Genomic DNA, 57671 nt, shown 5'->3' with positions numbered 1-57671 from the left:
CTAGTCCCCAAAACAGTAAAAGGCTAATCATGATAACGCCGGCGATAGAGGCCAGTGCATTCACACGCATTAATTGCCAGCTTTCGTCATTTAGCTCATGTGCTTTTACACGGGCGAGTAGTGTCCAATTCCAGCCTTTTACTTTTTTTGCAAGTGCAAACATCGCTTCATTGTGTTGGTCGGTGTAATAGACATGTTCGTTTGAGTCGGTTTGCTCAATCGGCAATCCTTGCAAGGTTTGCTTTGTTAACTGTTCTCCTGATTGACTATGCGGACCTACAATAATTGTGTTATTGGCATTATTGAATAGTAACAGCTTCCCTGATTCTTCTATTGTTAGATTTGCAACAGACTCTCTGAGGGCATTAAGAGAGTCGTTTATATTAAAGCCAATATAAAGTATACCTATGACCCGGTTAGTACTATTTTTAATAGGCTTATACACAGTCATGTATTCATTTCCGAAGAGTTTAGCGTACCCTTCATATTCTTCTCCCGCAATGAGCTTTTCGTAACCTGGGTGCTTGTTTCCTAGGTAAGTACCTACAGCTCGTTCGCCATTGTCTTTTTTTAATGACGTGGCAATACGGAAAAAGTCATCACCATCTCTTACAAAAACTGTTGCATTGCCTTTTGTCAGATCTGCATAACGATCGACCATATTCATATTGTTATTAATTAACTCGCCGTTATGCGCTAATGATGGAACCTGATATTGACCGACTTGTGTTTTTTGTTCACTTAACGTAATTGAACCAGAGTACATATCGCTAAATACATTTGCATTTCGCCGTGCAATGGCAAGTAAGCTGTTATATTGAAGTTCGAGGAGAGATGATATTTGGTTAAGGTTAGCCTTGATCGTATGTTCACTTTTATTAGTTAAAATTGTTTTAGCACTGAAATAAGATGAGGCACCAACGATGGAGAATACACATAAGGATAATATAAATGCGAGTGCACCAATTTGTTTTGCTATAGGCCAGTTCCGAAAGTTCATAGTACGCCCTTTAAATAGTAGCATTGTGTACAAGTTAGTTATTAACTCATAAAATGCCAATGTATTGGTAATCTACTTATCGGCAGATCAGCTTAATAATGAATGATTATTTTGTTTTAGGTAAGAAAAAAGCCGAGTTTTCACTCGGCCTTTCCTGACAACACATAAGTAAGGTGAGACAGCTCACCTTACTTATTACTCTTCTTGTGCAGAAGCTGCGTCAAAGAGTGCTTTTATTTCTTCAGCACTAATCGCACCGTTGAAAATTTTCAGTTCATCAATAGCCCCGTTGTAGGGGGTATCCCAGTAGTTAACACCTAGGGCAAACTCGTTGGTTTCACCAGGGACTGTGAATACGCGAGGGAAACCGCCCGTTTCTAGCTGTAGTTCACCGTTCACGTACATTTTTATCGTGTCGCCGTTGGTGCCATCAACCGTAAAGGCAAGGTGAGTCCACTCTTTGAGAGGAATACGACTATCTAGCTCAGCATTATCGAAGAATGCACCGTTATTTGCCCATAAGCGGGTAAGCGCCGTTCCAGACATTGATGGAACATAACTTAACCAAGTGTCCGCACTCGCACCCGCGAAGAATGCGGTTGTGTAATCTGTGAAGCTTTCAGGTTTCAACCACATAGATACAGAGTAGTCATTGGTGGTAATTAGGTTATCCGGTAAACGAACCCCCGAACCGTCAAGAAATACGGCTTGGCCTATAATGCCATCTACATAAGTAACATTGCCGCCAGTATTATTAATTAAACCGCCAGTTGGTTTACCCGCTGCGTAGGCACCGTTTAAAGCACTTAAGTCACCTTCAAAGCTGTACTCAGCAGGGGCAAGTGATTTTAAGGTTACATCGAATGACTTGGTATCTGTGAAGTCTTTGTATCGAATAGTAGCCGTTAATGTCACGACTTGGTCGCCAGCTGTCGCACTTGGCTGAGTGACAATAGCTGTGCCATTGACGGGTTTTAAATATTGTTCGTTGTTGGATGTCCAGCTGATCCCTGATACAAATGGACCAACGCGAGGTAATTCGAAGTTCTCACGTACTGCAGATATATCACCTAAATCAAGGGCATTTGTGATAAAGCCTTCAAACTGAGTTGGATCAGTTAAGTTGTTAATCGCTGCACCGTTAATATCTAGGCTATTGAGTGCGTAGTCATACACAATGAACTCATCAATTTGGCCTTGGAACGGTAAATCCCAGCCATAGTTTACACCTAATGCAAAGTTACCTGTTTGTGTATTAAACATGTCGGGTCTTTGTATTGAACCAATTCTTTTGCCATCTTTATAAAGAGTAGCTGTTTGGTCTACATAAGTAATTGCAATATGCGACCAAGCTAATGGGGCTGGTGTAGTTTGGTTTACATCACCCCAAACATCTTTATTATTTTCATCAAAATAATGGCTCCAAAGGAATGAAGGAGAATTTGCTGGTACGACACTTATCCAGTTATCAACGGATGCTGCGGCAAAGAAAGTTGGAGAAAAGTCTGTGATTTTCTCAGGATTAATCCAATAAGAAACGGTGAATTCTGAGGTTGTAATTAAATTATCAGGTAAACGAACACCCGTTGCACCGTCAAAGTTAAAGGCTTTACCTGTTTGACCATCAGCGAAAGCGGTTGTGCCTACACCTACATTTAATAGATTGTTGTCAGTTACACCAGCATCATCTAGATTACCTAAGGCGTCGCGTAGTGAATCTTCAAATTGATAATGGGCAATTGCATTTCTAAATTCAGGTCGTGCTTTTAGGTTTACATTGAATGTTTTTGTTGCAACTTCACCATTAAGCTCTAGCGTTGCAGTTAAAGTGACTGCTTGATCACCTCGATCCGGCGTTGGGATAAAAATAGAACCATCTGTATCAATATAATACTCATTGCTAGACTGCCAAGTAATTTTTGTACCTGCTTTGCCTTTCGTTGGAAGTGAGTAACCATCGTCAGCGATTGTAAGCTCAGTTTTTATATTTAACGCATCTTGTATTGTTGCTAGAATTGTCTCAGACTCATTAATTTGCGCAACTTTTGTGCCCCATACTGTCGCATTATCTAAAGATGAGGCCGAAAAAGTAACGACTAGATCTTGTTTATTGTCATCCCATTGCCATTTTGCGACCCCGTAATAAGTCCCTGAATCAAGCTCTAGTTTGATATTTGAGTCATCAACCATGTACCAGATACCCTGCTCATCACCGGTAACAGAATGATCTTCGTTAAGAGCAATATGCATTGAACGAATAGCGTCGGTGTTTACCTCATTACCGTGGTTGATAAACTTGTAATAACCGTAAAGTTCATCTGCCACAACCATGTTGTCGCCTTCAAGCGGCACATAGCGTTGTGGTGAAGCCACTGGCCAGCCTAATGAGTTGATAAACATTTCGTGAACACGCACTTGGTGCGCTTCTGAAGTTGTTGGGAACTCAGTCGATGTTTGCGGGAAACGTGTATGCGTTACTAAAATATGACGACCTGTCGCTTCATCGTAGTAAGCAGAGTTATGACCTGGTGATTGGTAGCCCCATGCTGGTGCTGTTTCGCCAAGTTCTTGCGTGTACTCAAAACCACCCATTAACTTTTCGCCCACTTCAAGTCCGCTCATTGCAGCAATGTCGTTACCAGCGTTATCTAGGTAAGGGCCGTCAGGTGTTTTTGAGCGAGCAACACGGATGTTGTAACCATCGTTTAGCGCAAAACCAGCGACTGAGTAGAATAGGTAGTAGTATTCACTTTCGGGGCTGTACATCACAAATGCACCTTCCATTGCTCGAAAGTCACCGCCTACCAGCTTTTTACCATAGCCTTGACCTGCTTCTGGCATACCGGTCTCTTCATTCATAGCTAGCACGAAAATACCGCCAGAATAGGAGCCGTAAACCAGCCAAAGTTTGCCGTTTGCATCATAGAAGGCTGCAGGGTCAATGGCGTTTGGATCAACGGCACCATTCCATGTCGTTTGACCGTTATCAAGTGGGTATGCTGAAAATTCAGCATCAGAGCGATAACCGCTGCGTAAGAAAATACCTTTGTTTTTATAAGGGCCTTCAATGCTGTCAGCTTCGGCTAAGCCAAGGTAAGAGCGATTCCAGCACACTTCATCAACCACATCTGCGGTATCTGGGTTATCTTGTGCGCAGTGGTTATAGTAGAACCAAAATTTGCCATTTGGCGCTTTGATTACATCTGCTGCCCAGTTTCCTGTGAAGCCATCTGTCCACTCAATACCTTCGGCAATTTCAGCTGTGTAGTTGTAGTCAAATAGTGGGCTTTCGTTAACAGCTGCGTTAGCTGAGAGGCTCGAAATTATTTCCCAGTTTAAGAGATCAGTTGATTTAGCGGCAGCAAGATGAGAGCCAAAAATATAATAGGTGTCGTCAACTTTAACCACAGAAGGATCGTGCACGCTTACATTAGTCATCATGACACTACCTGATTCAGTGTATTGAACACTGCTGCTTACACTTGGTTTTGCACTTTGCGGGTCGGCAACCGCAGGTGATGAGTCAAGCTTAGTACCCTCTTCTTTACCACAACCTGTAACAGCCAAAGAGCAAGCTATGATCATGGCTAATTTATTTAATTTCATTTTATGTGTCCTCTTGAAACTGGGATTCATTTTTTTATTCGATTGTTGTCAATAAAATTGCCGCGTGCCTATATCAAACTAATAAGAACGTAGTATTGTAATTTTATAGTACTATTTGAAATGTGCAAATACTTTTGCAAATGTAATTGAGGTGTAAACGCAAGGTTTCATATTTTACAATGTGTATAGGCGTATTTTTAATTTTTTTGAGAGGCCGATTTTGATGTTTGCTGAGCCATATTTAGCTTTTTAATTTAATTTTAGACTAGAAGAAGGCGAGGAAAGTGTTTATTTGTATTATATATAGGCAATAAAAAGGGCTCTTAAAGAGCCCTTCTTGAAATTATTTGTCTTGTTTACTGAGGCCTTCAGTGGTCATAATAATGCGCTTAAGCGTGCCATCTTCGTTGTAGTAAAGTGGCTCAATAGCGACCGAACGACGAAAACGCCCGCCACTTGGTTTGCCATCAATCGGTGGCACTGCACCAGTATGGTAAATAAAGTAGTCTTTACCTTTATATTCGATAATTGATTGGTGGTTGGTTTCGCTGTTACCCGCTATTTCATTCAAGATGCCTTTATATTCCCAAGGCCCGTGAATGCTTTTACTCATGGCATAACAGATCTTCTCTGGGAACTCACAGGCATAAGATACATAGTAGTTGTCGTTTTTCTTGTGAACCCATAACGCTTCGGTAAAGTTAGGCAAGTCCAGCGTTTTAATTTCACCATCAAGAGACAGTAAGTCGTCGCTGAGCTTTATATATTTAGGCATTAAGTTACCAAAGAACATGTAAGTATCGCCGTTTTCTTCAGTGAAAATAGCAGGGTCGATGTCGTCCCAATCATTTGGCGTATGTTTGGTCATGTCATCGGTTACAAGCGCATGACCAATGGCATCTTTAAATGGACCTGTTGGTGATTTAGAGGTGGCAACACCAATTGCAAAACCGGGTTTTGTGTCATTGTGGCGCACTGTGGTAAAGAAATAGAAAGTACCATCACGCTCAATCATGTGTGAAGCCCACGCTTGGCCCTTAGCCCATTTAAAGTCAGTGGCTTTCATTATTGGGCCGTGTTTTTTCCAGTTCACCATATCGGTAGAAGAAAAAGCCAGCCAATCATGCATTTCAAAGAAGACATCATTATTAGGGGCTTCATCATGGCCTGTATAAAGGTATACGGTGTCGTTGTGTACAAGTGCAGCTGGGTCAGCAGTAAATACATCGGTAAACAGTGGATTTTGTGCAACGGCTAAACTGCTTGAGAAGAGTAAAGGCAGTGTTAAGGCTTTGAGTTTCTTCATGAGTGTCCTCTTTGACTAATAATTGTTGTTCGAGCTATTACTTTGTCCACACTTAGATCTAACTTAAACAGCCCAAGTAATAAGCACTGTACGTTAAATTATACTGGGTAACTGATTGTTTACATCGCAACGATTTAGTCAGTGCAGTTAAAAGTAAACTTATATTGTATTATTGTATTTCAATATTAATAGTAGCATTAAAATGTGCAAGGTAAATAACTTGTTAGTCCTTTCTTGTTGTTTCTTATAAATTAAAAGAGAGTTTAGATGATCTGTTACTCATCTTTATCTTAATGATTATTATAGCCTTTTCATGGTTTTTTATATTTAAAATAGCCTTTCATATGTTTGTAACATGCTATAATCAAAGTGTTTTTGTAAACATAGCGACACTTATTTTAATTTATTAATTTTGAGTTGACTGTTAAATAGTCATACAATATGATTAAAGTTCAGGCAGCAAAGTATTAACATAAAAAATGTAGATTCACTCGCGCACCGTTTTGACAACATACGATGCACAATACAGTGGTCTCGCTTCGGTAACTGAATGGGGAAAGTTCAGCGGGCCGATATAACTATAATTTGGAGAACACCGCTTATGTTTAAAAGAACACACATAGCCAGTGCTGTAGTTATGGCATTTACTTGTCAATTTGCTTTTGCTCAAGAGGAAACGCCAACCACTCCTGAGAATAGCGCTGATGAAATGGAAGTGATTCAGGTATCTGGTATTCGCGGCAGCTTAAACAAAGCATTAGATGAAAAGCGTGCAAGCGTTCAGATAGTCGATGCCATTGTTGCAGAAGATATTGGTAAGTTTCCTGATAATAACGTGGTTGAAGCATTACAGCGTGTAACGGGGGTACAAACAACGGGTCGTGGTGCTGGTGAAGTAAGTGCAGTTTCAATTCGTGGCTTAACCGATGTTAATACAACTATAAATGGTCGTGCCATCTTTACTGGTGCGGGTCGTGATGTTTCACTACAAGATATTCCAGCAAGCCTTTTATCAGGCGTCACTGTTTATAAAACGCGCTCGGCAGATCAAATTGAGCGTGGTATCGCAGGGGCAATTGACATTAAAACGCACCGTCCATTCAACTTTGAAGGTGAAAAAGTCGTTTTAGCAGCACGTGCAATTTATTCTGATCAGTCTGATGAAATTGATCCTAATATCAGCGCCCTCATTAGCAATCGCTGGGATTTAGAGGGAGCTGGTGAATTTGGTGCGCTATTTAACGTCTCTTATGCAGAAACTAATTATCGCGATGACACAATAACAGCGGGCGCGGCATTCCCATTCTTTACAGATAAACCAGCTGTTGGTTATTCACCTTATTCTCGTATTCCAAATAATGACTCGCAGGGGAATTTGATTTGGCAGGCGGGACTTGAAAGTGGTTTGCCTTCGGCTGCTGGTTCAACATTAAATGTTGATGGTGTACCAACAGAATATTTGTTAGCTCGAGATGCGATTTTCGGTACGTCTTTTACAGGTGTTCGCAAACGACCTGCTGCATCAATATCACTCCAATGGGCTCCTAATGAAACGTTGGAAATTACAGCGGAAGGTTTCTATACCGGTTATGATAATCAGTCTCAAAACGCATTATGGTTCTCAAATACCTTTGAAAATGGTAATGGGAATATTGATACCCCCGTTGTGTTTGATGGTACTAATGTCATTAAAGAGAAACAAGCTATTGGTGCTGGTGGCTTCCAAAGTGGCGACTCTAACTCTGAAAAAACAGACAGTTACCTATATGCACTCGGCGCCGAGTGGCAAGCAAGTGATTACTTAACAATTAACACAGAACTTGTTTATCAAGAAAGTGAGTTTGAAAGCGACTTTTTTGGTATGCGGTTTGATCGTGTTGCTACAGGGTTAGATGTAGACTTTAATGATAATGACGGAATGCCAGGTATTGCATTTTGGGATGATCCGAATACAGCTTTAAATGAAGCAGACATGGCAGCCATCGAAAACTGGAATGCGAGTACATTATACGATAATGGCGGAGGCAACCGAGGCGACGCTCTTACATTTACTTTTGATGCGGAGTACTTAATTGGCGGTACATATTTCGATAAAGTAAAATTTGGTGGTCGTTATGAAAACCGCACCGCAGAGGAGTTTACACGTACTCAGGACAGTGGCATAGCGGATACATCTCTTGCAAGTCTAATTGAACAACTTGCAGCAGCGGGTGCATCGGGTGATGGCTCAGGTGTGGTGTATCAAGTTAATGATTATTTAGATGGTCGTGCAGACGTTTTTGATAGCTTTATTACAGCGGACGGTGGTTACTTACTAAATAATGCGAATGCAATTCGCGGGATTTACGGACTTGAAGCGGAAGATAAATATAAAACCTTTGATATTGAAGAAGATTCATATGCACTTTATGCAACAACGAACTTTTTCTTAACCGAAGATATCAGTGGTGAAATTGGTGTACGTTATGTGAGCTATGAACAAGATATGAAGTTTACAGCTGAAACTGGCACTAATACCAATGTATTTGATACTAGCTCTGCAACTGCAGATGTAAGCAAAGTTCTACCAAGCTTTATGCTTAACTGGAATATTACCGATGATGTGGTTGGCCGTGTAGCGTATACAGAAACGCTGCGTATGCCTAACTTTGCTGATTTGAATGCGCTTCAGTATTGGACTGATCCACTTACTGAGGGGGCGATTTATGGGGAAGGTACTGGCGGTAACCCTGAATTAAAACCGACAGAATCGACTAACTATGATGTTTCCCTTGAGTGGTATTTTGCTGATACAAGTTCACTTTACGCAGCATATTTTAAGCGTGAAATTGAAGGCCTAGTTGTACCTGGCCGCAAAACGGTTGTACGTGAAGGTAACGATGGCGTCACTCGTCCATACGTATTAAGTGCACCCGTTAATGCTTCCAATGGTGAGTTATCAGGTTTCGAGTTAGGTTTAGTTTATTTCCCTGAAGAATTACCAGAATACTTAAATGGCTTAGGTGTGCAAGCAAGTTACACACTGCTTGATTCATCTCAAGACACGCCTGACTTTGACGAAGCAGGTAATATTTCTCGCTATGTAGAATCAGAGATGGCGGGTGTATCTGATGAATCATATAGCATCGTAGGTATTTATGAGCGTGATTCATTCGATATGCGTTTATCTTATGTATGGCGTTCAGAGTTTTATACGGGTAATGAAGCCGCTATCTTTGCTAATCCTTTGCAGTTTTGGAGCCGCCCAGAACAAAGCTTAGACTTCCAATTTAGCTACAATATCAATGAAGATTTTGTTGTGACCTTTGATGCAACAAACATCTTAGATGATGTTTACCAAAGTTACTACGGTGAAGGCAACGACAACCTATTTAACTTTAGTAATGCTATTTACTCACGCACATTTGCCTTGGGTGCACGTTATTCTTTCTAATTCTTAATTAGACCCAAAAACCCCAGCCCTGCTGGGGTTTTTTATTCGTAAAGCGCATGTTTGTTATCAGTCGAAAAGTGTTGCGATTTAATTAGTATGATAATACTATTAATTAAATTAGCATTAAATTTACAAAAATAACGAACGCAATGGCCAAGCTGTGTACTATCTAGGGCTGTAAATTTATTTGATACGCAGTGTTGAAGGCTTGTCATCATTGCTCGAAATAGTGAGCGTTGCTCATTATTGACCATTTAGGGTGTTGTTGTATGGAATCTCAAAAGTTATCCGTTGTAGAAAAGGTCGGCTTTGGTGCCGGTGACATGGCAGTGAATGTCATGGTAGCAGCGTTATTCTATTTTATGTCTTTCTTTTACACCGATATTTACGGGCTTGATCCGGTTGATATGGGTGTGTTGTTTTTAGTGGCGCGTTTTGTTGATGCCTTTACCGATCCTTTAATGGGAGTGATCACCGATAAAGTGAAAACGCGTTGGGGTCAGTTCCGTCACTGGTTCTTATTTTTATCTGTACCTTATGGTCTGTCGGTGATTTTACTCTTTACTACGCCTGATTTTGACTACAACATGAAACTAGCTTGGGCCTATGCGACTTACCTGTTTGCAACCTTAATGTTTACCGGTGTCGCTATTCCTTATATTTCTTACATTGGTGTCTTAACCGCCGATCCAAAAGAGCGTTTGTCAGCCAACGGCTACCGTATGTTTTTCGCTAAGATTGCCAATGTAGTGATTGTATTTTCAGTGCCGCTGCTTGCATCATATTGGGGAGATGGCAGCTTGTCGTATGGTTATAAACTGGCAATGGCGTTGGTATCGGCATGTGCCGTTGCACTGTTCTTATTTTGTTTTTTTACAACGCGCGAACGTATTACTCACGAGCCGCAAAAAGAAAGTGTGCTTACGCAATTAAAAGTGCTACTTAAAAACGATCAATGGTTATTGCTGTGTGCGGCATGTGTACTTGGTACGCTTGGTTATGCGATTCGCGGCAGTGTTGCTATGTATTACGCAACCTATTATTTAGGCGTGCCTGATTTAGCAGGTGCCTTTACTAGTGCGGGTATTGCAGCATCTATTGTCTCTATGGTAGCAAGCACCTGGATCACCCAGCGCTACTGTAAAATGAAGTTATTTCGTCAATCACAAATTGCTGTGCTATTCATCTCATTGCTAATGTATTTTGTGGTGCAGCCGGGTGATGTAATGATGGCGTTTGTGCTGTATATCATCTTGTCATTTGTGGTTGATTTACACGCGCCAGTATTCTGGTCTGCGATTGCAGAAGCCGTAGATTACGGTGAAATTAAAGACGGTGTTCGTGCATCAGGCCTATCGTTTGGTGGTATTTCATTCTGTCAAAAAGCTGGGGGTGGCTTAGCTGGCTTAGCGGGTGGTTTATTACTGGCATTTTTTGAGTACAAGCCTAACGTTGAGCAAACCGAATTCACCCTAATGGGCTTAGCACTGATGCTAACTATCATTCCTGGTGTATTTCATGCACTGCTTGGCTTGATCTTAAAAAAATACAAAATCACCGATGAATACTACACGAATATGGTCATTCATAAGCGCCTACCACACTAACCATCCTTTAAGCGCACACACTTAAAAAGTGTGTGCGCTTTGCTCTTTAAAATAACAATTCGCTGGGAGACAACAGTATGAACACATTCAAAGTTAGCTATTTAGCAAGCGTTTGCGCTGCAATATTAACTGTGAGCGGTTGCAGTGAGCTGCCAACAGACAGTACACAAGCCGTTTCTGTAGAGCATGCTGAACATACCAGCGAACAACATTTATTTGCCCTAAACCAAGTCAGTTTAAGCGCCAGCCCGTTTTTACATGCGCAGCAAATTAATGTGCGTTATTTATTAGCACTTCATCCTGATCAGCTTCTTGCTCCTTATTTGCGTGAAGCAGGTCTTGAACCAAAAGCGCCTAACTATGGCAACTGGGAAAGCACAGGCCTTGATGGCCATATTGGCGGACATTACCTTTCAGCCTTGAGCCTTGCGTGGGCAGCCACCAAAGATGAAGAATTAAAACAGCGTTTAGATTACATGCTAAGCGAGCTGGATCGCGCTCAACAAGCCACAGGAGGTTACTTAGGCGGTATCCCAAATGGCGATGAAATGTGGCAGCAGATTGAAAAGGGTGAGATCAAAGCTGATTTATTCAGCTTAAATGACCGCTGGGTGCCGCTTTATAACATCGATAAAATCTTTCATGGCTTGCGCGATGCATACGACGTAGCCGGCAGTGATAAAGCAAAACAAATGTTATTTAAGTTAGGCGAATGGTTCTTAGCGACCACTGCTAAGCTAACTGATGAGCAAGTTCAACAAATGCTGTACTCAGAGCATGGTGGCTTAAATGATGTGTTTGCTGATATGTACTTTATTAGTGACGATGAGCGTTACTTAAAACTAGCGCGTCAGTTCTCTCATAACATCATTATTGAACCCTTATTACACAAAGAAGATAAGTTAACGGGCCTGCATGCCAATACGCAAATTCCAAAAATTATTGGTATGTTGAAAGTGGCTAATGCCAGCGATGATAAAGCATGGCAGCAAGGTGCTGACTTTTTCTGGAAAACAGTCAGCCAAGAGCGCTCAGTATCAATTGGCGGTAACTCTGTACGTGAACATTTTCACGATAAAAGTGACTTCACGCCAATGGTTGAAGATGTTGAAGGCCCAGAAACCTGCAACACTTACAACATGATGAAACTGAGTAAGTTACTGTTCTTAAAAACCGGTGATACGCGTTATTTAGACTATTATGAGCGCGCCACATATAACCATATTTTATCGTCACAACACCCAGAGCATGGTGGTCTTGTTTACTTTACCTCGATGCGTCCAGGGCATTACCGCATGTATTCATCAGTGCAAGATTCAATGTGGTGTTGCGTAGGCTCAGGTATTGAAAATCACAGCAAATATGGTGAGCTGATTTATAGCAATACCGGTAAAGAGTTATGGGTGAACTTATTTATTCCGAGCACGTTAAATTGGCAACAACAGGGTTTACAGATCACCCAAGACAGCCAATTCCCAGATGATAACAAGCTCTCACTGACCGTGGATCGTTTGTCTGAAGGGCAAAGCACCGAGTCAGTAATTCATATTCGTAAGCCGTCTTGGCAGCAGGGTGAGCTGAGCTTTACTCTAAATGGACAAGCTGTAAGCGCAACCGAAAAAGACGGTTATTACAGCATCAGCCATGCTTGGCAAAGCGGTGACAAACTTGCCTTTGAACTTAGCCCTAAGCTTTATACTGAGCAGCTACCTGATGGTCAGCATTATTATTCGGTGATGTACGGACCTGTTGTCATGGCTACCAAAGTACACGCTTTTGCAAATGAAAAGCTTAACTTTGTTGCCGATAATAGCCGTATGGGCCACATTGCCGCAGGGCCGACTTGTCCGCCAGAAGCGCTGCCAATTATGCTGAGTGAGCCAGAAAAATTTATTGCCGATCTCACTCGTAAGCTAGGCCAAGAGCTCGCATTTATCGCCGATAAAAATGTGGCGATTGCTAAACAAGGTATCGATAACACCAAAAGCACGGAGTTAATTCCGTTCTTCCGTTTACACGATAGCCGCTATCAAGTGTATTGGCCGCAGCAAAGCAAAGCTGAGTTCACGCAATTTGTTGCCGGTGCAAAAGCGGCTGAACAAGCGAAAGAGCAACTTCGTTTATTAACCGTTGATCAAATTACGCCGGGTGAGCAACAACCTGAAGTCGAACACGATTTTAAAGGTGAAGGAACCCGTGCAGGTGTCAATAATGGCTACCATTGGCGCGATGCAACAGGTTGGTTTGAGTATCAGCTTAGTAACCCAGAACAAAAAGCGGTTGCTTTGCGTGTTCGCTATTTTATTGGCGATGTGAACCGTCACTTCTCTATTAATTTAAATGGTGAGCAATTAGCTGCAGTTAGTTTGCCTGTAGGTAGACCAACGGATGAGTTCTACACCATTGATTACCCATTAACAGAGGCAATGAAAAAGTCGACAACGCTGACCTTACGTTTTGCTGCCGACAAAGACTCTGTTGCCGGTGGTATCTATGGTATTCGTTTAATCAACGCACAATAAAGAGTTGGCTATGTTAAGCAACAATGCGTTTGCGACGGCTAAAGAGCATGTTTTACCGTCGCTTTTAGATAACAGCGCCGAGCAACACAGTTTTTACCAAACACCCACAGGGCTTGGTTATCGAATAATTGAGCAAGGTCAGGGGGATAAACCAAGTTGGGATGCCACAGTGACTGTGCATCAACGCCTTACCCTTAAAAATGGTCGGGTGTTATTCGATACTCGCAAGCAAGGTGCTGCTGTAGAGTACGAAATTGCAGAGGCGATAGTGGGCTTGCAGGAAGCATTGCAATTAATGAATAAAGGCAGTCGCTTTGAGGTACTAATACCTGCGCATCTGGCACGCGATGTGTACAGCGTAATTATTGACCAGAAACATCAACAAGGCTGTCAAAGCCCCATGCTCGTTGATATTACCTTGCTTGATTTCGTGTAGCAGATTTCATATCGCGTTGTTTGTTTCTTTTGTTGAGGTTTAACGTAGGGGGTGACGCGAGGTTCGACGCGCGGTAAACCCGCTGCTACAGGGATCGTAGCAGCGATTTTATATCGCGTTTGTTTGTCGTTTTTGATAGTGCGGGTCAACGCTGGGTAACCCCGCTGCGACAGGATTGGATAATTACTTTATAAGCTTGGTTTTAAGCTTGTTTAGGTCGGCTGGGTTTACAATCGGCCAATCGTTTTTCCAGCTCATAGGTAAAATACGTAGCTTTTGTACGCCGTTATCGGCTGTTTCGTAGGCGTGTAATACTAAATAGTCTTTGCCATCAAAGGTGTAAGCAGCATTGTGGCCAAGGGCTGCCCACTCTTTGTTACCTTCAATAACTAAGCTACCACCACCATCAATCATTGAACGACCTTGCTTATCTAAGTATGGGCCCTCGATGTTTTTGCTGCGGCCTACGCGTACGTTGTAAGTACTTTTTACACCTTGGCAGCACTTATCAAATGACACAAACAAATAGTAATAGCCATTCTTTTTAAAGATATAAGGCGCTTCAATTGGGCCATGTTCCGTGTTTGGACGACTCGCAATGTGATGCCATTTTTCAGGTTTTGCTAAGCGCACCATGTCATCATCAAGTTGTACTAGTTTAAGGCCACCCCAGAACGAACCAAAGCTCATCCACAGTGTGCCCTTGTCATCTTCGATTATCGCAGGGTCGATAGCGTTCCAATCGTCACGCTCAGGTACAGACTCAACCACAATACCGTAGTCAATCCACTTGTAATCAGGTGAAGCAGGGTCAAGGGTTTCGTTAACCGTTACACCAATTGCCGAGGTATTTTTGCCAAATGCAGAGACTGAGTAATAAAGGTAAAACTTACCATTTTTTTTGTACACATCGGGTGCCCATAAGTGGCCCCCGAAATTAGGGGAAACACGCTTTGCCCAACTTGGCTCATCTTTAAAAACGCGGCCTGTGAGCTTCCAGTTGGTTAAATCTTTCGATTCATAATAGGTAATACCAGGGCCTGTGCTAAATACATAATAGGTGTCGCCTTCTTTAGTCATCACCGGATCGTGTACTTCAACTTGCTTTGCAGATACGGCTGCGGCAGAAAAAAGTAGCCCTGTTGAAAGCCACTTCATCGCTTGTGTCACGTTACTTACGGGTCTCATGCTTGAATACCTTTTGTTGTTTTAACTCTTGTGTTCATTCAGCTACTATATAATATGTAATACAATATTAACAATAAAATCGAGACAAAATACAGGACACATTATGCTTAAGAAACTACCTCGGCTTACGCTTCTTACTGCGTTAAGCGCTTCGTCATTGCAAGTGCTTGCTGATGCTAATAGTAGCAAGACTCTAGCGCCAATTGATAACCCCATTGTACTCAAACGTGCTGATCCTTGGTTAGTTCGTGATGAAAAAAGTGGCTGTTACACGTTTATAGGCAGTTCGCCGAAATTTGATGAAATTGAGCTGCGCCAAGCTTGTCGTTTAAACGATTTAAAAATAGCTGAGCCGAAGGTAATTTGGCAAAAGCGCGATAAAGGCCCAATGAGTGTCAATATTTGGGCGCCTGAACTGCACCAAATTGATGGTAGTTGGTATATCTATTTTGCCGCAGGTGATGTCGAAAAACCGTTCAGTATTCGCATGTATGCGCTTAAAAATGGCAGTGCTAACCCAATGCAAGGTGAGTGGCAAGAAATGGGGCAAGTAACTAGCCACCTTGATAGTTTTTCGCTTGATGCTACAAGTTTTACGCACAAGGGTAAGCGTTACATGATTTGGGCGCAGCAGAACCAGCCTGCAACTTATAACTCGGCTTTATGGTTAGCTGAAATGGACTCGCCCACATCAATTAAAGAGCCCATTATCGTGATTACTGAGCCAACCCTTGATTGGGAAGTGCAAGGCTACAAGGTGAACGAAGGTGCTGCAGTTATCACCCATGGCGATAAAATATTTGTCACTTATTCAGCCAGTGCAACCGATCATCGCTATGCGATGGGCTTGCTATGGGCAGATGTGAATGCTGATTTACTTGACCCTGCTAGTTGGCATAAGAAGGCTGAGCCGGTGTTTACGAGCAATGCTGAGCTGGGTCGTTTTGGTCCTGGGCACAACAGTTTTGTAAAAGCTGAAGATGGTGTAACCGATTTAATGATTTATCACAGTCGTGACTATAAAGAGCTGAAAGGCACACCGCTTACAGATCCAAATCGCCATGCGCGAGCACGCATTATTACGTGGGATAAAAATGGCTTTCCAGTGTTTTCACCAGAGCTTGCTGATTAATTATTTATAATAAAAAAGGGCGCCAATTGGCGCCCTAGAACTTTGGGAACAAATGGTTACCAGAAGCGGTAGTAAATAAAAGCAGTAATACCAATAATACCTGCGGTATGAATGTAATCCCATTTATCTAAGCCGGCAGCCACTTCTTTCATAGTTGCTTTATCTAGGCTTGAGAAAGTAAGACCTTTCAATTGTTCTTCGTCTGCTTGCTTGGTAAACATACTCACCACAATCATAATCGCAACGACCACGACAAATAGCAGAATACAGTAATATAACCAGTTCATTGTGGTGATCCACGCAAATGATGAACCTGTTAAATCATCTTTAAATGGCAGTAACACTAAGCGGATCATACCAAGTACAAAACCCGACACTAAGCCCACAAAACCCGCTGTTGGAGTGATGCGTTTACTACATAAACCCAATAAGAATACCGCAGCAATACCTGGTGCAATAAGAGACTGCACACTTTGCAGGTATTCATACAGCACATCAGCTATTAAGCTCATGACGGGTATCCACAATAGGCCTAATACAACAATCACGATAGTGGCAATTCGGCCTACTTTAAGAAGATGCTTTTCACTCGATTCAGGTTTGAATTTCTTATAAAAATCAATGGTGAACAAGGTTGCAGATGAGTTAAATAATGAGGCTAAAGAGCTCATAAGCGCGGCTACTAAGCCCCCGATTACAATTCCTTTAACACCGGCTGGTAATAGCTCAGCAACTAAAGTAGGAAAGGCTTGGTCAGCACTTTCATAGCTAATAATACCTTTAACATTCAATGCATAAGCAATCATGCCCGGTACTAAGAAGATAAATACAGGAAGTAGTTTTAGGTAACCCGCGAACATGGTACCGCGACGCGCTTCTTTAATGCCTTTTGCAGATAAGACACGTTGTACAATGTATTGGTCTGTACACCAATACCAAAAACCAATAATGAATGAACCAAATACTATGCCTGGCCAAGGAAATTCAGCATCTGAAGCGCTGCGAATGAGGTGCATATTGGCATCATTGATACGCTCAACTTCTGCCCAGCCACCTACTTTATCTAAACCAACCACTAATATGACTAAGGAGCCAATAATGAGCACTGGTGTTTGCAACACCGAGGTCCACATAATGGCTTTCATACCGCCAAGTACCGTATAAATACCGGTGATCACCACAAGGCCAATGGCTGAAATCCAGAAGAAATCGATACCCCAAATACTCTCAATACCTAAGATTGTTTTAAATGCGATGCCGCCGGCATAAACCGTTACTGCGACCTTGGTTAATACATAACTAATCAATGAGATTACAGATAAGAAAGTCCGTGATTTAGAGTTAAAGCGGCGCTCTAAGAATTCTGGCATGGTGTAGACTTTACTACTCCAATAAAAAGGCACGAAAATCCAACCGAGTAGTAGAATGATCCACGATTGCATTTCCCAGTGAGCCAATGCCATACCCGATTGTGCACCTGAACCTGAAAGACCCACTAAATGTTCTGAGCCAATGTTTGAGGCGAAAATAGAGGCACCAATCACTAACCAACTTGCATTACGACCCGCTAAAAAATAATCAGCGGTGTCTTCTTCTTTTTGTCGCATAGACATCACGACAACGCCCAGCAACAGGACAAAAAATCCTGCGAGCACTGCCCAATCTAAGGTACTTAGTTCGACCATTGTGTGTTCCACCTAATTATGAAAAGTGAATATTGTTTTATAATTGTCAAATAAAAATATTATATTATAAATGGCTCGAGTGAAAGAGATTTGTTAAAATAAGGTGACAGTTAGTACATAAAATAGTGACTTAAAAGCTTGGTTTTTGTTCATTTATTCTGAACGTATTTATCTTTGCTTTTGATTTTAAAGAATAATTTGCAGGATGACGGAAGCAGTATATAAATGTATCATATACCCAGATCTTTTGAGGAACACTTATGGCGCGTTTAGAGAATTTAAACCTATCACAACAAGTTACCAATGAGCTTGGTAAAGCAATCATTGTTGGTGATTACAATACTGAAACGGGGCTACCAACCGAAGCACAATTATGTGAAGTGTATGGTATTAGTCGCACAGCTGTTCGTGAAGCAGTGAAAATGCTCGCTGCAAAAGGACTGATTTCTTCTCGTCCACGACAAGGTATTCGTGTGGAGTCAGCGGAGAACTGGAACTTATACGACACAAGCGTATTGAAATGGTTGCTTGAAAGCAGCCCATCATTATATGTATTAAAAGAGTTTTTACAGGTTCGCTTGGCGATTGAACCACAAGCAGCGGCACTTGCTGCAAGAAAAGGCGATCAAGCAGCCATCGCAGAAATTAAAATTGCATTAGATAAAATGCAAGCGGCAGCAGAAGAGCCAGAAGGCGTGATGCATGAGCCTGACCTTGCGTTCCACACGGCAATTTTGCACGCCAGTGGCAACCGTTTTTTCTATCAATTACGTGATTTTATTCGCACTGCGCTGCACGTGAGTATTCAACATACCACACCCGCTAAAGGCAATAAGAAGGCCATCGCAGAAGAACACTTTAAAGTGTATAACGCGATTGCAAGCGGTGACCCTGAGCGCGCTAAAAACATGATGACGTACATGATTGACGAAGCGATGGCGTTTATTGAAAAAGAAATCGCTGACAAAGAAGCGGCTAGATAAACATCGCTTCTTGACGTTGTAATTATTTTAAAACAAAAGGTTATCATGCCAAATTCAAACGAGCTAAAAACAGTTTACCCAAGCCTTGCTGGTAAAAGTGTGTTTATTACTGGCGGTGCATCGGGAATTGGTGAAGTAATGGTAACGCGGTTCTGCGAACAGGGCGCGAAAGTCACTTTTGTTGATATTGCAAGTGAGCAGAGCAATGCTTTATGCGCGAAATTAGCTGGTAAATATGAGTTTGACCCACAATTTATTCATTGTGATATACGTGACGTTGAAGCTTTACAAGCGGCTATAGAGCAAACTCGCCAGCAACAGGGAGACATTGCTGTGTTAATTAATAACGCAGCCGATGACACCCGTCACGCCGCTGAAAATATGGATGTGAAATATTGGGAAGACAAGTTTTCAGTCAACTTACGCCCATGTTTCTTTTCGTCGCAAGCAGTGGTTGAGCACATGCAGCGTTTAGGTGGTGGTAGCATTATTAATATGGGGTCGGTAAGCTGGCGTATTAAGCAAACTGGCATGCCAGCCTACACAACAGCAAAAGCGGGTATTGAAGGGTTAACCCGCTCATTGGCTGCTTCTTATGGTAAAGATAATATTCGTGTGAATTCACTGGTGCCAGGCTGGGTGATGACAGAACGCCAAATCACGCATTGGCTAACCCCAGAAATGATTGAAGATGTTCGTTTAAGTCAATGTATTAACGAAACAATTCAACCAGACCATGTTGTCAATGCTGCATTGTTTTTAGCCGCTGATGACAGTTGTATGATGACAGCACAATCGCTCATCGTGGATGCAGGTTGGACTTAATTTTTGAAGTAATTGCTAAATAGCTAATCTGTAATAAAATTTTTTACACAACTCAAATAATACTATAATAGTAAAATACGTGTTATAGAATTAACACAGCTTATACATAGGAAGGTGGTAAGAAAGTTTGACCGACTTTGTTCTTGTTTATTTAATTTTGATTATTGGCGCTTGTCTACAAAGTGTTATTGGCTTTGGTTTAGGCATGTTATGTGTTCCTGTGCTCTATTGGCTAATGCCAGAGCTAGTGCCTGGACCTATGATTTTGAATGCGCTGTTTTTAACCTCAGTGTTAATGATTAAACACCGCGGTGCGATAGACATGAAACAAACGGGTATATCCATCATAGGTGGTGCAGTGGGGGTTATCTTTGCAGCTGTGGTGATGTGGTATGTCAATGCCAAGCAATATCAGCTATTGCTTGGGGTGAGTATTTTGGTGGTGGTGGCTTTGTCTATCATAGGTATGAAACCGAAAATCTCTACCATCACTAGCTTGCTTGCGTCAATGTCATCGGGCTTTTTAGGCACCACGACCTCTGCTGGTGGGGCACCGATGGGACTACTTTATCAAGCTGAAGATAAAGACAAAATTAAAGCGAACCTGAGTGCCTTTTTCGTATTCATAAACCTGTTTGGCATTATTGTACTTATGCTGACAGGCTCTGCCGATATCAGCGATGTGAAGCTGTTTTTCTTATGTTTACCTGCAATTTTAACCGGTTGGGGTCTATCTTTTGTGATTAATAATAACCTTAATGAAAAGGCCATTCGCGGCATTATCTTGCTGGTGGCTGGTTTATCTGGTCTAGCACTTATTTTCATACACAGATAGAATAAGAATAGTTCCGCTGTTCGTGTAATGAAGCCTATGCTCGATGACACCATTAAAATAATCATTTCTAGCCAGTGCCAATTGGGCGAAGGTGCCTACTTTGCAAAAGCGCATAACTGCTTATTTTGGGTCGATATTTTAGGTCAACGCTTATTTCGTTTAGATTGCCAATCGATGCGAGTTAGCCAGTTTACCATGCCAGAACCTATTTGTTGGGTAATGGAAACCGAGCAAGGCGGTCTGGTGGCAGGCTTTGCGAGAGGCATCTATAAACTTAACAGTGAAAACTTTAGCCGTGAATTACTTTTTTCAATTGACCACGAACCCTCACAAAACCGTTTAAACGATGGTAAAACGTCTCGCCAAGGCTTTGGCTTTTTTGGCTCAATGGACTCTCAAGAGCAAAGCAATAGTGGCAAGTTATATCGTTTTGGTCATGGCCAGGCTCCGACAGCCGTTGATCATGACTACACTATTAGTAATGGCCCTGCGGTAAGTAAAAATGGTCAGTTTCTATATTCTACAGACTCAGATAAACAAACAATCTACCGCTTTACTCTGAGTGAGCAAGGTGAGCTTGCTGATAAAAAAGAGTTTATTCGCTTTACTGAGAATATGGGTTTTCCAGATGGCATGACCGTGGATAGCGAGGAGCATTTGTGGGTTGCCGCGTGGAATGGCTATGGCGTTTATCGTTTTGCACCAACGGGTGAGCAGGTGCAGTTTATTCGCTTGCCCGCACCACGTGTTACCAGTGTCGCCTTTGTTGGCGAAGAGCTCACACATTTAGCTGTGACCACTGCGACAGTTGGCCTTGAAGACTCTGTACTCGCTGATTACCCGCACAGTGGTGGCGTATTTATACTTGAGCCTGGCGTTAAAGGGATTGCTGAAACGCCCTTAAAGCTATAGGTTTTCCATTACTTGATAACGCAATTCGCCAAGAAATGCCCGCGCTGCTGGGCCCAATTTGTCACCATCTTTAAAGAGCAAATGTAACTTAGCGCTGCGGCTACTGTTATGGGTTAAATTAAGTGCTTTCATTTGCCCCGTAGCAAGTTGCTTTTCGATCGCTATTTTTGGTAACCATGCAAAGCCAAGGCCATTACTAATCATATCAATCGAAGTGCGCATATGAGTAACCGTCCAGCGCTGATCGGCACCTAACCAGCCACCATCTTGTTTGTGTTTATTGGCTGAATCGCGAACAACAATTTGTCGGTGTGACTTTAAATCTTCAAGTGTGATTACGCGGTCTATCCCATGCAAAGGATGATCAGGGTGCGCCACGGCAATAAATTCGATATCGCATAACTCTTCGTGAAAGTTTGCTGCGATTGGAAAGCCAGTAATGGCAATATCAACCTGATCATTTTCGAGCAATTCATTACCCCCCATCAGCACAGACTCATGGAGTTCAATGCGCAGTTGTGGGTATTGTGAAGAGGTGTCGTTAAGCACTTTATAAAGCAACTGCTGTGGAAAAATAGCATCCACAGCAATGCGTAACTTGCTTTCGACGCCTTCACCTAAAGTTTGGCCTATGGCTTCAACTTTTGCGGCTTCATCAAGTAAGTAATTAGCGCGGCGCAGCATCATTTCACCAGCTTCAGTGAGCACGGTTTTGCGGCCTTGAATGCTGAATAATTTTACATTAAGTGTCGATTCAATCTTGCCAACCGCATTATGAATACTCGATTGGCTTTTATGAATACCTTGCGAGGCTTGGTTAAAGCCACCAAATTCAACAACAGCACGAAACATGCGCCACTGTTCTAGCGTAATTCTTAGCATGAGGTTCCTTTGCTAGAGCGGTTGCCTAAAATAGTATCTATAAAGTGTAAAAAGTTTACTTTTCGTTGTTTAACGCCTAATTAAACACCACGTTAGCTTTAAGCGTCTAGTGCGCTTAATAAACTGATTGGCATCATCTTAGCTGTCATTGACTGAGCTGGCGACTAATTTGAATTATTATTAGAAAGACAGTAGCTGCGAGCGCGCAGTTGACTACAGTCTTTCTAGAAAATAGCATTAGGCCAATTAAGGCCTAATTGAGTGGATTATTCAGGGGCAACTTCAAGCGTTGTAAATAATGCATAGCGCACACTATCGATGTCTGCTTCTGTTGGCTTTTGATCAACAGATGCTTCAATCAGATACATATCTGCGTGGGCGAATGTCACCGTAAAGAAGCCTTTTTTATCGGTTGTTACTTTAACTTCGTCACGCTCATTACGGTAGCGCGCACTACCACGCACAATTGCAAGCTCAACGTCAGCAGCTGGTTTGCCATCCATTAATAATTGGAACTTAGCTTCTTCACCAGCAAATAGATCGTTTGGGTGAGTCGGGCCTGAAATTTCTAAACCTTGCCCAAGCAATGTTGGCTTAGAAGTACCATTACGGCTTACAAAAGTATCAACCGTTGCGATAGATTTTACAGTGCGTACATCGGTTGCGCCTGCTGGTAGGTCTGCTTCTTTTTTACCTGCGAACACACGACCGCGATTGCCATCTTTGTCTTTATAGAAAGTCATTAGCATTGGCTTTTGCTGCATAGCAATATGGTAAGTACCGTCTTGAGATAAACTCACTGCTGCTGAGTTTTTGCGTTTTAAGTAGTATGCACGAATCGTTTCTTCAACCGGCTTGCCATTTGGAGCAAGGGCAATTAATAAATTGTCGTCATACTCTGCGCCTTTTTGTTTTGGGCGATATGCTTTATCTGGGCTAAACAACTCATTCGAAATACTGGCATCGATCATCACATAGTGAGTTTTCTCACCTGATAAAGAAGTGTGAGATGGCATTAACCAACGGGCGTGTGCTTGTGCATAGCCAGAGGCAAGTGCAGTGAAGGTTACTGCGCCGATCAGCGCCGTTTTTAATAATTTTAATTTCATTGTTTGTCCTTAATTACTGGTAATGGTAACAAAGCTAGTCGCGAACTCTTTTTCGCCTTTAATTGTGACTTTGCCGTCTTTCGTTAAGTCGATTTCAACGCGGGTGTAATCTCGGCCACCTTCTTCACGCACAACTTCGACATTAAGCAGGTAGCTACCAGGTTTAACTGGGTTGCCCTTTAAATCTTTACCTTGCCATTCAATGGTGTAAGTACCTGGGCGTTTTGTTGCACCCGTCACACCATCAAAGTTGTCGTTGCTACGACCTGCTTTTCGCCACCATTGACGTAAGTCTTTAAACCATTCAGCTTTTTCGACCCAAAGTGCAATAGTGGTAACGTGTTTACGTTCAGGTGTTTCTAGCCATAGCGCCACGTAAGGGCGATGATATGGGGAAACATCTAGCTCAGGTAAGGTAAATTCAACGGTTAGGTTGGGATCTTTTGCAAAGCTCAGTGGGCTGAATAAACAGCCAATTAGTAGAGCAACGAGTAAGTGGGCTTGTTTCATTAAGATACTCCTTTAAGTTGAGGCACCCAAACTAGATAAATAACCAAAGGCGTGGCAACACCAAGAAGCGTTAACCACAGGCCTGCGGCACGTTTTTTACGGTTTTGAAAGAGAATAATTAATCCGGTGATAGCAAACAGAATCATCAAAACAGCTGAGATATCAATCACCCAGCTCCATGCTTCGCCGGTATGGCGGCCTTTGTGTAAGTCGCCAATCAGACTCATAAAGCCACCGATTTGATAATCAATATTAAGCTCACCGGTTTGAAAATCGATTTCGGCGTAGGCAAAGCCGGCCGGAAGCGGGTAGTCGAGCATCACCAACGCATCTTCTTTTTCCCATTCAATGCTTTTTACATTGCTGAGTGAAAACTCCTGCTGCATGTAACCTTCAATCTCGGGATAGAGGCTCGGTAAGGTATCGAGATTTGCTTGTGCTTTTTCAAAGAGTTCAGCAGAGATTAGTCGTTGGCTTTGCCCGTTTTGCTTGTCGTTTTCTAACCAATCAACATGATTAAGGATGATACCGCTAACACAAAAAAGAATGAGCAAAAAGAACAGTGCAGTTGAAAGGTATATATGCAAAGCACGACTTACGCTATAAAACGTGCGCTTATTAATAGAAAACATAAAACAGGCTATTCGTTAAATATATGGGCATGATAATGATTTGTATTTACTATAACAAGTAGGTTTACGTTCTTTACATTTGTGTTTTAGAAGTGAATCGCTAAGTAAGCTATTATGGCGAGTTTTGATGAAATCAAGCAAGCAAGTAGTGTCAAGCGGACTTGCGAAGAAATGGTTATTCGAAGAAGTGGTAATTTATTCGGGGCTGATGGACGGTTTATTAGATAACCCAATACGCCTATTTCAATAACGGCAACTAAATACATAACCCAAACCGGCGCTGCGCTTTGTAATAAAAATATATAACCTAGTGCCATACCAAAAGCAGCTAAAAACTTAGCACGGGTTGGTACTATTTTGTGCTCTTGCCAGTGTCTAAGTGACTCTCCGTATCGGGGGTGATTTAGGAGCCAAGCAGAAAGTTTGGGCGAAGAACGTGTAAAGCAAGCTAAAGCTAAAATAAAGAAAATTGTTGTCGGCATGACAGGCAAAGCAATACCTATGATACCAAGCGCTACCATTAATAGACCAACCGCTTGATAGCAGCTGTTTTTAGATGCAGTTAATACAGCTCTTACATTCATAAATAGAGTTAAGCCAGAACAGTTCAAAAAAGCAAATGCTTGTTAATCACCTTTTTACCTTACTTTTTAACTTTAGCCTAGCTTAGATTTTTTAGCGAATTGAGTCTCTATCCAACAGGATACTTAGTAAAAAGCCCAGTTATTAAACTGGGCTCTAATATGTTATTTTACTCTAGAGGTTACTAGAAGTAATAACCGATGTTGATATTGAAGCGAGTTTCAGTCTCGTCGCTGTCACCAGCAACTGAGCCGCCTACAAATGGCTGATTTTTCGCTTGAACAAAATCAAAGTAGGTGAACAAGCCACCTGCTGCAACAGATACCCCAGTTACATTCATCCAAGTATCGGCGCTATTGTCTGACTTGTCATAAATAATGCCGTAGTCATTGTAAAACTGTAAGTCTGTAACAGGACCCCACTCGACAGGGAGGCTGTAGGCAATATTGGCATTAGTCATGGTTGCTTCAGCTGCGATACTATCGTAAAAAGCATAGGCTCCTACCGCCATACGATTTACATTATCAATATCGTAATTATATTCACCATGTTGCAGTTGGAAGTTCCACGGGCCGATAGTACTATTTAAATGCACTGCCCAAGCATAGTAGTCACCGGCACGGTCTTCACCATCGTGTAGGCCACCAGACAGGGCTGATATACCTAGCTCTGTTTTGCCACCCTCATGCTCAAAGTGATAGCCGTAACGACCAGAGAAAGTGTTGTATTCACCAATGGCATTGCCTGGCTCGGCATAAATACCTTCGTCTGCTGAACGGAAACCAACTACATCGTATGAGTAGCGATCGCTGCGGTCATCAACATAACCGTCGACACCACCTAGCTCATCATTTTTGAAAAAGCCAAGATCAATCTGCCAGTTATCGGCAATTTTTCGTTTGAATAGCACACCTAAATCGTGATCATCTTCCAGACCCACATAATAGGTTGTGCCAAAGAAGTAGTTGTGTGAATTATATGGCCAGTTACCAAAAGGAACTTTGGTAATACCTGCCTGCACTTGCCAGTCTTCGGCAAAGTCGTAGGCTGCATAGGCATATTTAACTGCTGTCATGTAGTCAAAGAAACGAATTTCAGCATTTAGTTGCACATCACCGACATCCCCTGAAAAATTCAGTCTGAAGATATCGAAGTCGAAGTCACCGCCACGGTTTTTGTTACCGTCATCATACGAGGTATAGCTGTAGTTTGTTCGCACAGCGCCACCAACATGAATACCAGATTCTTTTTTGTCTGATACGGTTTCAACAGCAGCAGTTTGCTCCTCAAGTTGCTTTTGTTGCCTTGCAACCTGTGCATCAATTTGTGCTTGTTTATCGGCTTGTTGCTGCGATTTTTCCTCGGCAGCATCCAGCTTGCTCTGTAGTTGCTGCATTTGCTCTTTAAGTAATTGCAGCTGTTTTTGAAGATCATCTATTTCAGATGCCTGACTAAGACTTGAAGTAGTGCCCAAGGCGATTGCGAGGGCTAACTTTGAAAGTTTAAGCATGATTTTCGCTAGTGTTGGAATGGGTACTATTAGCATAGTTGATATTCACACTTAACCCAAGGGGAGCCATAAAAAATTAATATTAATCAACCAGTTTTGCAGTTGATTATTGTGATTCGAGAGATTTTGTTATGGCGCCAACTTCTAATAGCGGTGAAGCATCAAGCTGATCAGCATCCATCATTGCTGCAATACGCTGCATTGATGAGAGCAATAAGCTTTGCTCCCACTCTTCAAGGGCTGAAAATTTTTCTATGAAATGCTCTTGTAATGGCTGAGGAGCCTGCTCTAAAAGTGCTTTGCCTTTTTCTGTTAAATACAAGCTGACGCGACGCTTATCCATTTGACTGCGCACACGGGTGATAAGCTCTCTATTTTCAATTCGATCAAGAATATTGGTCACAGTTGCTGGACTTAAGTTGACGTTTTGAGCAATACGACTTGCTGTGATGCCGTCTGTTTGTGCCACTTCGTTCATGATAAGTAATTGCGGGCCTGTTAACCCAGACGTTTTGTTGAGCTGCTTAGAGTGCAGATCGATTGCTCTGATTACTTTACGTAATGACACAAGTAGTTCGTCATACTTTTGCATGTTTTTGTCTCTTTAAAGGCGGCCTAGAACGACCGAAGCCGCGAAATATTACACATCAAATAAATTGAGTTCAAATAATTTGTGGCTATGTTTACTATAAATAACCTAATTTTCAGAGGAAATTTTTATTTGAGTAGTAATTAAATCTCGCTTGGTGTATCACATAATAATGTAGATGTTCTTTATAATTAAATAGCGCTTTTCGTCTGCACAAGCACAAAGTAGTAAACAATTTCATCAAATAACTAAATATTATTTACTAACTACTATGGCTTTGGGTATGGTGGGGTTATTTAACGATTTCTTTTCTTTCATTTAATGGGACGAATTATGAAGCTATCGCCATCAGTTACGATTGAGCAAAGTGAGACTGGCCTTGAGTTTATTAAAGTAGCCAGTGAGTTTTGTGATGCCACTATCTTTTTGCAAGGTGCGCAAATTACAGAGTTTACACCGACAGGTAAAAAGCCATTACTGTGGGTTTCTCAGCAGGAAGATTATCAAGAAGGTAAGGGCGTTCGTGGTGGTATTCCAATTTGTTGGCCGTGGTTTGGTGTGAGCCAACATGAAGGCTGGCCTGCTCATGGTGTTGCTCGTACGGGACTTTGGCGTGCTGAACAGGTGAAAGAAGAGGAAAACTCGATCTACATCAGCCTGTCATTGCCAATGAATCAAATTGATGAAAAGTATTGGCCACACAAAACTAAATTATTGGTGGAATTTATTTTATCAACGAGTTTAGAAGTGCGTTTAACAACAACTAACCTTGATAATGAAACACTTAATTTTACACAGGCATTACATACTTATTTCCCAACGCCTGCGATTGAAGAAACTAAAGTTGATGGTTTACAGGGCTCTAAATATATAGAATTCGGTGAAGGTCCATTTGAGCAACATGATTTGGTTTCATTTGCTCGTGAAACCGACATGGTTTATACCCAAGCACAAGATACACAACGTATCATTACGCCAGATGGGATCATTGAAGTAAGCCGAGAAAATTCGCGGTCATGTGTGTTATGGAACCCGTGGATTGATAAATCAAAAAGGCTATCTAATTTTGCCGATGATGAATATCACGTGATGTTGTGTTTAGAAGCCGCCAATGTACTTGAAGACAGCGTTGAGTTAGCGCCGGGTGACAAGCATACACTTGTCACTTCTCTTCGCTGGGTATAAAAAGTACCGAGTATGAGTAAGGCCAGTTAAGACTGGCCTGAACAAGGAACGATCGTGTTTAGTAATCAACAAATAGAAACCCTTCCACAGCATCAGCGCATACAATTTCAATCACTTGCAGATAATGCGATTTGGCATGTGCAAATTAATTGGTTAATTTTTTATCTTCCCTTGATGGCGGTGATTATCGCTGTTCGTTATTTTAATACGAATATTGCAAGTTCAATCGCACCGCATTGGCTCCTTGTTCTGCCCGTTATTGTATTGCTATCTTTGTTGTATAACGTGTATAGCGTTCGCGCTAAAGGCATTGCCGTTCGTGAACATGACATTGCTTTTAAGCGAGGGTTGATTTGGCAGCACGTTACCTTGCTACCCATTGCTCGGATACAGCACACAGAGATCCATCGCGGGCCGATAGAGCGTAAACTCGGGCTTGCAACGTTGCGGTTATACAGCGCTGGTGGCATGAGTGCCGATTTGCATATCAGTGGCCTCACAGATAAGTATTGCAATGATATCAGGCAATTCATTCAAAACTATGGCTGTGATGAGCGTGTAAAATCTGATGAGTCAATTGATGAATAACAACGAATGGCAAAGGGTGTCACGTTGGGCGCTCGTTTATTTTATTGTGCATTTTGCGATAAGGTTTTTTAAAGGTGGTTTGCTTAATCTACTCCCTGTTTTAGTTGTGTTTGTTACTCAGGTAGAGCAAAAGTGGTTTTGGGCTCAAATAGCAACAAGTGTTGCTGTCGTTGGCTTGTTTGTGTATGCCTTTGCATATTTTATAAATTTCAAATACCGCATAAGCAGTGAACAAGAAATATTACTTAATAAAGGGGTCTTTAAGAAAGAGCGTTTGACCTTAAAATTTGCCAGAGTGCAAAACGTTAATATCGCAGAGCCGTTTTATTTTCAGCCTTTAAATTTAGTTAACTGTATTTTTGATGCCGCAGGGAGTAATGCACAAGAAGTTGTTATTCCAGGTGTTAAACTCAACCATGCCGAACAAGTGCGTGAACAAGTTATGGCCTTTAAGGCACAGTTACAACAGGAAAGTTCAGACGAGCAGGTTATACCCGACGAGGCCGTTTCATCGTCGCAAACATTAAGTATTAGCAATGCTGAAATCGCTAAATTTGGCTTAATATCAAATATGGCGATTCTTGCCTTAGCGGCGCTTGCTCCGTTTATTAATGCTATTTTTGAGTTTCTCGAAACGGCTTTTATTGACCGCTTAGAAGCGGTCTTTAATGAGCAAGCAGTGTTCATTGGTAGTGCCGCGACGATGGCTATAATGGTCGCTGTTTTACTGATGATATTAGTTGCCGTGTTGTTATCAGTGGTGATGGCATTAGTTCGCTTTTTTAACTTTCAGTTATACCTTCAGGACGAAAAGTTTAAACGTATTGCAGGGTTATTCGAACGCCAGCAACTTTCGGTGAGCTTAGAGAAAATACAAAGTGTGCATATTAAGCAAAATGTTATTGCTCGTCTGCTAAAACGCTACACAGTTGTTTGCCCACAGGTGAGCAGTGGGGGGGCAGGCGTTGCTAGTGCTCACAAAAATAAGCAAACTTTGGTTATGCCTGTTCTTACTGCATCGCAGGTAAGGCAAGTGTGTAGTTGGTTGTTTCCTTGGTTTATTGATCTAAAAGAGCTCAACTTCATAAAGCCTGAGCGAGCATTACTTTACAAAAACACCGTTTTGTATGCGCTACTGCCCACCTGCGTGGCTGTTGTATTTCTTCATTCTATGTTTGATTTGCTCGTTGTTCTTTGGGGTCTATTGCTTTTACCAGCTTTAGTATCGATGGTGTATCTTAGCTATCAGAAAACAGGAATTGCCTTGTATCACCATGAAAATCGATATTTTGCTGTTTTCAAAACCGGCATGCTAGGTAGTCAATATCGTGTTTTTGAAGTATATAAAGCGCAAAGTGCTACCACTACGAGTACTTATTTAATGCGCAGATCCGAGCTTAAAAGCTTGTATATACAACTGGCTTCTGGTTCCGTCACAATGCCTTACCTTAAGTGTAATCAGGCTAATCAGTTTGTGGACTTTGTGTTACACGAAATAGAAGCAACACAACGCAGCTGGTTTTAAATGAAAATAATTCTCAATATCATTGACCTGTTTGTGTTTTTGAGTATACTTTCTCAAAGCTACAGAAGGAGGTACGCGATGATATATTTTCTGCCTATTTTAGCCATTACAGGTATTGTCGGCTTACTTTGCTATGCGCGTAATAAGAGGGAGTGTAAAGGTCTTTGCGTAAGCTGTGCAGTGACTTGTATTGCTTTGCTTGTAACAGGTGCAATGGCTCTCGCGGGTCTTGGTGCACTTAGAAGCAGTATTATGTTTGCAGCGACAATATTTATTGTTTACCAATTATTAGGCTTGGTTCGCCCGATTAAAATTGAATAGTTTTTTACATTTTTTAACTACCCACTTGCCAAAAAGCCACGCATACTAATCCTGAAATAACACAGTCAGGGATTAAGATGATAAAAGCATTGTTGATTGGTACTTTACTTGTTGCTGGGCAAGCGTTTAGTCAAGAAGTATGGCAAACAATTCATACTGAGCATTTCAATGTCCATTTTAGTACAGAAAATCAGCAATGGGCTCAATCAGCGGCAACCGAGCTGGAAATTGTTCGCAATAAGGTGTTAAAACAACAAAACCGCGCGTTGGATGAAGTGATTGATGTTGTTGTTTTTGATCCATTTAACGCATCTAATGGCTTTGCTTTACCGGTTACAATCAAGCCTTTAATGGCTTTATTTACGACACCTCCACAATCAGATTCGATGATTGCCAATACAGATAGCTGGCAGCAATTACTCATTTTGCATGAGTACATTCATTTGGTTCATTTGGCTCAGCCTACACGCAGCTTGCCTCGACAAGCAATTAGAAATATTTGGGATCTCTACGATTTATCACAAAGCGATATGCCCCGCTGGGTCGCAGAGGGTTATGCAACGCTATTAGAATCAAAAATGACGGGGCGTGGCCGTTTATACGATAATCTTTCCGAAGCCATACTGGTTGAATTTGCACAGCAAGGCGCACTGCCAAGCTATGGCCAATTAAATCGTACTGAAGACAGTTATATGGCCGGATCAATGGCGTATTTAATGGGCGCTCGTTTTCTCGCTTGGTTAGAAGATAACTATTCTCCAAAGACCCTTGATGCTGTGTGGACACGTATGCAAGCGGTTAAATCGCGCGATTTTAATGACGCTTTTAGCGGTGTATTTGGCGACTCACCTGAGCGGCTTTATCGTCGCTTTATTGCTGAATATACTTATAGAGCAATGGCTAAAGAGGTGAGTGAGCAAACACTTACAAGTGAGCTTTGGTTAGAGCTTGATTTATATGCATCAAACCCCGTTTTAAGTTTAGATAATAGTAAACTCGCTATTGTAGAGCGAAACAAAGATGATGAAACGCGGCTAGTTATTTATAGCACAGCCGATAATCAACAAGCAGCAGATGATTTTGCAAAGCAGCAACAACAGCTGCTTGATAACGATCCTGTTGATATTGCCGATAAAGCACCGAGTGTGTTTAAACGTAAACAAAAGCACGTGCTTCATCAAATCAATAAGCAGGGTATAAAAAATCCGCAGTGGCTAGACGAAAATACACTGTTTTTTAGCGCTACAACAACCGTTGGTAAAGGCTCAATTCAGGGTATCTCGGACTTATATCTCTATGATATTGAAACTGGTGAGATAAGTGCATTAACCCATCATGCGGGGCTGCGTCGCTTTACAATTAGCGATAACGGACAAACTGTTTACGCCGAGCAAACTAGGCATGGCTTCTCGGAGTTGGTGCATTTTGATCTCAATACGGGTGTCTCTACGCCTTTATTTGAGAAGAGCCTAGAAACGGTTTATGACTATCCATTACTAAGTCCTAATAAAACTAAGCTTGCATATTTAAAAGTGGCATTGAATGCAAATTGGCAGTTGTATATACAAGATCTAAACTCCCAGCAATCAATAGCTGTGCCTATGCCTGTGGGCTATCAGTATGTGTCACAACCTAATTGGCAAGCAGATGGCAAAGGGCTTTATTTTGTCGCTGGTAAGAATGCCGCTCTCGATTTGTATCATTTTGATCTTAATAGCAACTCACTACGTCAATTAACACAAGGGCAAGAAGCCGTCGCACACCCAATGGCAATGAATAACGGTGAACTTTTGTATTTATCGATCACTGCTGAGGGGCCGAATATCAAGCATTTTGCAGAGCAACCACAAGGATCAGAGGTTACTAAATTTGCTAAAAGCGCAGCGCCACCACGAGGGCAGTTAACGAGCGAAGTATTACCTGAGGCGAAGATTTACCAGCAAAGTCCAACCCAGCCAGCCAATTATGATATATGGCAACAAAAACCAACCTTTTCGTTAGCATCTCAATATTATTCGGCTTCATCTTCGCTTCTTACCCTTGGGGTAAAAAGTAGTGATTTCTTGAAGCAGCTCGATTTACAAGCAGGCTATAGTGTTGATTTACATGATAAAGCACTAGAGGGAGTGTTCGCGGCAGCTAAATACTCAGCGTTTGATTTAAAATTTAAAGCGCTGTTATTTGATTACGACCTTGAATCAGCAAAACAGTACCATTCACAAACGCCGCTAAATATTAGTAACACAGGTGCACATGTTGCCATGAGTTACCCTATGCAGTTTCAGCAGTTAAATATCACACCGACATTAAGTTACAACTACAGTAACCATCCCCAAGGTGACGATCAATGGCTAAAGCTAGGACTTAAGCAACAATGGCAACATGATAGACAGCGTTATGGTGTTAGTCAGTCCTTGAGAGCTGAATGGTTATCCGGTGATGCTGACTCAAATAATTGGCAGGGCTATAACTTTGCGACCGTACTAAGCGGTTATGCCTTTGATATTCCGGTTTATGTTAATTTTGCTCAGCAATATCGTGATGACAGTACCCTTGCGCTTGGCGGTTATGAGTCAAACCTAATTAATAAAGACACGCAAAGCGGTTTTGTTAGTGCACCTGAATTGCCACTTTTTAGCCAGCTTGGTAACCGTTATAAAGGTTATGGCGGGGGCATTAGTTACAAAGATTCATTACCTTGGCTTTACTACCAACAGCATCAAGTTGATAACCGAGTCTATGCGCAAAGCTACGGTCTCAAGTGGCGAGGAGACTTTAGCTTTGGTCTGGGACCTGCGGGTTTAAATGATGTAAATATTGACTTTGGCGTCGCCCGAGTAGAAAGCGACGACTTTGAAAATGATTTACGCGCTTGGCTAAGCTTTTACTACTCGTTGTAATACTAACAAGATGCGCAGTTAAATACTGCTTGTCCATACGCTAAATATCTCAAGTCTTATTTTATTCTAAATAGACTGTAAACGAAGGCGGCAGTATGCTGCTTTAACTTTACAGTCTGTATGTGTTTCTTGCCACTTACAGCTTGGCAGTTTTTTCTACCTCATTGCTTTCTCTGTGGGCCTCATTAAAATGCCGCGCTCTTTTAAATCACTTAAAAAACAGTTGTTTACATGTTTAGTGACGGTGATTGATAAATTGCTAACTTATTAACTAAATTGTAACGAGAGGGGGTTGTTTTGGCGCACTTTTTGCCGATTATTTCATGTTTTATTCTAGCGTTTAGCTTTTATCCGCTATTAAATAAGATTCGTAAAAATCGTAGTGTGTCGGGCGTATCACTGTTGATGATGAGTTTTGGTGTCGCACAGAGCATCTACTTCATTACTTACAATTTATATTTTCAACGTTTTTACATGGTACTGCCGTTTATTGTAACGGGCATGCTCAGCGGTTTAATTCTCTATTACTTTGTTCGATATAACGCAGCTCGCCAGCAGCGACTGCAGTTAGCAGGATTGTTGGTGCTATGTGTTGTACCGTTTACTTTGTTGCTCAGTCCGACGCTTGATATGGCCACTGTACTTAACTGGTTAACTTATGTTGGCTTGGTGATGAGTTCGATTCGTGTTATGCCGCAAACTTATAAAACCATTAAAAGTGGTGATATTAGTAATTTAAGTGCTCGTTATTTTAGTCTGCAATTTATTGCTGGTAGTTGTGGCCTTGGCGCTGAGCTGTCGATGGTGGCACCGAGTGTATCGCATATTTTAACGTTTGTGATGATCTTACTAACAAATGCGGCACAACTTGGCTGTATCCAATATTATAAATCACGCCCTGCAATGGCATAGGCGAAACAATGAGTAAAAAGGCTGCCAATTGGCAGCCTTTTTACTGTTGGTTAAGCGTCTAATGCTTTGCTAATTAAGCGATTAATATATTGTTTATGCGCTTTAGCAGCAGTATCTGCTCCCCAAGGAGTGCTGATATCAGCAATTTGGTTAAGTTGATAAAGAGCCGCAGCTTTAGCGAGATTATCGTGCTTACTGGCTTTAGTTAAACCGGCAATGGCAATCAGTTGATTCACATACTCAACTTGTAAGTTATGACTTAACGTATTTGCTTTTTTGCCGTCGACAAAAATGCTTGCTGTTAAGTCATTCATAAATTGGTTAAGTGAATACTCATTACCATATATAGCACTGTCTGAAATACGCAGCATCACAGCAGGGTGTAATAGCTGGGCAAGTACCAGCTTTTGCATGCCTAAAATCATACCATGTGGTTTAGGATCTTCATTTTTACCATAGTGATTAAAACCGCGGCGCTGTTGTAGCAGGTAGTTATAAAGTGGTTGCATGCTAGCAAGTACATGTGGAGAGAACACTTTGTCGGCTAAAATCTGCATTGCCTGTTGTTGGCGTTCAAGTGACACAGGAGTCAATGGCGCGCCATTTTTATCATCACCTACGACATTGCGTTCTACATAAACACCACCTATTTGACGCGACACCACGCCTGCTTGTGTTCTATAGCTAGCAAATAAAATATTAGCTGAGGTAACAAGCTGTTGGTATGACTCACCTTCAACGGTGGCTTTATCTTTCAATTCAGAAAACAGCGTATTGATAAGTGCCATGCGATCATCTGCATAAGCTGCAGGGTTAGATGACATATCGCCAATCATTACACGAGGGTCGATATGGCGACCCGGAGCACGCATGTCGTCAGCATCATTACCAAATGCGAGTGCATGCTCTGATGAGCGAGCAAGAATTTTTTCAAGACGCTGTTGCTCAGCATCTGCATCGGCTAGTGCTTGGCTGTAGCCATATTCAATCGCCCAATCATCATAAGGGCCTGGCTTAGTTTGGAATATATCGCCTTGTTGCATGCCAATAGGCGCAATGTTGGCTGGCGCATAATCCATCACCGAGCCTGTCACGATACCTTGCGTTTTACTCTTGTCGTGAACTTCTTTTTCATCCCATAAAATCGATGACTTCATGTTGTGGTTTAACCCCAGTGTGTGACCTACTTCATGGAGAATAAGCTGGGTTAAGCCTTGACGTAAAATTTCTTTATCTTCAATACTTGCTCTAGTCCCTAAGCCTTTTGCAAGTAGCATGTTTTCTTGAATAGTGTGACCTAATGAACAGTGTAAGTTAGGATTATTTTCGTCAGAGGTTAATGAGGCTGCGCCTTGCGTATATAAGGTCTCGTACATCCAGCGATTTTTCATAAAAACATACTCTAACATGATGTCAGAGCCTAAGATCTCGCCGGTTATTGGATTAGCAAGGGCAGGTCCATAACCACCAAAAGGTGGGCGTGGAGAGGCTGTCCAGCGTAATACGTTGTAGTTTATATCGCCAGCATCCCAATCTGCATCGTCAGGTTGAATTTTTACTTGAATAGCGTTTTTAATGCCTGCTTTTTCAAATGAGGGGTTCCATGCAAGCACGGCGTCGCGAATCGTGTCACGCCACTCAATAGGGGTGGTGTTTTCAATCCACCAAGTAATTGGTTTGACTGGCTCAGAAAGTGCAGCTGTAGGGTCTTTCTTTTGTAAATCCCAACGTTTGATAACGTCCTCGTAAGGTGCCCAGTCAGCAGAAGTCATATTATCAAATTGGTTTGTAAAGTAACCGATACGCGCATCATCATGGCGTGGCTGATAATTATTTTTTGGTAAAGCAACAAAGGAGTGTTGTACTTTAATCGATACATTACGAGGATCACTTATTGCTGTAGAGCCACGCACGCTTGGATTGGCATTGGTAAACACATAATCGACAGTGATATCTAAATTGTTGGGGTAAGGACGATGCTGAACAATGCGCGATTTTTTATCGTCTAATTTTCCTAATTTGAAACGCTTTTTAGCATTTTTATCGTCTGGATTTGGCCAAGGAGATACCTTATGTAGTGCTTCACTTATAAGCAGTTTATCAACATTAAATGCTATTTTATTGTCTTCTTCTTTCTCAATTTTGATGCTAGCGAGCACTGCTTCACTGATATTTGCATCAGCAGAGCGAGCAAGAGCAGAGTGTTGATCAAATTTATAACGAGGGGTTTTGCTTATAATATCAATACGGTCAAAATACTTTCTAAATTCAATGAGTTTTGTTTCACGGTACGCGCCTCTGAAGTGACCCGCATCGGTCACACCATCTACGGTATGTGCAAAATAGACAAAGGGTGTATCAAGTTGTGATTGGTCTATGACCATTAGGTTTTCACCTGTTTTTTCATCTTGATAAAGAGTAAAAATACCGGAGTATTCGGTTTTATCTTTAATCATCTCAGCCAGTGTTTCAGGCTTTTTGTCCCCTTTTTTGGCTGCAAGTGCATGGCCATTTATGGCAAAAGCAATGCTTAACGCCACAGCAATATTGGTTGTTTTCATTTTTAGTCGTTCCATTTGTTTTTTTCAGGCACGAGTTTAATGAAATTGCTAATTGATAGAAGTTTGTTTGTTAACAAGTGTAAAGCGCTCTCTCTAATATCATGAAAAGTTGAGAGTTTTATTTAGTAACAAATTATTTTTAGCTGTTGTAGGTGTATTAGGCTCTTTTTGTAACAGTTACTTACAAATGTCACATTAATGTTTCCGTCAGCTTTGGTATGATAGAGGCAGTAAAAATTTAAAAGGTGTAAGTTATGCGCACGAATGTATTGAAATGGATGTTACCATTTGCTGCTTTAGCCCTTGGTATTGCTGGTTTTGTAGGTATTAATGCTATTGCCCAAGAGCCACAAGATAAAGAGGTGGTTGACTCTAGACCCCTTGTTCGAGTGGAAGCTATCTCAAGTGATGACCATCAAGTTATTATTAACAGTTATGGTGAAGTTAGACCGCTTGAAAGTACTCTGCTTGCATCTCAAGTCGCAGGTGAAGTCACAAGCTGGCATCCAAACTTTGTTGCAGGTGGCATTGTTGCTCGTGGTGAAGTGTTATTCACGATTGAAAAAGACAATTACGAGGCCGCTGTATTACAAGCCGAAGCATCATTGGCGAGTGCTCAAGCTGCATTAATTGAAGAGCAAGCACAAGCAAAGGTCGCGCTCGATGAAGCTAAGCGTTATCCAGAACGTGAGCGTACGGACTTATTTTTACGTAAGCCACAAGTTCTAAGTGCGCAAGCTGCGGTTAAATCGGCTCAAGCTGCACTGAAACGTGCAGAGCGAGATTTAGCACGATGTGAAGTTAAAGCTCCTTATGATGCGTTGGTGATAAGTCGTGAAATTGGTGTGGGTCAATATATTAATGTAGGCAGTCAGGTTGCTGAGTTAAACAATATTGAAAGTGCTGAAATTATTGTCCCTATCGCAGGATTCGACAGCGTATTTTTACCTAAACGAATTAAAGGCATTAAGGCTACGATTATCAATAAAGGCCTAAATAGCTTTACCCGTGAAGCGGTGGTGGACCGTGACTTGGGTGTCGTTGATAACGCAACACGTATGAGCAACTTGGTCGTTCGTGTCGATGACCCATATGGGTTAAAGCATGATGTACAACCCATTAAATTTGGCGCTTATGTGCAAGTTAATTTTGCCGGTGCCACATTGCAAAATATCTATCGCTTACCGCAATCATTGGTTAATAATCAAACCGTTTGGGTGGTTAACGATGAGCAAAAACTAGAGCCACGTAAAGTGACTGTTGTTCGCGAAGAAGGTGAATATTTTTATATTAGCGATGGCTTAAATATTGATGATCAGCTTGTACTGACACTGCCTGAGTATCCGCAAGCGGGTATGGAAGTAAAAGTAGCCGGTATGCAAGAAATGACAAGCGATGCAGGTGAAACTGCTGCTGTCGAAAAGCTGTAAGGTGGCTGTATGAGTGATACAACAACACAGAAGCAGCCTGGTTTAATCGCCTATTTTGCTAATAACTCGGTCGCTGCAAACTTAATGATGTTTTTTATCCTTGCTATGGGGATACTAAGTTACTTTACTATTCAGCGTCAGATGTTTCCGAATATTGAGATCAATTATATTGAGGTGCAAGCTAATTACCCAGGGGCATCACCACAAGAAATTGAAGAAAGTATTCTGATTAAAATTGAAGAGTCGCTCAAAGATGTGACCGAAATTAAACGTGGTGTTTACCGCGCATTTCGTAACAATGGGCGTGCTAGCTTAGAAATTAATACCGATGCAGAATTAACCGACGTTCTTGATAAAGTAAAACTTCGCGTTGACGGAATTGCGACCTTTCCTGCGGGGATGGAGCCGGTGACAATTAGTCAGGTCGAGTTTCGTCAAGATGTTATTGGGATGACATTAGTCGGTGATGTGCCACTCACAGAATTAAAGCCAATAGCTAATCAAATTGAAGATGAGTTATTGCAGTTATCAAATGTGTCTTTGGTGCAAAATGATGTGCCGCTTGATGAAATTGCAATTGAAATTGATCCAGATTCTCTGCGCCAATATAACTTAACATTAAGCGATGTTGCTAATGCCGTACGCCGCTACTCAGCGAATATTTCAGCAGGTCAATTACGCACTGATGCAGGAATTATTTCTGTACGTGTTGAAAACCAATATTACAGTGGTGATGAGTTCCGTCAAATCCCTGTAAAGGTGGGAGCTAACGGTGCGAAAGTCTTGTTACAAGACATTGCTGTTATTAAAGACCAGTTCACAGAGGGTGAGCGTTACTTTAAATTCAATGGTGAAAATGCAGTGTATTTATCGGTTAAAGCAACGAAAGAGCAAAATATGATCCCCGTTGCTGACTCGGTGAAAGCATACATAGATAAAAAGAACAAAGAGCTGCCTGTGGGTTTACGTCTAGAACCACTGATGGACATGACGTATTACTTGAATGCGCGTTTAGACATGATGAAAAGCAACCTTTTTCAAGGCGCTATCTTAGTGGCTATCATGTTGTCTATCTTCTTGCGCTTTAAACTAGCACTTTGGGTAATGATTGGTTTACCAATTTGTTTCTTAGGTGCCATGATGATGATGCCTGTTTTTGGTATCACTATTAACATTGTATCCCTATTTGCGTTCATTATGGTGCTGGGGATTGTCGTTGACGATGCAATTGTCATAGGGGAAAGTGCCTACACTGAGATAGAGAAAAAAGGAGGCGGCGTCGTTAACGTTGTGAACGGTGCCAAACGTGTAGCAACTCCGGCAACGTTTGGGGTATTAACGACGATTGCTGTATTTGCGCCATTTACTTTATCAAGCGGCCCTGAGAGTGCTTTTTTCTATGGTATCGCGGTCGTCGTTATTTTATGTCTGGTATTCAGTTTAATAGAATCAAAGCTTATTCTACCTGCGCACATTGCCCATACTCACTTTCCGCCTATTAACCCTGAGAGTTGGCGAGCACGTTTTAACAAGCGCTTCTTTAACTTTGTGAATGGCCCGTATAAACGCTTTATTGAGCGTTGTGTTGAATGGCGTTGGTTAGTGTTATTCTCATTTATTGGCCTTTTGATTTTGACATTCGCTTTAATTTCGTCAAATCAAGTACGTGTTGTACCAACACCAAAAGTCCCCCATGATTTTCCGCAAATTAACCTAGAAATGAATGAAAATGCATCTGATATACAGACCATTGAAGCAATTCGTGAAATTGAAGCCATGGTTAAAAAGGTTGATCAAGAGACAGAACGTGAGTTTGGTCACACATTATTACGTGATATTTTGGTCTTTAATCAGGGGCGTACTGAAGCACAAATCTTAGCACCATTGGTAGATGAGGACTTGCGTCCATATAATGCTTTCGAGCTATCGCGACGTTGGCGTGAACAGATGCCAAACATTGCCGGTGTTAAATCATTGCAAATCTACGACGATGTAAATGGCGGCGGCAATGATGGCGAGTTTGGATACCTGCTTTATGGGCCCGATGTTGATACTTTAAATGATGCGGGTCGTCGTTTTATTCAGTTGCTGCAACAGCAAAAAGGCTTATTTGATATTAGCTCGACAATTGACCCTGCTAGTAAAGAAGTCCAACTTAGCTTAAAACCAGTTGCTTATGATTTAGGCTTAGACCTTGCCACAATTGCCAATCAAGTTGGTGCAAGTTTTTACGGCGGAGAAGCCCAGCGTGTAATTCGTCGTGGTGAAGAAGTACGTGTAATGGTGCGTTATCCTAAATTAACGCGTGAAGCATTTGCTTCTTTAAAACATGCGGTAGTGACGACACCTGCTGGCAAAGAAGTACTGCTTGGTGATGTGGTTGAGCTAACCGAAAAGCCAGGGATTAGTTATATTCGCCGTGAAGGTGGCTACCGTACTGTATATATCTACGGCAGCATTGACGAAGAAACCATAGAACCAGGTGAAGTGGTCAAGCAGGTCGACGACGTACTACTGCCAAAGCTTAAAGAAGAGTTCCCATCAGTGAAAACTGAATTAGGCGGTGCCATTGAAGAGCAGCAAGCACAGGCGAATGAGCAATTAATGTTTTTTGCTGCAGGGATGTTCTTAGTGTATATCTTACTTGCGGTGCCACTCAAAAGTTATTCACAACCATTGATCGTTATGTCGGTGATTCCGTTTAGCTTGACCGGTGCTATTTGGGGGCATTATTGGTTTGATTTAGATATTAGCTTAATGTCAGGCTTTGGCTTAATTGCTGCTGCAGGGGTGGTGATCAATGACTCTTTAGTTATGACTGATTTTGTGAACCAAGCTCGACGAGAGGGAATGTCAACTCGTCAAGCTGTTATTGAGGCAGGTTGTGCACGCTTTAGAGCAATTACTTTAACGTCAATTACAACCTTTGCTGGCGTACTCCCTATTATGTTTGAAACGAGTTTGCAGGCAAGGTTTGTTATTCCTATGGCAGTGGCCCTTGGTTTTGCAGTGATGTTTGCAACTCTCATTACATTGGTACTTGTTCCTTGCCTGTATATTGTGATGAGTGATGTAGGCCATGTGTTCTTACGTTTTTTCCGTTCAGTGAAAGAACTCATACCAAATCGACGTGCGGTAAGAGATTAATGACTAAGCCAACCTTCGGGTTGGCTTTTTTATAGCTTATTTGTGACTAGTAATTGCTTGTTATACATATCTTTCGGTTACATTCTTTTGTTTGATTTGTTTTCAACTGAGGATTATACTCATTTCAGTTTTTGGCAAACTAACCGAAAGGTTAGGACGCAAAGTTTCCGGTCTAAGGTTTTGATTACAAAGCTATGATAGCGGGGCCGCTGAAAAGCGCACATTCTTCGTGCTTTGGATCTATTGCCTCAAACTAAAATTGTATTTATTTTGTACGGCTGTTATTGGATAGTACCTACTAGCTGTTCTTAGGGTGTTACTTTGTTTATGCATATGTCACTGGCTTCTGGAAAGTGGTTGCCGATAGGTTGCTTAAATCATCATACTCAGCTTTTTGTTGGGGATAAGGTGGTTGTGACTTTTTATGATGCGCAAGGTGAGTTAGCTGATTTGTCATTTCAGTACCCTATTACTAGCTCTGATGAGGGTGAGCCTCATAATTGGCCTCGTTCAATTGCTGAGCATATAAATGTGCACATGCCCATGATTCGAGCAGGAAAAATAACAGAGCAGGGTCTCATCGTAGCATATCGGCTCAATCAGATTTATGCATTAGAAAGCACGGGTATAACCCATGTAAAAGTGGCATTTAACTGTATTGCGAAGTGCGAAAAGCAAATAAAGGATAAAAATCAAGAGTATGATTATGTTTATCCGCAAGCATGCAATGCTTACAGCTCAGGTGTAAAAGTACTACAACCAAAGACTGGCCATATTTATATGTGTAAACCTTGGCCGTATACAGAGTTTTGTCGTGTGAAAGAATCACATAACCCACTCTATGAACCTGGTGTGGGTAAAAGTTGGCCCATGGCATGGCAGCAAGTATCACATTGATAGTTTCCCCCTAAATGCTATTTAGCATTGTTTGGCCCACTCAATTTGAGTGGGCTTTTTTATTTCTGTGTTAGACTCGGGTCATTCGTTTTTAATCGTGGTTTTTCCTGTGTCGCAAAATTCTTATTCTTTGTCTTTATTAACGCCTACCCCTGTAGCTAAAAAACAACCTCATCAACTAACAGCTCATCAATTAACTCGTACTGATAATTACTACTGGATGCGTGATGATGAACGCGAGAATGTAGACGTGTTGGCACATTTACATGCAGAAAATGAATATTGTGAAAAACAGCTTGCCAGTATTAAACCGCTACGAGAAGCGTTAGTTAACGAACTAAAAGAGCGGATAGTTAAGGATGATAATACCTTTCCTGTAAAGGATGGCCTGTTCTGGTATCACTCAGAAGTTCGTGGTGATGATGAATATGCGCGCCATTACCGAAGTCGTTCAATCGAAGCCCACGACAAGCAGTTATTGTTAGATGTAAACCAATTAGCCAGTGATTACGAATTTTATGAACTAGGTGAAGTCGCAATTAGCCCTGATGAGCAATTACTTGCTTATTCTGAAGATACCGAAGGCCGCCGTATTTACACCGCGCGTTTTAAAAATATTGCCAGTGGCGAAATATTCAGCGATGTACTTGAAAACACAGAAGGGCAAATTGTTTGGGCTAACGACAGTAAAACAGTTTTTTATGTCAAAAAAGACCTACAAACTTTATTGGGTTTTCAGGTGTATCGCCATGTTTTAGGCACCCCACAAACCGATGATGTTTTAGTGTATGAAGAACAGGATAAAAGCTTTTTTCTAGGACTTGGCAAAAGTCGAGATGAAAGCTTAATTATTATTGATTTAGCTACGACTGAAACGAACGATACTTGGGTACTTGATGCTAACAATCCCGAGGGGGAGTTCAGCGCGTTAATGCCGCGTGAAGAAGGCCATGAATTTGATGTTGATAAGCTAGGCGATACTTTTTATATAGTCACAAATTGGCAAGCCAAAAACTTCCGTTTAATGACTGCCACAACCGACACAATTGCTACAAAAGAACAGTGGCAGGAGCATACTGCGCACCGTGATAATGTGTTATTGGAAGGGGTCGAAATATTCAATGACTATCTTATTTTAACTGAGCGAGAGCTTGGCCAAACCCGCTTTGTGGTTGTTGATAAGCAGGAAGAGCGACTTACATTAGAGTTTGATGACCCTTGTTATTATGCTGCAATAGCGATGAATCCTGAGCCTAACACTCGCTTTGCACGTATTTATTACTCAAGTCTAACAACACCAGGTTCATTGTATGATGTTGATTTAAAAACGGGTAACAAAACGTTATTAAAACAACAGCAAGTACTTGGTGAGTTTGACCCAGATCACTATCGTTCAGAACGATTAATGATCACCGTAAGAGATGGTGAGCAAGTACCAGTGTCATTGGTGTATCGTATTGATAAGTTTAATCAAGATGGCTCTAACCCTTTGTTGCAATATGGATATGGAGCTTATGGTATTACCATTGATCCGAGTTTTTCTAGTAGTTCATTGAGCCTGCTTGACCGTGGCTTTGTTTATGCCATTGCCCATATTCGTGGTGGTGAAATGCTAGGTCGTCATTGGTATGAACAAGGTAAAAAACAGCATAAACAAAATAGCTTTAACGATTTTATTGATGTTACTCGCTCACTCACTGAGCAAGGCTATGCACATCCACAGAAGGTGTTTGCCTCAGGGGGAAGTGCTGGCGGTTTATTAATGGGGGCTGTGGTAAATCAAGCACCAGAGCTTTATTTAGGCGTGGGCTGTCACGTACCTTTTTTAGATGTGCTGACAACCATGCTTGATGAGAGTATTCCCCTTACAACAAATGAGTATGATGAGTGGGGTAACCCAAATGATCCCGACTTTTACGAGGTCATTAACGCTTATTCCCCATACGATAATATTACGGCTCAAGCCTACCCAAATATATTAGTAACAACGGGTTTTCATGACTCGCAAGTACAATACTGGGAGCCGATGAAATGGGTTGCGAAACTGCGTGAGATAAAAACAGACGACAATATTGTTGTGTTTAAAACGGATATGGATGCCGGACACGGAGGCGCTTCTGGACGCTTTAAAAGTCTGGAAGAAAAAGCGCTTGAGATGGCCTTTTTTATGGCTCTATTAGGTTGAAAATAACCATTTTAAAGCTAATATTACCTTAAACGTAGTAAGAGTGATGTTTGGTTATGTTTAAGCCCCATGGGGAGTGGTTTTATAAAATAAGCCCTCCTTGCGTATTTATTGAGTTTAGAGGCTGTGTTAATAAAGAGGCGTTTGTTGACTTCACGAATAAAATAGCAGACGAAATAACAGGTAACTCAATAAAAAACCTTCATCATTTAATTATAAACGTTAAGCAGTTTGAATTAGCCACCGCAGAAAGCGTTCATATAGCAAAAGCTTATTTTGAAACGGTTAAATCACGTGGCTATAAACAAGTTGATTATGTGGCGCCTAATAGTGTGGCTCAAAGTTTGATAGAGTCTGTTTGGAAAGACAGTGGACTCAGGGTGACCTTCCATAAAGATATAAATAGCTTCCTTGAAATTAATCCGCAGTGTGAAAAAATGCGAGCTTGGTTAGAGTCAGCAACATAAACTATAAGCCTGCCCATTTGGGCTTTTATTAAATGAGCTGCAAAGTACCCAATAGGTTATTGCTCAGATCCCCAAAATACCTTCTAGATTCATTTTAAAACGGCGCGATAAATTTAAAATCGCGTTGCTTTTTAAAATGACTTTATAATCACCACAGTCGGTCGGTATCAACTCACTGATTGCTTTTTTACGAACTAAAGTAGAGCGATGAATACGAATAAACCCCTTACTTGCCAGCTTCTCTGTTAAGTTTTTCATCGTTTCGCGGTGTAATATTGGGCGAGGACTATCTTGGCAATGCAACTCTACATAGTTACCAGCTCCATTTATCCATACGATTTCTTCAATATCAACAAGCCTCACTTTGCCTACATCTCGGACGATTAAATGGGAGTTTTCTTGTTCTTGCACGTGTTCTTGATGATGTGCGCTGGCAAGGGGGCATAAATGAATAAGCTTCTCAAAACACTGATTTATCCGCATAGAATTTGCAGTTGTAAGTATAAAGTCAATAGCACCTATTTCATAAGCTAAGTTAGCTAATTGCGCCGAATCAGCAACAATAACAAGCTTTAAATGCTTGGCAAGCTCTGTTAGTTGTAGCAACTCAAGAGAGCTAGGCGATGAATTGAGTTGATAAAAAGCAACGTGAGTATTTTCAAAATTAAAACTGCTCATTTCATTAATGACAGTAATGGAGTGAAAACTATGGTGCCGTGTTATTGCGCTTTCAAGCATTTTTGCAAATTGCGGCTCTGCGATATGTATTATGCTGTTAAATAAAATGCTTTGCATTGTAGCTCCGAATGTAGCGTACCTGTTAAAAACAATAAGACCGTGTCTGTTCCTATTTTCTATTCAAATTATTTTACAATTTAGTTGTCCCTCAAAATATTCCGCTTATCCCTAATTTTAATCCGCTTACAAAATGCAGCTATCTGAAATGCATAAAGCCCAATAATGTGGCGAGCTGTAACTAAGTGGTTACAAATAATTTTCAGGGGAATTACCATGATAAAAAACGAAAAAAATCCACGTCCATTATTTGTCTATTCTGCAATTGCGATGGCAATGATGGGAGGCGTGTCGGTAAATGCGGTGGCACAGGATGAAGAATTAGAAAAGGTTGAGCGTATTCAAGTGACAGGGTCGCGAATTCGCTCTGCAGAAGCTATGTCTTCAGCACCTATTCAAGTTGTTGATAGCTCGGCTATTGATGCTTCAGGTTCATTAAACATTCAAGACTTATTACTTGAAAACCCAGCATTTGGTACACCGGCAATTAGTCGTACAAACTCAAACTTCAATACTTCAAGTGCAGGTGTTGCGACGGTAGATTTACGTAACTTAGGCTCGAACAGAACGCTTGTACTTGTGAATGGCCGACGTTATGTTGCCGGTGTTCCTGGTAGCTCAGCCGTTGATTTAAATACCATACCAAGTCAGTTTATTGAGCGTGTTGAAATTATGACTGGTGGCGCATCGTCAGTATATGGTTCTGATGCTGTAGCGGGTGTAGTTAACTTTGTCCTTAAAGATGATTTTGAAGGAATAGAGTTTGAAGGCCAGTATGGTGAGTCTAAAGAAGGGGATGATCAATCTAGACAATTCTCAGTGACTTCTGGCTTTAGTGGCTTGGATGATAAAGGGAAAGTAATGTTTCACCTAGGTTATTCTGACCAAGGTGGTGTTTTTGCTCGAGACCGTTCACGTTCTTCTGTTGACCAAATTGCTCAAATTGCTTTTGAAAATAGCGAAACAGGACAAGCGAGTGATATTTTTGAAGCTGTACGTCCATTTTTCTCATCGTTTCCTCCACAGGGACGATTTGATGCGGGTGACACGCGCTTTACGTATAACAGCAACAACGTCTTACAAGACTCATTCAGCACCAATGGTGGTGACGGTGTTGAAGCAAATGGCTTTAACCGAAATGGTGTAAGGGCACTCGCAATTCCTACAGAGCGTTACTTATTTGCATCTAACGGCAGCTACGATATTACCGATAAACATACGTTCTTTTTTGAAGGTACATATGCATCAACATCAACTCAGTCTGAGCTAGAACCTTTTCCTTTTGCTTCAGATGATATTTATGCTAACGGGCGTGTTCCTATCGAATTTTTGGTTAATGATGAGCTACTGCGTAATGCATTTGTACCGGATGAAATCTATAACGCAGCAACAGACACTGATGGTGATGGCTTAAGAGATATTTTCTTTGCAAAACGACTCTCTGATATTGGTAACCGCGGTGCACGAGCTGAGCGTGATACTTTCAGACTAGCAGTTGGTTTCCAAGGTGAAATTAACGATAGTTGGTTTTATGACACCTATTATGTATACGGTAAAACAAAAGAAGCGCAACTTTCTAGTGGTTTAGTTAATGTACAAAGCTTTCGCCGAGGTTTAGAGGCTGTTATTGATAGCCAAGATTTAGACAATGATGGAATTACCAACGAAGCAATTTGTTTGGATGCCACTGCGAGAAGCTTTAATTGTGCTCCAGTCAATATTTTTGGTTTTAACTCTATGTCGCAAAGTGCAATAGACTTTGTTCGAGCGCCAAGCATGTTGTCGACTTCTGTAGAGCAAGAGATTATCGGTGGTAATATCACTGGTGATTTATTTGAATTACCTGCAGGTATGGTCGGTATTGCAGCAGGTTTTGAATATCGTGAAGAGTTCTCACGTAGTGAGTTTGATGCACTACAACAAGCTGGCTTAAATGCAGGTAATGCAATTCCTGCTACAGAAGGTGAGTTTGATGTAACAGAGTATTATGTAGAGGCTAATATTCCAGTACTTGAATCTGTTACCATGAATGCAGCAATTCGTTTGTCTGATTATTCAACAGTAGGAAACACAGAAAGTTGGAATGTGGGTGTTGATTGGGAAGTTACTGAGGATTTACGTCTTCGTGCAACACGTGCTCGTTCTACTCGTGCCCCTAATATTGATGAACTATTTTCACCGCCTTCTCAAACTTTCCCTAGTGGCTTAAATGATCCTTGTGTAGGTGTCTCTAGTACGGGTGATGGTGCTCTGGGTGATGCGTGTCGTGCCGATGTTGGTATTGCAAATAACATCGCGACAAATGGTGAGTTTACGCTAAACCAGTCAGATTTACAGGGTATCAGTGGTTTCAATCGTGGTAATCCTGATTTAAAAGAGGAAGTGGGTGATTCCGTAACCGTGGGTGTAGTGTTTACACCTGAAAGCTTAATCTCTGGCTTAGATATCACAATCGACTATTTTGACATTGAAGTCACGGATGCGATTGTTTCTACACCACGCCAATTTATACTTTCGCAGTGTTATGGTGGCGGTGACGACAGCTTCTGTAACTTTATTACTCGTCGCAGTACAGCAGCAGGTAATAACAGTGCTGGCTCACTTGAGTTTATTGACAGTGGAGTATCAAATAGTGGTGGCTTAGGTACTGAAGGGGTTGATTTGACCTTAACTTACTCTCGCGACATCGGTCCTGGTCAATTCAGAACGCGTTTAGCGTATACTTACCTAATTGATGGTTACACAATTCCACTACCGGGTGCCGATAAAGATGAGTTTGCTGGTGAAGTAGGCTCTTCTGAGCATAAGGCTAACTGGAACTTTGGCTACAAGTATAATGATTTTGACTTTAATTGGAGCTTAACATTTATTGGTGATGCTGCTTTTGATGATCAATTCTTAAATTCGTTTGATAACATTCCTGCAGGGTCTGTAGGGGTTGGTTCCGTTACTTACCATGATGTTCAGGCAAGTTATCATATAACTGACTCAATAGAGTTGTATGCAGGTGCAAATAACTTATTTGATAAAGAACCACCACGTATCATTTCAGGTGTAACTGGTTCAGACACCGGCGCTGAAACTGATGCAGGTACGTATGATCCTATCGGTCGAACTGTCTATGTAGGTTTTAGAAGTAAGTTTTAAATAAGTGATTTAATGCCACTTATACCAATAAAAACGCCACTGATAACAGTGGCGTTGTTGTATCGAATAAGAGGCTTTAATGTAGATCATGAATCGCTTGTTGTTTAACGATTTTCCCTACGTAAAGCCCTCTTTTGAGGGCTTTTTATTTGCTCAAAGCTTTATCATTTCGACTCTATAAATACTCATGCTTACTTAATGTCATTAAGTCATATGAATGATGGCTAATTCATATTTACAAGTTATTTGGTCATCCAGTCTGATTTAAAAAGGATATAGCGAGCAGGCTAAAATGCGCTTTATAAATGCAACCCGTTAAGCCCAATAAAAACGCCACTAATAACAGTGGCGTTGCTGTATTGATACTCAGAGTCTAATGTAGAAGATGAGTTATTCGTTATTTAACTATATTTCCTACGCAAGCCCTCCTAGAGGGCTTTTATACTTAACCTAGGTAAGATTTTAGCATCCAAACTAGCTTCTCTTGCTCTTTAATGTAGTCACTCATCAGCGCCGCAGAGCCTTCATCATCAGCATCACCTGCTTGAGATAAAATATCGCGTTGCATTTGAATGAGTGTACTGTAGCCTGCTAGTAAGTTTTCTACTGCAGCAGTGCCTTCAGTAATATTTTTTGCTTCGCTTATCTTACTTGCTTCAATGTACTCTGAAAATGCGTGTACTGGTGTGCCGCCTAAAGTCAGAATACGCTCCGCAATTTCATCAACTTTTTCAAGTAATAAGTTATAAATTTCTTCAAACTTAAGGTGTAATTCAAAAAAGTTACGACCTTTGATATTCCAATGAAAGCCACGTGCGTTCATGTATTGAATTTGGTAGCAGCTTAATAAAGAGTTTAGTGACTTTACGATATCTTCACTTTTTGCGCTGTTTAAACCAATTGCATTTACCTGTGACATAGATTGCTCCTTAAAAATAGCTGTTAATATTTTACTTTACTTGCTAGTACGTGAGATTAAGTATTAGCCATTTCCAGTAATCTGTAAAATGGTTTAATTCGAACATGGTGATAGCTTAAACCTATCAATGGCTGTTTTAGTTAATTTTCACACTATCAAATAAGATTGGACGACCTATTACATAGGTTTGGGGCGAGAGAGCAAAAAATCTACCTAAATGCGTGATTATTTTAAAATAAGGCAGATAACATGATCTAAAACAAGGTTTGGATTGGCAAGCAACTAGTCTGATTTAGAAATTGATTTAGGTCAAAAAAACAACATTTCAGAAGCGCATAATGAGTTTACCGCATTTATTTAGGAGAAGAAAAATGGACGGTAAAACAGCGAAAGAAAACAAAGCTGAAATAGTGGTTGTTGTGATTGCATTACTTGCTTTTGTTATTGGTTTAGTAGGGCATTTAGCAGGTGCTAGCTTTGCAAATTTTGATACCTTTGGCTATATCGCTGCGCCTATCCCGCTTATTCTGGGTATTATCGTATTGATTTCATACAAAGTGGCAGCAAGTGCTGAAAAATAAGGCGCAATTAGTCTTTGTTGATAAGCTTTATAATGTAATCCATTACTTGGCGTGAGTAGATCATACTGGTGTGACTTAAATGAAACACCTTGTGCTCTGCCATGCCATTGAGCTTGGTTTCATCTATTAGCACTGTGCCATCAGAGACACTGCCTTTAGAAATTAATGGCATGAGCCCTATAGGTAAATCCCCAGCGATACTGTAAAGCTTTGCTTTAAATGGCCAGTCGCCGTTTTCAGACAATAAAAACTCGACACTATTTTTAAGTAGCATATCGAATCCTTTTTGCTGCATCTGTTTAGCAATATGGCTGCCTTTGTGTGGAGTGCCGAGCGTAATAACTTTTTCTACATAGTTGCTTTGCGAAGAACTCGCTTCAAGGTAAGCGCGCGCAACGAGCCCCCCCAAAGAGTGACACACCATGGCTGTTGGTTTGTCGCCAATGAAGTGATCAATCTTATCAAAAATAGCCGCTCTATTAGGGGATAGCGTGTTGTAGGTCAAATTAAGTATTTTTAACCCAGACTTTTCAAGGCGTGTACACAAGGGGCGCATGACAAAACCTGACATATAAAGTCCATGTAACACTACAACTTGTCTAATTGCCATCGCATACCTTACATCAATTGCTGAGGTTTAATTTCAATATTTGCTGTATCTGAGCTAACCCATACTTCACCATCTTGAATAGTGATTGTGAGCTTAATATTACGATCTGCCAGTGCAGCTAATGCCTGAGTCGCGGCATAATCGAGACTAAAAATACTTAAGTTTTTAAAATCATACAACTTAGGTTGATGCTTTTGCCACCAAATAGTTTGGTTATTCTCGCCGTAAGTATACAAAACAACCTGTTTGGCTTTATTGCAGGCTTTTTTCAGACGTTTTTCATCAGGTAAGCCGAGCTCAATCCAAAGCTCAATTTCTTCGCTGTAGTTTACGTGCCAAAGCTCGGGCTCATCATCGGCGCATAAGCCTTTGGTGAACTCTAAACCTTCACGGGCATTTAGCGCAAAAGCGAGTAAGCGGATCATCAGCCTTTGCTCGGTCTCTGATGGATGCTGTGCAAGGGTTAGATTGAAATCTTGATAAAGGTGGCGGTCCATATCGCTTAGCGATATTTGTGCTTTGATAATAGTTGATTTAAGAGCCATAACTGCTTAATTGAAAAAATTTGCGTCATTATAGCGCAATTCCAAGCTGAGCCAGTTAAAATAGCATGCAATTTATTTTTTAGGAGTAAAATATGGCCATCCAGTGGTTCCCAGGGCACATGAATAAAGCCCGTAATGAAATCAAAGAAATTATGCCACAAATGGATGTGATCATTGAGGTGCTTGATGCCCGTATTCCTTACAGCAGTGAAAACCCTATGGTAACAGCGCTGCGTGGCGATAAGCCGGTCATTAAAATCATGAATAAAGCTGACCTTGCAGATCCTAAATTAACGCAAGCGTGGAAAGACTACTTTGAGCAGCAAAGTGGCGTTAAAGCGATTGATTTTGGTAATGATAAAGCAGGTGAAGTACATCGTATTAATGAGCTTTGTAAAAAATTAGTGCCGCATAAAGTGGGTGCTGATAAGCAAATTAAAGCCATGATTATGGGTATTCCCAATGTTGGTAAATCAACGCTAATTAATACACTGGCAGGCCGAATTGTAGCAAAAACGGGTAATGAACCTGCGGTAACTAAAGCTCAGCAACGAATTAAACTTGATGATGGCATTATGCTTTACGACACGCCTGGCATGTTATGGCCAAAAGTAGAAAACGAAAACTCAGGTTATCGGTTAGGGGCAACGGGTGCAATTCGTGATACGGCCATTGATTATGAAGAGGTGGCAAGCTACACCGCCGAATATTTACTGCATGCATATCCTGAGCTTTTAAAAAGCCGCTATAAAATTGATGAGCTACCAGAGTCTGACTGGGAGTTTATTGAAATGGCAGGCAAAAAGCGTGGCTGTATTCGTGGTGGAAACCAGATCGATACTTATAAAATGTCTGAAATTCTTATTAACGAATTACGAGATGGCATTATTGGTCGTATTACCATGGAAACCCCGGCTATGCGAGAAGAAGAAGAGCAAATGGTTGCACAGCTTCGCGCCGCGTTAGAGGCAAAAAAAGCCGCTAAAGAAGAAGAGAAAAAGCAACGCCGTGCCCGTGCGCGTAAAAACCGTCGTTAAAATTAAAACGTTAATTTTTAGACATAAAAAAAGCCCTGAAAGGGCTTTTTTAGTTTCATATCTACCGTCACCGATATGAGCAATGTAGCAAGTAAAATAAGTAGGGGTACCCACATATTGCCAACATCAAGGGGCGTTGCGGCTAGCAATATGTGAGCTAAGCTTTAACGTGGCGACACGTGTTTCAGGGTCTTGAAACAATCAGGTTATCCCGTACAAGTCGTAATGCTTTTTCGTCTTGTTGATATTGATTATCAGTTAGATTTGGCGGTCTGTCAATACCCAAATAAAAATAATTATCATTTCCATGTTTTGTTTTTCGACACATTGACTACTTTATTTCAGACATAAAAAAAGCCCTGCAAGGGCTTTTTTAGTTTCATATCTACCGTCACCGATATGAGCAATGTAGCAAGTAGGTGATCACCTGTTGCCAACATCAAGGGGCGTTGCGGCTAGCAACAGGCGATCTTAGCTTTATCGTGGGCCACACGCGTTTCAGGGTCGAGAAACAAATCAGTTTATTCCGAACAAGTCATAAAGCGTTGCTGACTTGTTGATAGTGATTATCAATTAGATTTAACTATCTGTCAACAGCTAGGTGCAAATAATTCTCATTTCTTTATGTTTGTTTTTTAACCCCCTCAAATACAATGCATTAGCACTAAAGTTGGGCTGTAAATTATGACTAATAAAAACTATGCTGAAGCTATAATAATTAAAATAATCAAATGCGATGTTCTCAATTTGGTCAATAAGCCTACTTGCAATTGTTTACCTAGCAATTCTATTTGCGGTTGCAGGTTGGGCTGATAAAAGAAAAGTACTGCCTTTTAAAGGTTTAACCTATGGTTTATCGCTTGGGGTATATTGTACATCTTGGGCGTTTTTTGGCACCACGGCACAAGCTGCATATAACGGCTGGTGGTTAGCGCCGACTTATGCTGGCACTATTTTACTGTTTATTTTTGGCTGGCAGGTATATTGTCGCATTGCACATATTTGTCGACAGCAAAAAATAACGTCGATGGCAGATTTTATTGCCACCCGCTACGGACAATCTTCAAGTTTATCAGGGCTAATATCACTTATTTCTGTGATTGCGATTGTGCCTTATATCTCTTTACAGCTTAGTGCGACCGCACAAAGTATGAATTTACTTACCGACAGAGCCGTCACACAAAGCCATGAAGTGTGGGCCGATAGCACTTTTTACATCACGCTTGTCTTGGCGTTATTTGCTATTTTGTTTGGTGCAAGACGGCTAAAACCCAGTGAGCATAACCCTGGCCTTATTGCGAGTATTGCTTTTGAATCTGTAGTTAAGCTATTGGCATTTGCTGCAGTGGGTTTATATGTGTGCTTTGCATTATTTGACAGCCCCATGGCACTGTTTGAAAAAGCACAGGCGCTGAATATCGATCAGCAAGTTGCTGTAACACAAAGCCCAACCTATGTGTATGTTGCCCATACATTACTCGGTATTTTGGCAACCCTATGTCTGCCAAGGCAGTTTCACATGAGCTTTATCGAAAAAAATAACGATAAAGAATTGGCTTCGGCACGTTGGCTATTTCCGATTTACTTATTGCTTATCAATCTGTTTATTCTACCGATTGCATACGCCGGATTAATTTATTTTCAAGGTCAAGAAGTCGGTTACGATACCTTTGTACTGGCACTTCCTATGGCAGCTGACAATGCTTTTGTTGCATTACTGGCATTTTTAGGCGGCTTTTCAGCTGCAACTAGTATGGTAATTGTGTCATCAATTGTACTTTCTGTGATGATAACCAATGACTTTATAAATCAGTTTATTTTACGCCGCTCGCAGCTTACATCGAGTAGCCGTGGACTCGATAAAAATAACCTTCTACATGCGCGTAAAATCGTTATCGTACTCATTTTATTACTTAGTTATTTCACTCACCGGGTACTGGGCGAGAGCACAACGCTTGCTAATGTCGGTTTAATGTCGTTTACCTTGGTTGCACAATTTTCACCAGCTATGATTATTGGTCTGTGGTGGCGACAAGCCTCTTGTCGAGGTGCGCAGCTTGGTATACTAAGTGGCTTTATCATCTGGGGTTACACACTATTACTGCCAAACCTAGCAGGCGGCTTAGGTAACGATAGTTTATGGCTCGTGAATGGGCCTTGGGGAATTAGCTGGCTTGCACCCACCAATTTATTTTTATTAGGCATGGAAAGCATCAGTCAAGCCTTGCTGTTATCGTTAGGCGCTAATTGTTTAGTGTATTTTTTGGTGCCGTTGTTTAGTCGTGCAACATTGGCTGAGCGCTTGCAGAGTAATAAATTTGTTTCTCAATTAAGTGACTCACGGATCAGCAACCACCTACATCCACTTAGTTATCATGATTTAGGAGCTTTATTACAGCGATTTGCCGAGAAAGAGGCCGCGCAATCTTTGGTAAACCATTATTTTCCTGATGATAAAGGGAAGTGGAAGCGCCCTGCTAACGTTGAATTAGAGCTACTGGTTGAGCGTGAGATGTCAGCGGTGATTGGCGGGGCATCGGCACGGCTCATTTTAGATGTAGCTAAAAATGAGCAGCGCCAGCCACTAGAACAAGTTGCTGAGTTTGTTGATGAAGCAAGTCAAGTTCTTAAATTTAATCGTGATTTACTACAATCAACCATAGAAAACATCCAACAAGGGATCAGTGTAGTCGACAGTGAACTGCGACTTGTAGCGTGGAATCAAGGTTATAAGAATATGTTTGCTTACCCTGACGATGCTTTATATATAGGGCGTCCGGTGGCTGATATTATTCGTTTTAATGCTGAGCGTGGCCTGTTCAGGGGCGAAAGTGTGACCAGCGAAGTCGAAAAACGTTTAGCGTATTTACGCCAAGGCAGTGCATATAAATACCAACGTTCGCACAATGATGGCCGTGTGTTTGAGATGCAAGGTAATCCACTGCCAGGGGGAGGGTTTGTAACAACCTATACCGATATCACCGAGTTCGTAAAACAACAAAAAGCGTTAACCGAAGCCAATGTTAGCCTTGAGGAAAAAGTAACAGCACGTACATTAGCTCTGACTCAAGCAAATCAAGAGCTATCAAAGGCAAAACAGGTGGCGGAACAAGCAACAGTCAGTAAAACACGCTTTTTTGCTGCTGCGAGTCATGATTTACTTCAGCCCTTCAATGCCGCGAGTTTGTTTTGTTCATTAATGAATGAAAAAGCACAAAGCACTGAGCTTAAAGAATTAGCGATGAATATTAAAAATTCATTAGGCAGCGCTGAAGAACTGTTATCGAGTATTTTAGAACTAACGAAGCTCGATTCAGGTTCGTTTAAAGTACAAATGAGCGAGTTTGCAGCCAGCTCACTTGTAGAGCCGTTGCGCAATGATTATGAAGCCCTCGCAACTGATAAGGGTTTAAAGTTTATAATTGAGACTTGTGATGTGCGTTTGCATACTGATAAAGCGTTGTTACGCCGAGTATTGCGAAACTTACTCAGTAATGCGATTCGTTATACCGAGCGAGGCGAAGTACGTTTAAAAATGCATCATGACGATGATGATCATGTGTCCTTTATTGTTGAAGACACAGGAATAGGTATTGCATCGAGCGATCAACAAACTATTTTCCAAGAGTTTAAACAGCTTGGCGCAAAACCAAGCGCCGAGGGTTTAGGCTTAGGGCTGGCAATCACTAAACGTATATGTGACTTACTTAAAATACCCCTAGTGATGGGGTCTGAGCTTGGTAAAGGCACGCAGTTCACTTTAACACTGCCATGTAAGGTCAGCCGTCAAGCGAGTAAAGAGCAAAGCGCAGAAGCGCAGCAAGAAACAGAGCTTGGTCAGCTGCGTATTTGGCTGCTTGATAACGACCGAAACGTATTAGAGGCATTAAAGCAGTTACTCGAAAATTGGGGCTGCGAAATCTCAACGGCCACTAATTTAGCGGAACTTGAGCAGTTAAAGGCAAGCCAAGCACTACCACAATTACTGATTATCGATTATCAGCTTGATGATGGGGTAACGGGCCTTGAAGTGATTGAGCAAGCAGCCCTTACTGCGTTACCTGCCATCGTTAATACCGCGAATCATGACGAAGGAATACGCGAGTTAGTGCTCGATGCGGGCTACCCATTGCTTTATAAGCCTTTGAAAGCGCCCGCCTTAAAACGCATGATTAAGCGACTTACTTAATCAGAATACAGTAATTTGAGCCTGCGTGCCTTGCTGGGGTTTTGAGTTTATTGATAACTCAAAGCCTTGGTTACGTAACAGTTCTCGGGTGATCACAAGCCCTATACCTGTGCCATTTGCCTTGGTTGAGTAAAATGGCACGAACAAGTTATCGGGGTTTTGAATGCCACAGCCTTGGTCGCTAATTGCAATACTTAAGTTATCACCCTGCCTTAACCAAGTGAGGGTTGGGGCAGAATCGCTACCTGCTTCAAAGGCATTTTTTATCAAATTGATCAACGCTTGTTCTAGCTGCCCCAAGTCGGCATTAACATGAAACTCTTCACTGCTATTTATCACTAGTTCAGGAAAGATAGCGCTTAAACGTGTGTTTAGTTGCTCGCTACTGATTGTCTGTTTTTGTGCGGGTGGTAGCTTGGCAAACGCACTGTAACTGGCTACAAAAT

At 41.4% G+C, this 57671-nt stretch carries 41 protein-coding genes, 1 pseudogene and 1 riboswitch (2 of these 43 cut by a window edge); of the genes and pseudogenes, 24 read left to right on the top strand and 18 right to left on the bottom strand.

Annotated elements, in window-relative coordinates:
* The 3 genes from L3V41_RS17930 to L3V41_RS17920 form a co-directional block, all read right to left on the bottom strand.
* Window positions 1-1000, bottom strand: partial view of a methyl-accepting chemotaxis protein gene (locus tag L3V41_RS17930; protein WP_237128220.1) — the beginning only. Its footprint begins 1004 nt before the window's first position; only the first 1000 of its 2004 coding nucleotides appear in the window; its start codon is at window positions 998-1000; its stop codon lies off the left edge, out of view.
* 195 nt (window positions 1001-1195) lie between these two features.
* Window positions 1196-4606 carry a LamG-like jellyroll fold domain-containing protein gene (locus L3V41_RS17925; protein WP_237128219.1) on the bottom strand — a complete coding sequence of 1137 codons (3411 nt, stop codon included), beginning with the start codon at window positions 4604-4606 and terminating at the stop codon, window positions 1196-1198.
* 343 nt (window positions 4607-4949) lie between these two features.
* On the bottom strand, window positions 4950-5912 hold the full coding sequence (locus L3V41_RS17920) for a glycoside hydrolase family 43 protein (RefSeq protein ID WP_237128218.1): 963 nt from the start codon (window positions 5910-5912) through the stop codon (window positions 4950-4952).
* A 601-nt stretch (window positions 5913-6513) separates the two neighbouring features.
* Between L3V41_RS17920 and L3V41_RS17915 the strand changes: the two genes are divergently transcribed.
* The 4 genes from L3V41_RS17915 to L3V41_RS17900 all read left to right on the top strand — a co-directional run bounded on the left by L3V41_RS17915 (window position 6514) and on the right by L3V41_RS17900 (window position 13910).
* Window positions 6514-9345, top strand: coding sequence for a TonB-dependent receptor (locus L3V41_RS17915; protein ID WP_062567465.1), 2832 nt, complete (start codon window positions 6514-6516; stop codon window positions 9343-9345).
* A gap of 269 nt (window positions 9346-9614) precedes the next feature.
* The gene (locus L3V41_RS17910) at window positions 9615-10952 is read left to right on the top strand and encodes an MFS transporter (protein ID WP_062567467.1); all 1338 of its coding nucleotides are present in this window, start codon (window positions 9615-9617) and stop codon (window positions 10950-10952) included.
* 77 nt (window positions 10953-11029) lie between these two features.
* On the top strand, window positions 11030-13474 hold the full coding sequence (locus L3V41_RS17905; protein ID WP_237128217.1) for a glycoside hydrolase family 127 protein: 2445 nt from the start codon (window positions 11030-11032) through the stop codon (window positions 13472-13474).
* 10 nt (window positions 13475-13484) lie between these two features.
* Window positions 13485-13910, top strand: a complete 426-nt coding sequence (locus L3V41_RS17900; protein WP_062567469.1) for an FKBP-type peptidyl-prolyl cis-trans isomerase — start codon at window positions 13485-13487, stop codon at window positions 13908-13910.
* 183 nt (window positions 13911-14093) lie between these two features.
* Here the strand turns inward: L3V41_RS17900 and L3V41_RS17895 are convergent, their stop codons facing one another.
* A complete protein-coding gene (locus L3V41_RS17895) occupies window positions 14094-15068 on the bottom strand; it encodes an arabinan endo-1,5-alpha-L-arabinosidase (RefSeq protein ID WP_237128254.1) in 975 nt (324 codons plus the stop codon).
* Between the two features lie 133 nt (window positions 15069-15201).
* On the opposite strand from L3V41_RS17895, the gene L3V41_RS17890 reads away from it, so the two are divergent.
* Window positions 15202-16230 carry a family 43 glycosylhydrolase gene (locus L3V41_RS17890; RefSeq protein ID WP_237128216.1) on the top strand — a complete coding sequence of 343 codons (1029 nt, stop codon included), beginning with the start codon at window positions 15202-15204 and terminating at the stop codon, window positions 16228-16230.
* A gap of 56 nt (window positions 16231-16286) precedes the next feature.
* Here the strand turns inward: L3V41_RS17890 and L3V41_RS17885 are convergent, their stop codons facing one another.
* The gene (locus L3V41_RS17885; protein WP_062567472.1) at window positions 16287-17915 is read right to left on the bottom strand and encodes a sodium:solute symporter; all 1629 of its coding nucleotides are present in this window, start codon (window positions 17913-17915) and stop codon (window positions 16287-16289) included.
* 260 nt (window positions 17916-18175) lie between these two features.
* Between L3V41_RS17885 and L3V41_RS17880 the strand changes: the two genes are divergently transcribed.
* The 4 genes from L3V41_RS17880 to L3V41_RS17865 all read left to right on the top strand — a co-directional run bounded on the left by L3V41_RS17880 (window position 18176) and on the right by L3V41_RS17865 (window position 21470).
* Window positions 18176-18898 carry a FadR/GntR family transcriptional regulator gene (locus L3V41_RS17880; RefSeq protein ID WP_062567473.1) on the top strand — a complete coding sequence of 241 codons (723 nt, stop codon included), beginning with the start codon at window positions 18176-18178 and terminating at the stop codon, window positions 18896-18898.
* Between the two features lie 45 nt (window positions 18899-18943).
* A complete protein-coding gene (locus L3V41_RS17875) occupies window positions 18944-19723 on the top strand; it encodes an SDR family oxidoreductase (RefSeq protein WP_062567474.1) in 780 nt (259 codons plus the stop codon).
* Window positions 19724-19850: 127 nt separating this feature from the next.
* Window positions 19851-20558, top strand: coding sequence for a sulfite exporter TauE/SafE family protein (locus L3V41_RS17870; protein ID WP_062567475.1), 708 nt, complete (start codon window positions 19851-19853; stop codon window positions 20556-20558).
* A gap of 36 nt (window positions 20559-20594) precedes the next feature.
* Complete coding sequence (locus L3V41_RS17865; protein WP_237128215.1) at window positions 20595-21470, top strand: SMP-30/gluconolactonase/LRE family protein; 876 nt, start codon at window positions 20595-20597, stop codon at window positions 21468-21470.
* Here the strand turns inward: L3V41_RS17865 and L3V41_RS17860 are convergent.
* The 7 genes and pseudogenes from L3V41_RS17860 to L3V41_RS17830 form a co-directional block, all read right to left on the bottom strand.
* Complete coding sequence (locus tag L3V41_RS17860) at window positions 21465-22352, bottom strand: LysR family transcriptional regulator (RefSeq protein WP_237128214.1); 888 nt, start codon at window positions 22350-22352, stop codon at window positions 21465-21467. The two genes, L3V41_RS17865 and L3V41_RS17860, sit on opposite strands and share 6 nt — an antisense overlap.
* 266 nt (window positions 22353-22618) lie before the next feature.
* Entirely contained in the window at window positions 22619-23461 is an 843-nt protein-coding gene (locus tag L3V41_RS17855) for a DUF4198 domain-containing protein (RefSeq protein WP_062567477.1), read from the bottom strand.
* 9 nt (window positions 23462-23470) lie between these two features.
* Window positions 23471-23971, bottom strand: a complete 501-nt coding sequence (locus tag L3V41_RS17850; RefSeq protein WP_054552294.1) for a DUF2271 domain-containing protein — start codon at window positions 23969-23971, stop codon at window positions 23471-23473.
* On the bottom strand, window positions 23971-24603 hold the full coding sequence (locus tag L3V41_RS17845) for a PepSY-associated TM helix domain-containing protein (RefSeq protein WP_237114610.1): 633 nt from the start codon (window positions 24601-24603) through the stop codon (window positions 23971-23973). The genes L3V41_RS17850 and L3V41_RS17845 overlap by 1 nt, the downstream gene beginning before the upstream one ends.
* Before the next feature lie 194 nt (window positions 24604-24797).
* Window positions 24798-25187 (bottom strand): annotated as a pseudogene (locus tag L3V41_RS17840) (YbaN family protein); the annotation flags it as partial.
* A gap of 182 nt (window positions 25188-25369) precedes the next feature.
* On the bottom strand, window positions 25370-26695 hold the full coding sequence (locus L3V41_RS17835; protein WP_062567480.1) for a porin: 1326 nt from the start codon (window positions 26693-26695) through the stop codon (window positions 25370-25372).
* A gap of 106 nt (window positions 26696-26801) precedes the next feature.
* The gene (locus L3V41_RS17830) at window positions 26802-27287 is read right to left on the bottom strand and encodes a MarR family transcriptional regulator (RefSeq protein ID WP_062567481.1); all 486 of its coding nucleotides are present in this window, start codon (window positions 27285-27287) and stop codon (window positions 26802-26804) included.
* Window positions 27288-27617: 330 nt separating this feature from the next.
* Between L3V41_RS17830 and L3V41_RS17825 the strand changes: the two genes are divergently transcribed.
* From L3V41_RS17825 to L3V41_RS17800, 6 genes are all read left to right on the top strand, one after another.
* Window positions 27618-28469, top strand: coding sequence for a D-hexose-6-phosphate mutarotase (locus L3V41_RS17825; RefSeq protein WP_237114608.1), 852 nt, complete (start codon window positions 27618-27620; stop codon window positions 28467-28469).
* A 54-nt stretch (window positions 28470-28523) separates the two neighbouring features.
* Window positions 28524-29057 (top strand): PH domain-containing protein, encoded by a 534-nt coding sequence (locus L3V41_RS17820; RefSeq protein ID WP_193988013.1) that lies wholly within the window; start codon window positions 28524-28526, stop codon window positions 29055-29057.
* Window positions 29050-30582 carry a PH domain-containing protein gene (locus L3V41_RS17815; protein ID WP_157066157.1) on the top strand — a complete coding sequence of 511 codons (1533 nt, stop codon included), beginning with the start codon at window positions 29050-29052 and terminating at the stop codon, window positions 30580-30582. The genes L3V41_RS17820 and L3V41_RS17815 overlap by 8 nt, the downstream gene beginning before the upstream one ends.
* 78 nt (window positions 30583-30660) lie before the next feature.
* Window positions 30661-30903 carry a hypothetical protein gene (locus L3V41_RS17810; protein ID WP_062567485.1) on the top strand — a complete coding sequence of 81 codons (243 nt, stop codon included), beginning with the start codon at window positions 30661-30663 and terminating at the stop codon, window positions 30901-30903.
* A gap of 77 nt (window positions 30904-30980) precedes the next feature.
* The gene (locus L3V41_RS17805; protein WP_237128213.1) at window positions 30981-33803 is read left to right on the top strand and encodes a hypothetical protein; all 2823 of its coding nucleotides are present in this window, start codon (window positions 30981-30983) and stop codon (window positions 33801-33803) included.
* Window positions 33804-34100: 297 nt separating this feature from the next.
* Window positions 34101-34715: a hypothetical protein gene (locus tag L3V41_RS17800; protein WP_062567487.1), complete on the top strand. Its 615-nt coding sequence runs from the start codon at window positions 34101-34103 to the stop codon at window positions 34713-34715.
* 50 nt (window positions 34716-34765) lie between these two features.
* On the opposite strand, the gene L3V41_RS17795 is transcribed toward L3V41_RS17800, so the two are convergent.
* A complete protein-coding gene (locus L3V41_RS17795) occupies window positions 34766-37276 on the bottom strand; it encodes a zinc-dependent metalloprotease (protein WP_237128212.1) in 2511 nt (836 codons plus the stop codon).
* Between the two features lie 254 nt (window positions 37277-37530).
* Here L3V41_RS17795 and L3V41_RS17790 point away from each other — a divergent pair, with 254 nt between their 5' ends.
* The 5 genes from L3V41_RS17790 to L3V41_RS17770 all read left to right on the top strand — a co-directional run bounded on the left by L3V41_RS17790 (window position 37531) and on the right by L3V41_RS17770 (window position 45402).
* Window positions 37531-38706, top strand: a complete 1176-nt coding sequence (locus tag L3V41_RS17790) for an efflux RND transporter periplasmic adaptor subunit (RefSeq protein WP_062567489.1) — start codon at window positions 37531-37533, stop codon at window positions 38704-38706.
* A gap of 9 nt (window positions 38707-38715) precedes the next feature.
* On the top strand, window positions 38716-41853 hold the full coding sequence (locus L3V41_RS17785) for an efflux RND transporter permease subunit (protein WP_062567490.1): 3138 nt from the start codon (window positions 38716-38718) through the stop codon (window positions 41851-41853).
* Window positions 41854-41976: 123 nt separating this feature from the next.
* Window positions 41977-42067, top strand: a riboswitch (cyclic di-GMP riboswitch).
* Window positions 42068-42180: 113 nt separating this feature from the next.
* Window positions 42181-42750, top strand: a complete 570-nt coding sequence (locus tag L3V41_RS17780) for a hypothetical protein (RefSeq protein ID WP_062567491.1) — start codon at window positions 42181-42183, stop codon at window positions 42748-42750.
* Window positions 42751-42859: 109 nt separating this feature from the next.
* Window positions 42860-44935, top strand: coding sequence for a S9 family peptidase (locus L3V41_RS17775; protein ID WP_237128211.1), 2076 nt, complete (start codon window positions 42860-42862; stop codon window positions 44933-44935).
* Between the two features lie 56 nt (window positions 44936-44991).
* A complete protein-coding gene (locus L3V41_RS17770; protein WP_193988008.1) occupies window positions 44992-45402 on the top strand; it encodes a hypothetical protein in 411 nt (136 codons plus the stop codon).
* A 63-nt stretch (window positions 45403-45465) separates the two neighbouring features.
* On the opposite strand, the gene L3V41_RS17765 is transcribed toward L3V41_RS17770, so the two are convergent.
* A complete protein-coding gene (locus tag L3V41_RS17765; RefSeq protein ID WP_228074352.1) occupies window positions 45466-46197 on the bottom strand; it encodes a LytTR family DNA-binding domain-containing protein in 732 nt (243 codons plus the stop codon).
* Window positions 46198-46413: 216 nt separating this feature from the next.
* Between L3V41_RS17765 and L3V41_RS17760 the strand changes: the two genes are divergently transcribed.
* On the top strand, window positions 46414-49344 hold the full coding sequence (locus L3V41_RS17760) for a TonB-dependent receptor (RefSeq protein ID WP_062567493.1): 2931 nt from the start codon (window positions 46414-46416) through the stop codon (window positions 49342-49344).
* A 445-nt stretch (window positions 49345-49789) separates the two neighbouring features.
* Here L3V41_RS17760 and L3V41_RS17755 read toward each other — a convergent pair whose 3' ends face one another.
* Window positions 49790-50263 carry a Dps family protein gene (locus tag L3V41_RS17755; RefSeq protein WP_062567494.1) on the bottom strand — a complete coding sequence of 158 codons (474 nt, stop codon included), beginning with the start codon at window positions 50261-50263 and terminating at the stop codon, window positions 49790-49792.
* Between the two features lie 371 nt (window positions 50264-50634).
* On the opposite strand from L3V41_RS17755, the gene L3V41_RS17750 reads away from it, so the two are divergent.
* Window positions 50635-50844: a hypothetical protein gene (locus L3V41_RS17750; RefSeq protein ID WP_130150938.1), complete on the top strand. Its 210-nt coding sequence runs from the start codon at window positions 50635-50637 to the stop codon at window positions 50842-50844.
* 7 nt (window positions 50845-50851) lie between these two features.
* Here the strand turns inward: L3V41_RS17750 and L3V41_RS17745 are convergent, their stop codons facing one another.
* Window positions 50852-51454 (bottom strand): alpha/beta hydrolase, encoded by a 603-nt coding sequence (locus tag L3V41_RS17745; RefSeq protein WP_237128210.1) that lies wholly within the window; start codon window positions 51452-51454, stop codon window positions 50852-50854.
* Between the two features lie 8 nt (window positions 51455-51462).
* Window positions 51463-51999, bottom strand: a complete 537-nt coding sequence (locus tag L3V41_RS17740; RefSeq protein WP_062567497.1) for a YaeQ family protein — start codon at window positions 51997-51999, stop codon at window positions 51463-51465.
* Between the two features lie 92 nt (window positions 52000-52091).
* On the opposite strand from L3V41_RS17740, the gene ylqF reads away from it, so the two are divergent.
* Window positions 52092-53036, top strand: coding sequence for a ribosome biogenesis GTPase YlqF (gene ylqF, locus L3V41_RS17735; RefSeq protein ID WP_237128209.1), 945 nt, complete (start codon window positions 52092-52094; stop codon window positions 53034-53036).
* 736 nt (window positions 53037-53772) lie between these two features.
* Window positions 53773-57225 (top strand): PAS-domain containing protein, encoded by a 3453-nt coding sequence (locus L3V41_RS17730; RefSeq protein ID WP_237128208.1) that lies wholly within the window; start codon window positions 53773-53775, stop codon window positions 57223-57225.
* Here the strand turns inward: L3V41_RS17730 and L3V41_RS17725 are convergent, their stop codons facing one another.
* Window positions 57226-57671, bottom strand: partial view of a HAMP domain-containing sensor histidine kinase gene (locus L3V41_RS17725; protein ID WP_237128207.1) — the 3' portion only. The gene runs 832 nt beyond the window's last position; 446 of the gene's 1278 nt are visible here — the last part of the coding sequence; its start codon lies beyond the right edge, outside the window; the stop codon is at window positions 57226-57228.

The organism is Pseudoalteromonas sp. L21, assembly GCF_021728035.1.
Taxonomy (GTDB): Bacteria; Pseudomonadota; Gammaproteobacteria; order Enterobacterales; family Alteromonadaceae; genus Pseudoalteromonas; species Pseudoalteromonas arabiensis.
Note: the sequence above shows the minus strand (reverse complement) of the source record. Positions and strands in the feature narration are given on the sequence as shown.

Bases quoted from the DNA above. Each gene is read 5' to 3' on its own strand.
- L3V41_RS17925 (WP_237128219.1), bottom strand. From the start codon at position 4,606: ATGAAATTAAATAAATTAGCCATGATCATAGCTTGCTCTTTGGCTGTT.
- L3V41_RS17920 (WP_237128218.1), bottom strand. From the start codon at position 5,912: ATGAAGAAACTCAAAGCCTTAACACTGCCTTTACTCTTCTCAAGCAGT.
- L3V41_RS17915 (WP_062567465.1), top strand. From the start codon at position 6,514: ATGTTTAAAAGAACACACATAGCCAGTGCTGTAGTTATGGCATTTACT.
- L3V41_RS17910 (WP_062567467.1), top strand. From the start codon at position 9,615: ATGGAATCTCAAAAGTTATCCGTTGTAGAAAAGGTCGGCTTTGGTGCC.
- L3V41_RS17905 (WP_237128217.1), top strand. From the start codon at position 11,030: ATGAACACATTCAAAGTTAGCTATTTAGCAAGCGTTTGCGCTGCAATA.
- L3V41_RS17900 (WP_062567469.1), top strand. From the start codon at position 13,485: ATGTTAAGCAACAATGCGTTTGCGACGGCTAAAGAGCATGTTTTACCG.
- L3V41_RS17895 (WP_237128254.1), bottom strand. From the start codon at position 15,068: ATGAAGTGGCTTTCAACAGGGCTACTTTTTTCTGCCGCAGCCGTATCT.
- L3V41_RS17890 (WP_237128216.1), top strand. From the start codon at position 15,202: ATGCTTAAGAAACTACCTCGGCTTACGCTTCTTACTGCGTTAAGCGCT.
- L3V41_RS17885 (WP_062567472.1), bottom strand. From the start codon at position 17,915: ATGGTCGAACTAAGTACCTTAGATTGGGCAGTGCTCGCAGGATTTTTT.
- L3V41_RS17880 (WP_062567473.1), top strand. From the start codon at position 18,176: ATGGCGCGTTTAGAGAATTTAAACCTATCACAACAAGTTACCAATGAG.
- L3V41_RS17875 (WP_062567474.1), top strand. From the start codon at position 18,944: ATGCCAAATTCAAACGAGCTAAAAACAGTTTACCCAAGCCTTGCTGGT.
- L3V41_RS17865 (WP_237128215.1), top strand. From the start codon at position 20,595: ATGCTCGATGACACCATTAAAATAATCATTTCTAGCCAGTGCCAATTG.
- L3V41_RS17860 (WP_237128214.1), bottom strand. From the start codon at position 22,352: ATGCTAAGAATTACGCTAGAACAGTGGCGCATGTTTCGTGCTGTTGTT.
- L3V41_RS17855 (WP_062567477.1), bottom strand. From the start codon at position 23,461: ATGAAATTAAAATTATTAAAAACGGCGCTGATCGGCGCAGTAACCTTC.
- L3V41_RS17850 (WP_054552294.1), bottom strand. From the start codon at position 23,971: ATGAAACAAGCCCACTTACTCGTTGCTCTACTAATTGGCTGTTTATTC.
- L3V41_RS17845 (WP_237114610.1), bottom strand. From the start codon at position 24,603: ATGTTTTCTATTAATAAGCGCACGTTTTATAGCGTAAGTCGTGCTTTG.
- L3V41_RS17835 (WP_062567480.1), bottom strand. From the start codon at position 26,695: ATGCTTAAACTTTCAAAGTTAGCCCTCGCAATCGCCTTGGGCACTACT.
- L3V41_RS17830 (WP_062567481.1), bottom strand. From the start codon at position 27,287: ATGCAAAAGTATGACGAACTACTTGTGTCATTACGTAAAGTAATCAGA.
- L3V41_RS17825 (WP_237114608.1), top strand. From the start codon at position 27,618: ATGAAGCTATCGCCATCAGTTACGATTGAGCAAAGTGAGACTGGCCTT.
- L3V41_RS17815 (WP_157066157.1), top strand. From the start codon at position 29,050: ATGAATAACAACGAATGGCAAAGGGTGTCACGTTGGGCGCTCGTTTAT.
- L3V41_RS17810 (WP_062567485.1), top strand. From the start codon at position 30,661: ATGATATATTTTCTGCCTATTTTAGCCATTACAGGTATTGTCGGCTTA.
- L3V41_RS17805 (WP_237128213.1), top strand. From the start codon at position 30,981: ATGATAAAAGCATTGTTGATTGGTACTTTACTTGTTGCTGGGCAAGCG.
- L3V41_RS17795 (WP_237128212.1), bottom strand. From the start codon at position 37,276: ATGAAAACAACCAATATTGCTGTGGCGTTAAGCATTGCTTTTGCCATA.
- L3V41_RS17790 (WP_062567489.1), top strand. From the start codon at position 37,531: ATGCGCACGAATGTATTGAAATGGATGTTACCATTTGCTGCTTTAGCC.
- L3V41_RS17785 (WP_062567490.1), top strand. From the start codon at position 38,716: ATGAGTGATACAACAACACAGAAGCAGCCTGGTTTAATCGCCTATTTT.
- L3V41_RS17780 (WP_062567491.1), top strand. From the start codon at position 42,181: ATGCATATGTCACTGGCTTCTGGAAAGTGGTTGCCGATAGGTTGCTTA.
- L3V41_RS17770 (WP_193988008.1), top strand. From the start codon at position 44,992: ATGTTTAAGCCCCATGGGGAGTGGTTTTATAAAATAAGCCCTCCTTGC.
- L3V41_RS17765 (WP_228074352.1), bottom strand. From the start codon at position 46,197: ATGCAAAGCATTTTATTTAACAGCATAATACATATCGCAGAGCCGCAA.
- L3V41_RS17760 (WP_062567493.1), top strand. From the start codon at position 46,414: ATGATAAAAAACGAAAAAAATCCACGTCCATTATTTGTCTATTCTGCA.
- L3V41_RS17755 (WP_062567494.1), bottom strand. From the start codon at position 50,263: ATGTCACAGGTAAATGCAATTGGTTTAAACAGCGCAAAAAGTGAAGAT.
- L3V41_RS17750 (WP_130150938.1), top strand. From the start codon at position 50,635: ATGGACGGTAAAACAGCGAAAGAAAACAAAGCTGAAATAGTGGTTGTT.
- L3V41_RS17745 (WP_237128210.1), bottom strand. From the start codon at position 51,454: ATGGCAATTAGACAAGTTGTAGTGTTACATGGACTTTATATGTCAGGT.
- L3V41_RS17740 (WP_062567497.1), bottom strand. From the start codon at position 51,999: ATGGCTCTTAAATCAACTATTATCAAAGCACAAATATCGCTAAGCGAT.
- ylqF (WP_237128209.1), top strand. From the start codon at position 52,092: ATGGCCATCCAGTGGTTCCCAGGGCACATGAATAAAGCCCGTAATGAA.
- L3V41_RS17730 (WP_237128208.1), top strand. From the start codon at position 53,773: ATGTTCTCAATTTGGTCAATAAGCCTACTTGCAATTGTTTACCTAGCA.